51 protein-coding genes and 1 tRNA gene (1 of these 52 running past the window's edge) are annotated in these 57,671 nt (G+C 54.8%); 28 read left to right on the forward strand and 24 right to left on the reverse strand.

The window, feature by feature from the left end:
- Window positions 1–61: 61 nt before the first annotated feature.
- From OGV82_RS02760 to OGV82_RS02775, 4 genes are all read right to left on the reverse strand, one after another.
- Window positions 62–138 (reverse strand) — tRNA-Pro (locus OGV82_RS02760).
- Window positions 139–229: 91 nt separating this feature from the next.
- Window positions 230–1,921: a kdo(2)-lipid A phosphoethanolamine 7''-transferase gene (gene eptB, locus OGV82_RS02765; RefSeq protein WP_047460376.1), complete on the reverse strand. Its 1,692-nt coding sequence runs from the start codon at window positions 1,919–1,921 to the stop codon at window positions 230–232.
- A 213-nt stretch (window positions 1,922–2,134) separates the two neighbouring features.
- Window positions 2,135–3,337 carry an L-lactate MFS transporter gene (locus OGV82_RS02770; protein ID WP_024131048.1) on the reverse strand — a complete coding sequence of 401 codons (1,203 nt, stop codon included), beginning with the start codon at window positions 3,335–3,337 and terminating at the stop codon, window positions 2,135–2,137.
- A 252-nt stretch (window positions 3,338–3,589) separates the two neighbouring features.
- Window positions 3,590–4,294, reverse strand: a complete 705-nt coding sequence (locus OGV82_RS02775; protein ID WP_047460372.1) for an autotransporter outer membrane beta-barrel domain-containing protein — start codon at window positions 4,292–4,294, stop codon at window positions 3,590–3,592.
- A gap of 158 nt (window positions 4,295–4,452) precedes the next feature.
- Between OGV82_RS02775 and tag the strand changes: the two genes are divergently transcribed.
- Together tag and OGV82_RS02785 are read left to right on the forward strand one after the other, a co-directional pair.
- A complete protein-coding gene (tag, locus tag OGV82_RS02780; RefSeq protein ID WP_012135682.1) occupies window positions 4,453–5,034 on the forward strand; it encodes a DNA-3-methyladenine glycosylase I in 582 nt (193 codons plus the stop codon).
- Window positions 5,012–5,443 (forward strand): N-acetyltransferase, encoded by a 432-nt coding sequence (locus OGV82_RS02785; RefSeq protein ID WP_047460369.1) that lies wholly within the window; start codon window positions 5,012–5,014, stop codon window positions 5,441–5,443. The genes tag and OGV82_RS02785 overlap by 23 nt, the downstream gene beginning before the upstream one ends.
- Here OGV82_RS02785 and OGV82_RS02790 read toward each other — a convergent pair.
- Window positions 5,421–7,754 carry a molybdopterin guanine dinucleotide-containing S/N-oxide reductase gene (locus tag OGV82_RS02790; protein WP_101744178.1) on the reverse strand — a complete coding sequence of 778 codons (2,334 nt, stop codon included), beginning with the start codon at window positions 7,752–7,754 and terminating at the stop codon, window positions 5,421–5,423. The two genes, OGV82_RS02785 and OGV82_RS02790, sit on opposite strands and share 23 nt — an antisense overlap.
- 166 nt (window positions 7,755–7,920) lie before the next feature.
- Here OGV82_RS02790 and OGV82_RS02795 point away from each other — a divergent pair, with 166 nt between their 5' ends.
- From OGV82_RS02795 to ghrB, 6 genes are all read left to right on the forward strand, one after another.
- Window positions 7,921–8,583: an OmpA family lipoprotein gene (locus OGV82_RS02795; protein WP_047460366.1), complete on the forward strand. Its 663-nt coding sequence runs from the start codon at window positions 7,921–7,923 to the stop codon at window positions 8,581–8,583.
- A 148-nt stretch (window positions 8,584–8,731) separates the two neighbouring features.
- Window positions 8,732–9,748 carry a LacI family DNA-binding transcriptional regulator gene (locus OGV82_RS02800; protein WP_047463855.1) on the forward strand — a complete coding sequence of 339 codons (1,017 nt, stop codon included), beginning with the start codon at window positions 8,732–8,734 and terminating at the stop codon, window positions 9,746–9,748.
- Between the two features lie 100 nt (window positions 9,749–9,848).
- Window positions 9,849–10,598, forward strand: coding sequence for a sugar phosphate isomerase/epimerase family protein (locus tag OGV82_RS02805; RefSeq protein ID WP_047460363.1), 750 nt, complete (start codon window positions 9,849–9,851; stop codon window positions 10,596–10,598).
- Window positions 10,599–10,601: 3 nt separating this feature from the next.
- The gene (locus tag OGV82_RS02810; RefSeq protein WP_047460361.1) at window positions 10,602–11,540 is read left to right on the forward strand and encodes a sugar kinase; all 939 of its coding nucleotides are present in this window, start codon (window positions 10,602–10,604) and stop codon (window positions 11,538–11,540) included.
- 68 nt (window positions 11,541–11,608) lie between these two features.
- Window positions 11,609–12,889: an MFS transporter gene (locus OGV82_RS02815; RefSeq protein WP_101744177.1), complete on the forward strand. Its 1,281-nt coding sequence runs from the start codon at window positions 11,609–11,611 to the stop codon at window positions 12,887–12,889.
- 22 nt (window positions 12,890–12,911) lie between these two features.
- Entirely contained in the window at window positions 12,912–13,886 is a 975-nt protein-coding gene (gene ghrB / locus OGV82_RS02820) for a glyoxylate/hydroxypyruvate reductase GhrB (RefSeq protein WP_047460360.1), read from the forward strand.
- Between the two features lie 93 nt (window positions 13,887–13,979).
- Here ghrB and OGV82_RS02825 read toward each other — a convergent pair whose 3' ends face one another.
- Window positions 13,980–14,690 carry a DUF3053 domain-containing protein gene (locus tag OGV82_RS02825; RefSeq protein ID WP_024131051.1) on the reverse strand — a complete coding sequence of 237 codons (711 nt, stop codon included), beginning with the start codon at window positions 14,688–14,690 and terminating at the stop codon, window positions 13,980–13,982.
- A gap of 356 nt (window positions 14,691–15,046) precedes the next feature.
- Between OGV82_RS02825 and OGV82_RS02830 the strand changes: the two genes are divergently transcribed.
- Together OGV82_RS02830 and cspE are read left to right on the forward strand one after the other, a co-directional pair.
- A complete protein-coding gene (locus OGV82_RS02830; RefSeq protein ID WP_047460357.1) occupies window positions 15,047–15,337 on the forward strand; it encodes an HTH-type transcriptional regulator in 291 nt (96 codons plus the stop codon).
- A 280-nt stretch (window positions 15,338–15,617) separates the two neighbouring features.
- Window positions 15,618–15,830 carry a transcription antiterminator/RNA stability regulator CspE gene (gene cspE, locus OGV82_RS02835; protein ID WP_000014594.1) on the forward strand — a complete coding sequence of 71 codons (213 nt, stop codon included), beginning with the start codon at window positions 15,618–15,620 and terminating at the stop codon, window positions 15,828–15,830.
- A 115-nt stretch (window positions 15,831–15,945) separates the two neighbouring features.
- Here cspE and glyS read toward each other — a convergent pair whose 3' ends face one another.
- The 3 genes from glyS to OGV82_RS02850 form a co-directional block, all read right to left on the reverse strand.
- Window positions 15,946–18,015, reverse strand: a complete 2,070-nt coding sequence (gene glyS / locus OGV82_RS02840; protein ID WP_047460355.1) for a glycine--tRNA ligase subunit beta — start codon at window positions 18,013–18,015, stop codon at window positions 15,946–15,948.
- A gap of 9 nt (window positions 18,016–18,024) precedes the next feature.
- Entirely contained in the window at window positions 18,025–18,936 is a 912-nt protein-coding gene (gene glyQ / locus OGV82_RS02845; RefSeq protein WP_001168544.1) for a glycine--tRNA ligase subunit alpha, read from the reverse strand.
- 95 nt (window positions 18,937–19,031) lie between these two features.
- A complete protein-coding gene (locus tag OGV82_RS02850) occupies window positions 19,032–19,334 on the reverse strand; it encodes a YsaB family lipoprotein (RefSeq protein WP_012135698.1) in 303 nt (100 codons plus the stop codon).
- Between the two features lie 188 nt (window positions 19,335–19,522).
- On the opposite strand from OGV82_RS02850, the gene OGV82_RS02855 reads away from it, so the two are divergent.
- Window positions 19,523–20,518 carry an acyltransferase gene (locus tag OGV82_RS02855; protein WP_047460352.1) on the forward strand — a complete coding sequence of 332 codons (996 nt, stop codon included), beginning with the start codon at window positions 19,523–19,525 and terminating at the stop codon, window positions 20,516–20,518.
- A gap of 7 nt (window positions 20,519–20,525) precedes the next feature.
- Here the strand turns inward: OGV82_RS02855 and OGV82_RS02860 are convergent, their stop codons facing one another.
- The 3 genes from OGV82_RS02860 to xylA form a co-directional block, all read right to left on the reverse strand.
- Window positions 20,526–20,879, reverse strand: coding sequence for a YiaA/YiaB family inner membrane protein (locus tag OGV82_RS02860; RefSeq protein WP_012135700.1), 354 nt, complete (start codon window positions 20,877–20,879; stop codon window positions 20,526–20,528).
- Between the two features lie 174 nt (window positions 20,880–21,053).
- A complete protein-coding gene (gene xylB, locus OGV82_RS02865) occupies window positions 21,054–22,508 on the reverse strand; it encodes a xylulokinase (RefSeq protein ID WP_047460348.1) in 1,455 nt (484 codons plus the stop codon).
- A gap of 54 nt (window positions 22,509–22,562) precedes the next feature.
- On the reverse strand, window positions 22,563–23,885 hold the full coding sequence (gene xylA, locus OGV82_RS02870) for a xylose isomerase (RefSeq protein ID WP_047460345.1): 1,323 nt from the start codon (window positions 23,883–23,885) through the stop codon (window positions 22,563–22,565).
- 366 nt (window positions 23,886–24,251) lie between these two features.
- Between xylA and xylF the strand changes: the two genes are divergently transcribed.
- From xylF to xylR, 4 genes are all read left to right on the forward strand, one after another.
- A complete protein-coding gene (gene xylF, locus OGV82_RS02875; RefSeq protein ID WP_047460342.1) occupies window positions 24,252–25,244 on the forward strand; it encodes a D-xylose ABC transporter substrate-binding protein in 993 nt (330 codons plus the stop codon).
- A gap of 77 nt (window positions 25,245–25,321) precedes the next feature.
- The gene (locus OGV82_RS02880; protein ID WP_012135704.1) at window positions 25,322–26,863 is read left to right on the forward strand and encodes a xylose ABC transporter ATP-binding protein; all 1,542 of its coding nucleotides are present in this window, start codon (window positions 25,322–25,324) and stop codon (window positions 26,861–26,863) included.
- A complete protein-coding gene (xylH, locus tag OGV82_RS02885) occupies window positions 26,841–28,022 on the forward strand; it encodes a xylose ABC transporter permease XylH (RefSeq protein ID WP_012135705.1) in 1,182 nt (393 codons plus the stop codon). The genes OGV82_RS02880 and xylH overlap by 23 nt, the downstream gene beginning before the upstream one ends.
- Before the next feature lie 82 nt (window positions 28,023–28,104).
- Window positions 28,105–29,283: a D-xylose utilization transcriptional activator XylR gene (gene xylR / locus OGV82_RS02890; protein WP_047460338.1), complete on the forward strand. Its 1,179-nt coding sequence runs from the start codon at window positions 28,105–28,107 to the stop codon at window positions 29,281–29,283.
- Between the two features lie 102 nt (window positions 29,284–29,385).
- Here the strand turns inward: xylR and OGV82_RS02895 are convergent, their stop codons facing one another.
- The gene (locus tag OGV82_RS02895; RefSeq protein ID WP_024131053.1) at window positions 29,386–30,210 is read right to left on the reverse strand and encodes a protein bax; all 825 of its coding nucleotides are present in this window, start codon (window positions 30,208–30,210) and stop codon (window positions 29,386–29,388) included.
- 316 nt (window positions 30,211–30,526) lie between these two features.
- On the opposite strand from OGV82_RS02895, the gene malS reads away from it, so the two are divergent.
- Window positions 30,527–32,557 carry an alpha-amylase gene (gene malS / locus OGV82_RS02900; protein ID WP_047460334.1) on the forward strand — a complete coding sequence of 677 codons (2,031 nt, stop codon included), beginning with the start codon at window positions 30,527–30,529 and terminating at the stop codon, window positions 32,555–32,557.
- Between the two features lie 175 nt (window positions 32,558–32,732).
- Window positions 32,733–33,983 carry a valine--pyruvate transaminase gene (gene avtA / locus OGV82_RS02905; RefSeq protein WP_024131054.1) on the forward strand — a complete coding sequence of 417 codons (1,251 nt, stop codon included), beginning with the start codon at window positions 32,733–32,735 and terminating at the stop codon, window positions 33,981–33,983.
- A 34-nt stretch (window positions 33,984–34,017) separates the two neighbouring features.
- Here avtA and OGV82_RS02910 read toward each other — a convergent pair whose 3' ends face one another.
- Window positions 34,018–34,491 (reverse strand): 4Fe-4S dicluster domain-containing protein, encoded by a 474-nt coding sequence (locus OGV82_RS02910; protein ID WP_101744176.1) that lies wholly within the window; start codon window positions 34,489–34,491, stop codon window positions 34,018–34,020.
- Between the two features lie 117 nt (window positions 34,492–34,608).
- A complete protein-coding gene (gene yiaJ, locus OGV82_RS02915; RefSeq protein WP_058668270.1) occupies window positions 34,609–35,424 on the reverse strand; it encodes an IclR family transcriptional regulator YiaJ in 816 nt (271 codons plus the stop codon).
- A gap of 218 nt (window positions 35,425–35,642) precedes the next feature.
- Here yiaJ and yiaK point away from each other — a divergent pair, with 218 nt between their 5' ends.
- The 8 genes from yiaK to araD all read left to right on the forward strand — a co-directional run bounded on the left by yiaK (window position 35,643) and on the right by araD (window position 43,291).
- Window positions 35,643–36,641, forward strand: a complete 999-nt coding sequence (yiaK, locus tag OGV82_RS02920) for a 3-dehydro-L-gulonate 2-dehydrogenase (protein ID WP_071259234.1) — start codon at window positions 35,643–35,645, stop codon at window positions 36,639–36,641.
- A gap of 11 nt (window positions 36,642–36,652) precedes the next feature.
- On the forward strand, window positions 36,653–37,117 hold the full coding sequence (locus OGV82_RS02925) for a YhcH/YjgK/YiaL family protein (protein ID WP_047460330.1): 465 nt from the start codon (window positions 36,653–36,655) through the stop codon (window positions 37,115–37,117).
- A gap of 22 nt (window positions 37,118–37,139) precedes the next feature.
- Entirely contained in the window at window positions 37,140–38,069 is a 930-nt protein-coding gene (locus tag OGV82_RS02930; RefSeq protein WP_047460325.1) for a DUF4862 family protein, read from the forward strand.
- 105 nt (window positions 38,070–38,174) lie between these two features.
- Entirely contained in the window at window positions 38,175–39,494 is a 1,320-nt protein-coding gene (locus OGV82_RS02935) for an MFS transporter (RefSeq protein WP_047460323.1), read from the forward strand.
- Window positions 39,495–39,584: 90 nt separating this feature from the next.
- A complete protein-coding gene (locus OGV82_RS02940; protein WP_047460320.1) occupies window positions 39,585–41,090 on the forward strand; it encodes an FGGY-family carbohydrate kinase in 1,506 nt (501 codons plus the stop codon).
- Window positions 41,087–41,749, forward strand: coding sequence for a 3-keto-L-gulonate-6-phosphate decarboxylase UlaD (ulaD, locus tag OGV82_RS02945; RefSeq protein ID WP_047460316.1), 663 nt, complete (start codon window positions 41,087–41,089; stop codon window positions 41,747–41,749). Before OGV82_RS02940 ends, ulaD begins: the two co-directional genes overlap by 4 nt.
- On the forward strand, window positions 41,742–42,602 hold the full coding sequence (locus OGV82_RS02950; RefSeq protein WP_012135721.1) for an L-ribulose-5-phosphate 3-epimerase: 861 nt from the start codon (window positions 41,742–41,744) through the stop codon (window positions 42,600–42,602). Before ulaD ends, OGV82_RS02950 begins: the two co-directional genes overlap by 8 nt.
- Complete coding sequence (gene araD, locus OGV82_RS02955) at window positions 42,596–43,291, forward strand: L-ribulose-5-phosphate 4-epimerase (protein WP_012135722.1); 696 nt, start codon at window positions 42,596–42,598, stop codon at window positions 43,289–43,291. Before OGV82_RS02950 ends, araD begins: the two co-directional genes overlap by 7 nt.
- 85 nt (window positions 43,292–43,376) lie before the next feature.
- Here the strand turns inward: araD and OGV82_RS02960 are convergent, their stop codons facing one another.
- The 8 genes from OGV82_RS02960 to OGV82_RS02995 all read right to left on the reverse strand — a co-directional run bounded on the left by OGV82_RS02960 (window position 43,377) and on the right by OGV82_RS02995 (window position 53,022).
- A complete protein-coding gene (locus OGV82_RS02960) occupies window positions 43,377–43,790 on the reverse strand; it encodes a winged helix-turn-helix domain-containing protein (RefSeq protein WP_012135723.1) in 414 nt (137 codons plus the stop codon).
- Between the two features lie 499 nt (window positions 43,791–44,289).
- The gene (aldB, locus tag OGV82_RS02965) at window positions 44,290–45,828 is read right to left on the reverse strand and encodes an aldehyde dehydrogenase AldB (protein WP_047460312.1); all 1,539 of its coding nucleotides are present in this window, start codon (window positions 45,826–45,828) and stop codon (window positions 44,290–44,292) included.
- 215 nt (window positions 45,829–46,043) lie between these two features.
- Complete coding sequence (gene yiaY, locus OGV82_RS02970; protein ID WP_047460309.1) at window positions 46,044–47,195, reverse strand: L-threonine dehydrogenase; 1,152 nt, start codon at window positions 47,193–47,195, stop codon at window positions 46,044–46,046.
- A gap of 186 nt (window positions 47,196–47,381) precedes the next feature.
- The gene (gene selB / locus OGV82_RS02975; protein WP_047460306.1) at window positions 47,382–49,229 is read right to left on the reverse strand and encodes a selenocysteine-specific translation elongation factor; all 1,848 of its coding nucleotides are present in this window, start codon (window positions 49,227–49,229) and stop codon (window positions 47,382–47,384) included.
- Window positions 49,226–50,617, reverse strand: a complete 1,392-nt coding sequence (selA, locus tag OGV82_RS02980) for an L-seryl-tRNA(Sec) selenium transferase (RefSeq protein ID WP_047460303.1) — start codon at window positions 50,615–50,617, stop codon at window positions 49,226–49,228. Before selA ends, selB begins: the two co-directional genes overlap by 4 nt.
- 99 nt (window positions 50,618–50,716) lie before the next feature.
- Complete coding sequence (locus OGV82_RS02985) at window positions 50,717–51,325, reverse strand: glutathione S-transferase (RefSeq protein WP_047460300.1); 609 nt, start codon at window positions 51,323–51,325, stop codon at window positions 50,717–50,719.
- Between the two features lie 174 nt (window positions 51,326–51,499).
- A complete protein-coding gene (locus OGV82_RS02990; RefSeq protein ID WP_012135732.1) occupies window positions 51,500–52,636 on the reverse strand; it encodes an HlyD family secretion protein in 1,137 nt (378 codons plus the stop codon).
- 2 nt (window positions 52,637–52,638) lie between these two features.
- Window positions 52,639–53,022, reverse strand: coding sequence for a DUF3302 domain-containing protein (locus OGV82_RS02995; protein ID WP_047460295.1), 384 nt, complete (start codon window positions 53,020–53,022; stop codon window positions 52,639–52,641).
- A 531-nt stretch (window positions 53,023–53,553) separates the two neighbouring features.
- On the opposite strand from OGV82_RS02995, the gene mtlA reads away from it, so the two are divergent.
- From mtlA to mtlR, 3 genes are all read left to right on the forward strand, one after another.
- Window positions 53,554–55,467: a PTS mannitol transporter subunit IICBA gene (gene mtlA / locus OGV82_RS03000; RefSeq protein ID WP_012135735.1), complete on the forward strand. Its 1,914-nt coding sequence runs from the start codon at window positions 53,554–53,556 to the stop codon at window positions 55,465–55,467.
- A 311-nt stretch (window positions 55,468–55,778) separates the two neighbouring features.
- Window positions 55,779–56,927, forward strand: a complete 1,149-nt coding sequence (gene mtlD, locus OGV82_RS03005; RefSeq protein WP_047460291.1) for a mannitol-1-phosphate 5-dehydrogenase — start codon at window positions 55,779–55,781, stop codon at window positions 56,925–56,927.
- Complete coding sequence (mtlR, locus tag OGV82_RS03010; protein ID WP_012135737.1) at window positions 56,924–57,514, forward strand: mannitol operon repressor MtlR; 591 nt, start codon at window positions 56,924–56,926, stop codon at window positions 57,512–57,514. Before mtlD ends, mtlR begins: the two co-directional genes overlap by 4 nt.
- Before the next feature lie 12 nt (window positions 57,515–57,526).
- Here mtlR and OGV82_RS03015 read toward each other — a convergent pair whose 3' ends face one another.
- Window positions 57,527–57,671, reverse strand: partial view of a hypothetical protein gene (locus OGV82_RS03015; RefSeq protein WP_012135738.1) — the 3' portion only. Its footprint extends 65 nt past the window's final position; only the last 145 of its 210 coding nucleotides appear in the window; its start codon lies off the right edge, out of view; the stop codon is at window positions 57,527–57,529.

Here is a 57,671-nt window from a genome sequence, read left to right on the forward strand (position 1 = left end):
TTCTCATCCTCGTTAAATTCCAGACAGCAAAAAGCCAGCCCGTGGGCTGGCTTTTCTGAATTGGTCGGTGATAGAGGATTCGAACCTCCGACCCCTTCGTCCCGAACGAAGTGCGCTACCAGGCTGCGCCAATCACCGAATGCGGGGCGCATCTTACTGCTCAGGTGCGCGCCCGTCAATCCCTTAGTTTGAAAATGCCATTCAATCGGCGAGAAAGTCAGCAGACCGCTTACTGCACCACTGCATTCTGTTCAGCCGGAATATGGCACCAGTCGTTGTTTTCGTTAATTCCGCCATCTGGCGAGGTGTAGCCGAGACATCCCATCACCGTGTCATACAGCTCCACATGACGGCGCGGCGTTTTCATCGCCGCCGCCTGTTGCAGGCGCGCAAGCATCTGCGCATGCTGCGGGTTCTCCAGATACTTATCCGACATCCACACCAGCATTGGCACCCGGAACTGTTCTGGCGGCGCCATCTTGCGCGGCGTGCCGTGCAAATGCTCACGCTCATTGATCGACTCGCCGTGATCGGCGGCGTAAAACACAATGGCTTTCTTATCGCGCAGCTGATCGAACACACGGGTAATAAAGTGATCAACATAGCTCACCGAGTTATCGTAAGAGTTGATCATCTCCGCTTTTGTGCAGCCGTCGTCAACGCCGACACACTCCGGCGTCCACTGCGCAAAGCTGCGGGGATACCGCTGCGTATAGTTATAATGCGACCCTTTGGTATGCATCACGATCAGGTGTTTCCCATCAGGGGTTTGCGCTAACGAACGCTGCATTTCATCCACCAGCAACATATCATCAACCGTCTTACCCCGGTTGCGCGGCTCTGCGCCGATTTGCTCGCGGTAGGCAATGTTATCCGCCATCGTATTGCTGTAGAACCACATTTCGCTCTGCATCGCATACAGATCGGCGCTAAACCCTAACTGCTTCAGCACCGCAAAAATGTTTTGCTCTTTCAGCGTACGCTGCGGATTCTCCGACGCGCCACCCTCGCGCACAAACATACAGCGCAGCGAGAGTTTGGTCGCGGTATCACACGACTCACCCCGGAACGCCGCGAGATTTTTTTCCTGCGCCAGCTTCGGCGTCGTGTTCCGCTCGTAGCCGAAGATGCCCATATGATCCCAACGCGTGGTTTCGCCGATGATAAACACAACATACGTGTCATCAATGCTTTCTGGCGCAACATAGGTAAACTTCTTCGCCGGGTTCATCAGCGAGTTATTATCCGACGACTCATCCACCTGCGCCCAGGCGTACAGCCCTAAAGCCGACAGCCAGTTCGACGGTAAATAAGAGTTCGCCACCACGCCGCCATAGCTCGGCAAATCGATACCCGTTGTTCGTTCAACATTCTTTTGCTGAACGTCGAGCAGGCGAATCGGCGCCCACACCATCACCCCAGCCAGAACCACCGCCGCCACGCTGCGAACGCGCTGTCCCGGCGTGCGTAACTGCCGCAGCAGGGTATAACGACAGCGGTTACTCCAGATAAAGACCAGCGGCAGAATGCTCACCGCCACCAGCCACAAAATGAAGTGCCAGCCGACGACCTCTTTCGATAAATCGATATCCGTGGTCATCACGGAGGCAATAATGCCGTAGCCGATCACCACGTTCAGGAGGGTCATGTAATAGCTGGCGCTCGCGGAGAACAGCACCACCAGCGTAGCCAGAACCCGCCAGACGCGGCGACCAAACAGGGAAAGCAGACGGAGTAAGAAGAACGTGGCGAGAACCGTGGCCCCAAGTTCAACCACTGCCGAGAGGCCTTTCCAGACGGTAAATTCCTGCGCATAGCTGCCAAACCGGCGGTAAAACACTGCGCAATTCATAAACAGGCCGATATAGAGCGCAAGCAAGAAGCTCAGCTTCTGCTGCGTCATCGATTTAATGTATTTCATGCAAGCAAACCCTGGAAATCGGGATAAAAACCACCCGCAAAAGGCCATTCCAGACCGGGCAGGTGGATAAATGCGGTAACAGCAGATGTCAGACAGTCTACACGCGCGGGTATGTAGACCACAGGGAAGCGTAAAAGTGTCGGAAGAATAAGCAAGCGGCCCGGATATTTACAAAAATATCCGGGCCGGGAAGTGGTTAAATGATGAATAAAATCAGGCGTGAGCCTCTTTAAAGACGCGGCGCTGAGGCTGGCGAATCGTGGTCGAGAGCGCCAGAGAGAGGATCAGCAGAGCGAAAATAACGCAGAAGGTGACGTAGAACCCACCGAACAGCGAGGCGATAATCGACCCGCAAATACTGCCAATCCCAAAGCCCAGGTAAATCACGCCGTAGTTTTTCGCCAGGTTATTCAGGCCGAAGAACTCGCTCACCAGCGACGGGAACACCGTGATCGTACCGCCGAAGTTAAAGGCGACGCAGGCAATCGCGGCGAAGAACGTCACATCATTCAGCGGCGCGAACAGTAACGCCGCCATCCCGACCAGCGAGACAACCTGACCGAGGGTAATCACGCGGATACGGGCGATTTTGTCAGACAGAATGCCCAGCACCAGGCGGCCTGACAGGTTAGCGATGGAAATCACCGTGACCGCGTTGGCCGCCGAAGCAACATCCATATGCGCCAGCCCCTGAGCAATGTCTTTCGCCACGCCGATGACATACAGACCGCTCATGCAGGCCGTCAGGAACATCACCGCCAGCATCCAGTACTGCGGTTTACGCATGGACTGCGCCAGGGTGAAGTCGTTTTCCACCACCCCGTTTACCGCTTTAACATCCTGATTCGGCGCGTCTTTCATCAGCGTTGAACCAAAGACAATCATCACCAGCACAATCGCGCCCCAGATCATAAATGTCTTTTCCAGACCGACCGTCGCCAGCAGTTGGCTGTCGATGAATTTGAAGCCGAGGCTACCGAGGCCATAAGAACCAATCGCGAAGGCGGAAATCAGCCCTTTACGTTCCGGGAACCATTTTACGCAGTTAGACAGCGTTAACAGGTATCCCGCCCCGTCTGCCAGGCCAACCAGCACCCCGGCGCTCAGCCACAGCATCATAAGGTTGTTGGAATGCGCCGTTAAAAAGAAGCCGATGCCCAGTAAAACACCTGACGCCATCGTGACGCGTTTTACGCCGAAACGTTCCTGTAATTTACCCGCCACGGAAGAGGAGATCGCCAGTCCCAGGCTCAACAAGCCAAATGAAAAGGCCACCTGGCTGACGGGCTCATCCAGTTTTGCAGAGAGCGCGCCATTAAACAGGCTCCAGGTGTAAACAGAACCTAACGCAAATTGTGTGATGATGGTGCCGATAAGCGTCAGCCAACGGGTACGCTGATAATCAGAAGTTTTCATGGCAGTCTTCCTGCATAAACAAAGGAGAAATTCACTGCCGACAACAATAACGAAGTGCTTTTTATGCAGGGGAAAAACGGCATGAAATGCCATCAGAACGGAATGAAATGCCTGGATTGCGGAATGAATGACGAGACAAAGACTGCGCAGCGTGATTTTTTTAATGTCAGTTAGTACCCACTATCGCTGTATGTCTTGTTATTAAAGAGACTCAATTGTAAAAAACTTGTTTTTATTACGTGCATATTCTCGTTAAAATCTGGCGCTAACGCCCAGGGTGTACAGGTAGTCGCTATTGCTTGCGCTGTTATCTGCCTGAGAGAGCGCCGCATACGCCGCGATATGCGGGTTCAGTAGCATATCCGCCCCCACCGTCACATCCAGCCAGTTGCCATTCTGATCCGCCGCCGTCATTCGACTCAGCCCCGACTGCGCTTTCCAGATGTTCTCGCCGTATTGCTGGTTATAGCTGATTTGCGCCCAGGGACGGATATCGCCAAACTGCGAATTCACCCGCCAGCCCAACGTACTGACGCTGGCATGCCACAGAGGGTCGGTCAGCGCCTGCGCCGTCACGCTGTCGCCAAATTCATTAAACATCGAGGTGGTTGAGCCGTCGTAATGCAGGCTGGCGACCGGCCCGGTCGTCACGCGCCCGGCAAGCGGAAAATTCCAGCCCATGCTCATGCCGCTGGTCGCATCCAGTGGCGTTTGATCGGCCAGGCTCAGCACAGGGCCAGGCGCATTCTGGCTGGACCGAATCCGCTCCGCCAGAATATCGTTGTAACTTGGTTGGTGATCGCTGTCCCATGTATAGCGTTCTGTCGTATGACCCGATACAGCATCAGCGATATATTCTTGTTGCCAGGCATATGCTGTGTTAGTGAAAATTGCACAGACGATAACGCTCGCCAGGCAGCACCACACCTGGCGACCACTGCATTTTTTTATAATCATCAACGCGACTCCAGAGAAGAGCCGAATTCGGCGATATTATTGTCATTGTTTGGCGGTTCCAGGGCTTATTAGCCCTGTATTAAATATTGTCTTTTTAGCTGGCGCATCAAGGCGGGCCGAATGAAATTTTTGCGGTAGTCAAAACAGCGAGGAAGAGTATGCAGCGTTGCGGATGGGTCAGTCAGGACCCACTATACATCGCCTATCACGACAAGGAGTGGGGCATTCCCGAAACCGACGGCAAAAAGCTGTTCGAGATGATCTGCCTTGAAGGCCAGCAGGCGGGGCTTTCCTGGATCACCGTGCTGAAGAAACGGGAAAACTATCGCGCAAACTTCCACCACTTTGATCCCGTTCGCGTCGCGGCGATGCAGGAAGACGACGTTGAGCGTCTGTTGCAGGATGCGGGCATTATTCGCCATCGGGGGAAAATTCAGGCCATCATCGGCAATGCCAGGGCATATCTCGCAATGGAGCAAAATGGCGAACCGTTTGCTGAATTCGTCTGGTCTTTTGTCGAAAACCAGCCGCAGGTAACGCGCGCCGCCAGCCTGAGCGAGATCCCCACCTCAACCCCCGCGTCAGATGCGCTGGCAAAAGCGCTGAAAAAACGCGGCTTCAAGTTCGTCGGCACCACCATTTGCTACTCCTTTATGCAGGCGTGCGGGCTGGTCAACGACCATATCACGGGCTGTTTCTGCCATCCTGGAGGTCAGCATGATTCGCGAATCCCGGACTGACGATATGGCGTCAATTTTGACGCTCTGGATGGAAAGCACGATCTATGCCCACCCGTTTATCGAAGCGCGCTACTGGCGCGAAAGCGAAGCGATAGTGCGTGACGTGTACCTGCCCGCCGCGCAGACCTGGGTGTGGGAAGAAGCAGGTTCACTGAAAGGCTTTGCCAGCGTGATGGAAGCGCGCTTTTTGGGCGCGCTGTTTGTCACGCCAGACGCGATCCGCAGCGGGATTGGCAAGGCGCTGGTGCAGCATGTTCAGCTGCGCTTTACCGCGCTCAGCCTGGAGGTTTACCAGAAAAATCAGTCGGCGGTGAATTTCTACCATGCGCTGGGTTTTCGTATCGAAGACAGCGCATGGCAGGAAGATACACAGCATCCGACATGGATTATGGGCTGGCAGGCGGATTAAACGCCGTAAGCGTCAGCGAGGGGCCGGTATACTTTTCAATCCACGCCAGCGCGGTGTTGCCCGCACAGCCGTTCCCCAGTCGCGAACTGGGGAGATCTTTGGTCAACACGTTTACCGCGCCATTTTTACAGATGCCGCCAGCCGACACCTCTAAATCCGGCCATGCCCCTTCATGAATGCAGATAACGCCGTGTCTAATGCCCTCCGTCACCACCGCGCCCGCCAGAATTTGTCCTCGGTGATTCCAGACCCGCACCGTGTCGCCGTCGGCAATGCCCCGCGTCTGCGCATCCTGCGGATGCAGAGTAACCGGTTCGCGCCCCGCCACCGCATACTGTTCACGAAGCTGGCTGTAGTTAAGCTGGCTGTGCAGACGATGCGCCGGATGGGCGGACAGCACCTGTAGCTGACCGGGTTCGGCATTGCCGTGCCATTCGTCCGGCTCCAGCCACATTGGGTGTCCTGGGCAGTCCGCATAGCCGTAGTCCGCAATTCGCCGGGAGTAGATCTCTATCTTGCCGCTGTCCGTTTTCAGTGGATGCGCGTCGGGGTCGCGGCGGAAATCCGCAAAGCGGATAAACTGCGCGTTGGCCGCATTCTCCGGCATTTCAATCAGATCGTTGGCTTCCCAGAACTGTGCAAACGGCGGCAGCGTCACCTGCTGGCTGGCGCCGCGTTGCCCGGCGATGTTGTAGAAGGTTTCCAGCCACTCAAGCTCGCTTTTCCCTTCGGTAAAGCGCGCATGACCGCCCGTTTCCCAGCGCTCGCTCAGTTCGGCAAACACGTCAAAGTCATTACGGGCCTCATCACGCGGCGGCACAACCTGCTTCATCGGCACCAGATGCTGGTTGCTGTAGTCGCCGGTCATGGTTAAGTCGTTACGTTCATAAGAGGTCGTGGCAGGTAACACAATATCGGCATGTTTCGCCGCAGCGGTCCAGAAACATTCGGAGATCACCACCAGTTCCGGCTTTTGCCAGGCGCGAATCAGACGGTTGGTATCCTGATGATGCGTAAAGTTCGCGCCGCCAGCCCACCAGACGAAGCGGATATCCGGGAAATGGCGGTTCATACCGTTGTGCTGATAGGGCGCGCCGGGATTCTCCAGCGCCTCGACAATGCGCGCCACCGGAATTTTGTCTACCGCATCGGTGCCGCCTGGCAGACTGCCCTGCATTGAAGCCAGTACGGCGGCGCGGCGCGTCGGGTTTCCCCCGTTGGCGAAATGGTACGAGAGGCCAAAACCGCCGCCGGGCGTGCCAATTTGCCCTAACATGGCGGCAAGCGTTACCAGCATCCAGTGTTTTTGCTCGCCGAACTGCTGACGCTGCATCCCCCAGCCAGACATCAACATAGTGGTGTTTTTATGGAAGAGTTCCGCCAGTTCGTGAATTTTAGCGGCGGATACGCCGCAAATATCTGCGGCCCATTCCGCCGTTTTCGCCACGCCGTCGCTCACGCCCAGCAGATAGTCGGCGAATGTCTCGTAACCGGTCGTGCAGCGCGCCAGAAACGCGTCATCATGCCAGCCGTTTTTCACCAGCGTATGCGCAATCCCCAGCATCAGCGCCACGTCAGTCCCCATATGCGGGGCGATCCACTCCATCTTATCGCCAAAGAACGCCGCGCTTTCCGATCGCATTGGATCGATGCAGATCAGTCGTTTCCCGCTGTTGCGCAGCGCGGCAAAGTAAGCAATGCCCTGCTCATCCGACGCATTCCAGGCAATTTTTAGCGTATTCAAAGGGTTGGCGCTCCATAGCACCACCACGTCACTGTGTTCCAGCACAACCGGCCAGCTGGTCTGCTGCTGGTAGACTTCGTTTCCGCCCACCACATACGGCATGATGGCCTGCGCCGCCCCCGTGGAGTAATCCCCCAGATGCCCGGTATACCCGCCCGCCAGCGCCATATAACGCTGCAACAGGGTGGAAGCTTTATGCAGCACGCCATTCGAGCGCCAGCCATAAGAACCGGCAAAAATCGAGGACGGCCCATATGTTTCACGAATACGTTTGTGCTGGGTATGGATCAGATCCAGCGCCTCATCCCAACTCACCCGCACAAATTCATCCTGACCGCGCACGCCCTGTGGCTTCTCTGGCGAGGCGAGAAACCCTTTACGCACCATCGGGAAACGCACCCGGGTAGGGCTGTGAACCTGGTCGCGCACGACGGTTTGCAGGGAATTGAGATGCGAAGTGGGCAGCGCCCCGCGAGACGCGAGAATCGTCTCGCCGTCAGTGTCGACCCGGACAGGTCCCCAGTGGGCGGCGGTTAATACCGAATAGTGCGATGGTGCGTTGATCAAAATGCGCTCCTGAATGCGATGCAGGTGTGACGGCTTATTTATTATGCCGCTCAATGTTACTTACAAATTTAAGAGTCTTCCCTGGAATTTTCTTCATGTTCGCACGTCATAATCAACCGCCACCGTCGCTGTGGCGAAAAAATAAAAAAGTCATTAAGGAACTAAGATGAAAAAACGTGTTTTGGTCATTGCTGCTATCGTGAGCGGCGCCCTGGCAGTATCTGGCTGCACAACAAACCCTTACACCGGCGAGCGCGAAGCGGGTAAATCCGGCATTGGCGCGGGCATTGGTTCTCTGGTCGGCGCAGGCGTCGGCGCACTCTCCTCCTCCAAGAAAGATCGCGGCAAAGGCGCGCTGATTGGCGCAGCGGCAGGCGCGGCGCTGGGCGGCGGCGTTGGCTATTACATGGACGTACAGGAAGCGAAACTGCGTGACAAAATGCAGGGAACGGGCGTGAGCGTGACGCGAAGTGGCGATAACATCATCCTGAATATGCCGAATGACGTCACCTTCGACAGCAGCAGCGCAACCCTGAAACCGGCAGGCGCCAACACGCTGACCGGCGTGGCGATGGTGCTGAAAGAGTACAACAAAACCGCCGTTAACGTAGTGGGCTACACCGACAGTACCGGCGGGCAGGATCTGAACATGCGTCTGTCGCAGCAGCGCGCGGACTCCGTGGCCAGCGCGCTGATCACCCAGGGCGTTGCCGCCAACCGCATCCGCACCAGCGGCATGGGCCCGGCGAACCCAATCGCCAGCAACAGCACCGCCGAAGGTAAAGCGCAAAACCGCCGCGTGGAAATCACCTTAAGTCCGTTGCAGTAATCGTTGTGCCGGGTGGCGACAGTACCACCCGGCACATCACCGGATGGTGGCTTCGCCTTATCCGGCCTACATTCTTATCCGGCATGAAGCGCTTGCCATCGTTGATTTTCGCGTTAAGGTGTTGTCACCAAATTCAGGGAAATCAGCGATGAGCAAATCAACACGGGCAACCATCAGCGATGTGGCGAAAGCCGCTAAAACCGGAAAAACCAGCATTTCACGCTACCTCAACGGTGAGAAGCATTTGCTGTCCGAGGCCCTGCTGGCGCGCATTGAAAAAGCCATTGCCGAACTCGACTATCGCCCAAGCCTGATGGCCAGAGGCCTGAAACGCGGTCGTACCCGCCTGATTGGCCTGATCATCGCCGATATTACCAACCCCTATTCCGTTAACGTGTTGAGCGGCATTGAAGCCGCCTGCCGCGAGAAAGGGTTCACTCCCCTGGTCTGTAACACCAATAATGAGGTGGATCAGGAACTGCACTATCTGGATCTGCTGCGCAGCTACCAGGTGGAAGGCATCGTGGTGAACGCCGTCGGGATGCGCGAGGAGGGGCTGAACCGCCTGCAACAGTCGGCGCTGCCGATGGTTCTGATTGACCGTAAAATCCCTGATTTCGCCTGCGATGTCGTGGGTCTGGATAACACCCAGGCGGCAACAACCGCCACCGAACATCTCATTGAGCAAGGGTTCGAGGCGATCCTGTTTCTCAGCGAACCGCTCGGTATGGTCAATACCCGCCGCGAGCGCCTGAACGCATTTCGTGCGACGCTGGCGCGTTACCCTGGCGTGGTGGCGGAAAACGCCGAGGTGCCGCTGGCGGAAAATACGCAACTGGATAACACCCTGCGCCAGTTTCACCAGCAGCACCGGGGGATGCGCAAAGCCGTGATCTCCGCTAACGGCGCGCTCACATTGCAGGTCGCCCGTTCGCTCAAACGCATTGGTCTTAACTGGGGCAGCGACATCGGCCTGCTCGGTTTTGACGAACTGGAATGGGCAGAGCTGGCAGGCGTCGGCATCACCACGCTGAAACAGCCGACCTGGCAAATTGGTTTTGCCGCTGTCGAGCAGGTTGTACGCCGCATTGAAGGGGGCAGCGACGCGATTCACGAGCAGGTTTTCTCCGGCGAGCTGATCGTTCGCGGCTCCACCGCCCGCTAATTTTCCTTCGTGATGGTGATCATAATTTCGACACACTGCACTTTTCTTTGGAACCGGTTCCATCTAGCGTAATAGCAAGAGCGATAGATTTGGAGTTCCCATGCAAAGAAAAATTATGGTGGTCACCGCCGCCTATGGCTACGACCAGGTGCGTGCCGCAGGCGGGCAAACCGCGATGCTGCCCATCATTGCCGGAGCGGGGGCGGATGGCGTCGAGATTCGCCGTGAAATGTTCACTGACGCCGAGCTTAACGCGCTCCCGCTGCTGGCGGCCGCCATTGACATTTTCGGCCTGCTGGCCTGCTATTCCGCGCCGGAACCGCTGTTTCTGGAGGATGGCAGCCTCAACCCCCACCTTCCCGACCTGTTACAGGAAGCCCGCACGCTGCAAGCGCTGTGGCTGAAAGTGTCGCTGGGTCATTTTGAACGCCAGGATCAGCTCGACACCCTGCGTGACTGGCTGGAGAGCAGCGGCATGGCGCTGGTGGTGGAAAATGATCAAACCGCCTGCGGGAAATTGCGCCCGATGCAACGCTTCAATGCCGCCTGTCAGGTACAGAACCTGCCCATCAGACTGACGTTTGATATGGGGAACTGGCTGTGGGTAGGCGACTCGCCGGAAGACGCCGCACGCTACCTGGCGCCCGCCGTCGGCTATATCCACGTTAAAGCCGCCACGCCCCATCACGACAGTTTCCGCGCCGTTGCGCCGGATGACGCCGACCCCCGCTGGCTGGCGCTGCTGAACGCGCTGCCTGTTGATGTACCGCGCGGTATTGAGTTCCCACTGGAAGGGCAAGACTTGACGGCGGTGACTCGTCGCTACGTCGATTTGTTACGTGAGGAGTAACGCATGAAAAATTCTCTGGATGTCATCACGATTGGTGAAGCAATGGCGATGTTCGTCGCCACGCAAACGGGCGATCTCGCGGACGTAGACGCGTTTATCAAACGCGTCGCCGGGGCCGAACTTAACGTAGCGACCGGCCTGGCGCGCCTGGGGTTAAACGTCGGCTGGGTAAGCCGCGTCGGTGATGACAGTTTTGGCCGTTTTGTCCTTAAGTCGCTTGAAAAAGAAGGGATTGATGCGCAGGGCGTCACGCTGGACGGACGTTACGCCACCGGCTTTCAGCTTAAATCTAAAGTCGAAAATGGAACCGATCCCATTGTGGAATATTTCCGTAAAGGTTCTGCTGCAAGCCACCTTTCCGTGGACGATTACCACGATGCGTACTTCTCCGGCGCGCGTCATCTGCACTTAAGCGGCGTTGCGGCGGCGCTTTCCGCCAGCTCTTATGAACTGCTGGCGCATACCGCCCGAACCATGAAAGCACAGGGCAAAACGATTTCATTCGATCCGAATCTGCGCCCGGTGCTGTGGAAAAGCGAAGACGAAATGGTGGAAAAACTTAACCGCCTCGCCTTCCAGGCTGACTGGGTGCTGCCCGGTCTGAAAGAGGGAATGATATTAACCGGACAGCAAACGCCTGAGGGCATTGCCGATTTTTATCTGCGCCACGGCGTGAAAGCGGTGGTGCTGAAAACCGGCGCGGATGGCGCCTGGTACAAAACCGCTGAGGGCGAGCAAGGCTGCGTCACACCGGTAAAAGTGGACAACGTGGTCGATACGGTTGGTGCGGGCGATGGCTTTGCCGTGGGCGTGATCAGCGCCCTGCTGGAAGGCCGCACGCTGCATCAGGCAGTGACGCGAGGCAATAAAATTGGCGCGCTGGCGATTCAGGTTCAGGGCGACAGCGAAGGATTACCCACTCGTGAAGCGTTAGGCGAATAAACTTCACGCAATGATAACAGCCCCCTGTACCCTACATACAGCGGCGGCATAGTGACAGAGGCAGGCCTATGACAAGCTCAACAAATGCAGCAAAACGCTGGTGGTACATCATGCCTATCGTGTTCATCACGTACAGCCTGGCGTACCTGGATCGCGCAAACTTCAGCTTCGCTTCCGCAGCGGGAATTAACGAAGACCTCGGCATCACGAAAGGGATCTCCTCCCTGCTGGGCGCCCTGTTCTTCCTCGGCTATTTCTTCTTCCAGATCCCAGGCGCGGTGTACGCCGAGCGTCGCAGCGTACGTAAACTAATTTTTATCTGCCTGATTTTATGGGGGGCATGCGCATCGCTGACCGGGATGGTGAGTAATATCCCAATGCTTGCCGCCATCCGCTTTATTCTCGGCGTCGTGGAAGCGGCCGTTATGCCCGCCATGCTGATTTACATCAGCAACTGGTTCACGAAGTCAGAGCGTTCGCGCGCCAATACGTTCCTGATTCTCGGCAACCCGGTGACGGTGCTATGGATGTCTGTGGTTTCAGGCTACCTGATTCAGGCGCTCGGCTGGCGTGAAATGTTCATTATTGAAGGCTTCCCCGCCATCATCTGGGCGTTCTTCTGGTGGGTGCTGGTGAAAGATAAACCGTCACAGGCCGGATGGCTGACGGAGTCAGAAAAAGCCGCTCTTCAGGCGCAGCTGGAAAAAGAGCAGCAGGGCATCAAAGCGGTACGCAATTACAGTGAGGCATTCCGCTCACGCAACGTCATCCTGCTGTGCATGCAGTATTTCACCTGGAGTATCGGAGTGTACGGGTTTGTTCTGTGGCTGCCGTCCATCATCCGCAGCGGCAGCACGAATATGGGCATGGTGGAAGTCGGCTGGCTCTCTTCAGTGCCGTACCTGGCGGCGACGATCGCGATGATCGTTGTCTCCTGGGCATCCGATAAACTGCAAAACCGTAAACTGTTCGTCTGGCCGCTGCTGTTGATTGCCGCCTTTGCCTTTATCGGCTCATGGGCCGTTGGCGCGAACAACTTCTGGCTCTCTTATACCCTGCTGGTTATCGCCGGTGCGGCGATGTATGCCCCTTATGGCCCGTTCTTCGCCATTATTCCTGAAATGCTGCCGCGTAACGTCGCGGGCGGCGCAATGGCGCTGATCAACAGTATGGGCGCGCTGGGCTCTTTCTTTGGTTCATGGTTCGTCGGCTATCTCAACGGCGCAACCGGCAGCCCGGCCGCCTCGTACATTTTTATGGGGGTGGCGCTTTTCGCCTCAGTATGGCTAACTTTAATTGTTAAGCCTGCTAACAATCAGCAATTACCGATTGGCGCACGCCACGCTTAAACCTTAACTCACGGAGATCCGCATGAAGCCGTCCATTATTCTCTACAAAGCGTTACCTGACGATTTACTGCATCGCCTGGAAGAGCATTTCACCGTCACGCAGGTGCCAAATCTTCGCCCGGAAACGGTAGAACAACACGCCCAGGCTTTCGCCAGCGCGGAAGGTTTGTTGGGCTCCAGCGAAACCGTCAATAGCGCACTGCTGGAGAAGATGCCGAAACTACGCGCGGCATCGACCGTCTCCGTGGGTTATGACAATTTTGATGTGGCTGCCCTCAACGCGCGCAGCGTATTGCTGATGCACACGCCGACCGTGCTGACGGAAACCGTTGCGGATACGGTAATGGCGCTGGTGCTGAGCACCGCCCGCCGCGTGGTGGAAGTGGCCGAACGCGTCAAAGTGGGGGAATGGACAAAAAGCATCGGGCCAGACTGGTTTGGCACTGATGTACACCACAAAACGCTGGGGATTGTCGGGATGGGGCGCATTGGTCTTGCGCTGGCGCAACGCGCTCACTTCGGCTTTAACATGCCGATTCTCTACAACGCCCGCCGCCATCATCCTGAGGCGGAAGAACGCTTCAACGCCCGGTACTGCGATCTGGACACCCTGTTGCAGACGGCGGATTTTGTCTGCCTGATCCTGCCGTTGACGGAAGAGACACATCACCTGTTTGGCGCGGCGCAGTTTGCCAAAATGAAGTCCTCCGCCATTTTCATTAACGCAGGGCGCGGCCCGGTCGTGGATGAAAACGCGCTGATTGCCGCCCTGCAAAGCGGTGAAATTCATGCGGCGGGTCTGGATGTATTTGAACAAGAACCGCTGCCGGTCGATTCGCCGCTGCTGTCGCTGCCGAACGTTGTGGCGCTGCCGCACATCGGCTCCGCCACCCATGAGACGCGCTACAACATGGCTGCCTGCGCGGTGGATAACTTAATTGATGCGTTACAAGGCAAGGTGGAGAAGAACTGCGTGAACCCGCAGGTCGCAGGATAATAAATGGCCGGGCGGCGGCGTTGCCCTGCCCGGCCTACAACGTTGCTTAACCGTATGCCCGATCGACGCCAGCGCCATCGGGCATAAACAGCGTTACTGGATCGCGTTTACCGCAGTGGTCCAGGCCTGATTAAATGCCTGGTGCTGAGACGCCAGCGGCCCAATCAGCGTGTTGTACTGGCTGGCCTGCTGTGACGTCGGGAACTGAATGCCGTTCGCGACAAAGCTCACCTGCGTATCCTGCTGCGCCACAAAGTCGCCGACCTGCACCAGTTGCTGCGTGAAAATTTGCGCAGCCGGAATCAGCGGCTGTAACGCCTCCGAAGGCGCCGTCACCACTTTACTGTAAACCTGATCAAAGACCGGTTTCAGGTCGTCGGACTGTTTCAGCGCGCTGTGCGCGGCATCTGCCTGCAATTTCGCATTCTGCAACTGCTGGCCCAGCACGCCCAGAGAACCATTTGCCTGACGCAGCGGCTCGCGCTGAGTGACATAGTCCTGAGGAACGCGGATCGCATTGACGCTATCCACAACCGGACGCAGACCGGAATCCATCGCCTGATTCACCTGCTGCGAATAACCATACAGAATCGCATAATCAGACACGAACGGACCAAATTGTTTTTTCTGATCGGCGGTCAACGTCGGCAGACGCTCCCCGCTACGCATCGCAGTATTCTGCAGGAAATCAATAAACGCTTTACGCTGATCACCTTCTTTATCAAAACACCCGCTCAGGCTAACTACCATTAATAACGCCATAACAGGCGCAAACCAGCGAGAGCAGGACTTACCTGTCGCCATTTTAATACTCCTTTCACCCAAAAATGCGCACAACGATGCCGCGTGCCTGACGCTGACAAGGATAGTCCAGGACAGCCTTGCAAGATACCCTTTCTGCGTAATCTTGCCGTGGAATATTATACGAAGAAACGGCCAGCTTTTTTACGTGATAAAATTTTTGTTATCTTTACAATTGCGCGCCGTCGATCCGATATGTCGGCCTTTTTCAGATCCTTAGCCAACGCGCGATCCTGACCGGAATGCGCTGAAACGAATCCACTTCTTTGCCGCTTCCAACCGGCTTCACGTTTCCCGACTATTCTTAATGAGCTTCGATGAAATTCACGATCCCGCTGTGTGATTTATAGGAGTTCTCAATGGAATACAAAGATCCTATGTTTGAACTGCTGAGCAGTCTGGAACAAATTGTTTTTAAAGATGTATCGCAGACGATTACCCTGACAAACAAGCCCAACCCTTTTACAGAGTTTGAACAGTTACGAAGAGGAACCGGGCTAAAAACAGATGATTTTGCCCGGGCGATGGGCGTAACCGTTGCCATGGTGCAGGAATGGGAATCCAGACGGGTAAAACCGTCGAGTACCGAGTTAAATCTGATGCGCCTGATCCAGGCCAACCCAGGTTTAAGTAAGCAGTTGATGAAATAGATTATTACCTGATTTTTTCGTTTAACGGTCCTGTTAAGGGGCCGTTTCCCGACGGACTTACCCGAAAGAAGTAAAATAAAAGTTGCATCCACAAGCGTTACATGAGTTAATGCGTCCAACGGTTTGACGTACAGACCATTAAAGCAGTTTAGTAAGGCAGTCCCCTTCAAGAGTTATCCGTTGATACCCCTCGTAGTGCGCATTTCCTTAACGCTTAAAAAATCTGTAAAGCACGCCATATCGCCGAAAGGCACACTTATTTTTTAAAAGGTAATACACTATGTCCGGTAAAATGACTGGTATCGTAAAATGGTTCAACGCTGATAAAGGCTTCGGCTTCATCACTCCTGACGATGGCTCCAAAGACGTGTTCGTACACTTCTCTGCTATCCAGAACGACGGTTACAAATCCCTGGATGAAGGTCAGAAAGTTTCCTTCACCATCGAAAGCGGCGCTAAAGGCCCGGCAGCTGGTAACGTAACCAGCCTGTAATCTTAGCTTTATAAGCTCAGAATTGAAGATCCCTGCCTATCGGCGGGGATTTTTTTTACCTTTTTCCCCATAAAAAAACCTGCCAGATGGCAGGTTTTATTTTATTGCGACAAACTTACTGCAACAGGGAAATATCCGCTACCTGCAGGAACAGCTCACGCAGTTTCGCCAGCATAGAGAGGCGGTTGATGCGCAGATCTTTGTCATCAACCATCACCATCACTTTTTCAAAGAACGTATCGACCGGTTCACGCAGCTCAGCCAGTTCGACTAGCGCTTCCTGGTAACGACCTTCAGCAAACACGGGTTCAAGTTTGTCACGCAGAACCACAACTTGCAGAGCCAAAGCAATTTCCTCTGGTTCCTTCAACGTTGCCGCATTGACACGATCGTTCAGCACTTCGTCGGACTTCGCCAGAATGTTGGACACACGTTTGTTCGCCGCCGCCAGCGCGGAGGCTTCTTCCAGCGTGCGGAAGTGCGACACGGCCTTCATACGGGCATCGAAATCCGCCGGACGGGTCGGACGACGCGCCAGAACCGCCTGAATGGTGTCCACGGTGTAACCTTCGTCCTGATACCAGGCGCGGAAACGACCGAGCATAAAGTCGATAACGTCATCAACCACATTCGCGTTGGTCAGCTTGTCGCCGTACAGACGCGCCGCTTCTTCGGTCAGCGTTTGCAGATCCAGATTCAGGTTCTTCTCAACGATGATACGCAGCACGCCCAGCGCGGCACGACGCAGCGCGAACGGGTCTTTATCGCCTTTCGGATGCTGACCGATACCGAAGATCCCCGCCAGCGTGTCCATCTTGTCGGCAATCGCCAGCGCGCAGGCAACCGGGTTAGACGGCAGGTCGTCACCGGCAAAGCGCGGCTGATACTGCTCGTTCAGCGCGACAGCCACATCTTCCGCTTCGCCGTCATGGCGCGCGTAGTGCATCCCCATGACGCCCTGCGTGTCGGTGAACTCAAAGACCATGTTGGTCATCAGGTCACATTTCGACAGCAGGCCCGCACGGGTAGCGTGGTTAACATCCGCGCCAATTTGTTCAGCAATCCAGCCCGCCAGTGCCTGAATACGGTCGGTCTTGTCGCGCAACGTACCCAGCTGTTGCTGGAACAGCACGGTTTGCAGACGCGGCAGGTTATCTTCCAGACGTTTTTTACGGTCGGTATTGAAGAAGAACTCGGCATCTGCCAGACGCGGACGCACCACCTTCTCGTTACCGGAGATGATTTGCTGCGGATCTTTAGATTCGATGTTCGCCACGAAGATAAAGTTCGGCAGCAGTTTGCCGTCTGCGGCGTAAACCGGGAAGTATTTCTGGTCGCCCTTCATGGTGTAAACCAGCGCTTCAGACGGCACCGCGAGGAATTTCTCTTCGAATTTCGCCGTCAGCACCACCGGCCATTCCACCAGCGAAGTGACCTCTTCCAGCAGGCTCTCGCTCAGGTCAGCGTTACCGCCAATCTGACGCGCCGCTTCTTCTGCATCGGCTTTGATTTTCGCTTTACGCGCTTCGTAATCAGCAACAACTTTACCGCGCTCCAGCAGGATTTGCGGATACTGGTCAGCAGTGTCGATGGTGATTTCCGGCTCGCCCATAAAACGATGGCCGCGAATGACGCGATCGGACTGGATACCCAGAATCGTTGCCGGAATGAGCTTGTCGCCCAGCAGCAGCGTTACGGTGTGTACCGGACGCACGAAGTGAACGTCAGACGCGCCCCAGCGCATCAGTTTCGGAATCGGCAGTTTCGCCAGAGAGGTGGCAATCATGTTCGGCAGCAGCACTTCTGCGCTTTCGCCTTTCACATGCGCGCGATACAGCAGCCATTCGCCTTTGTCAGTGGTCAGACGTTCAGCCTGGTCCACGGTGATGCCGCAACCACGCGCCCAGCCTTCCGCCGCTTTGCTCGGTTTGCCTTCCGCGTCAAACGCCTGAGCAATCGCCGGGCCGCGTTTTTCAACTTCGCGATCGGGTTGAGAAGCAGCAAGATTCGCCACTTTCAGCGCCAGACGGCGCGGTGCGGCGAACCACTCTACGTTGCCGTGTGCGAGGCCAGCGTTATCCAGCTCCGCAGTAACGTTCGCAGCAAAGGACTCCGCCAGGCTGCGCAGGGCTTTTGGTGGCAGCTCTTCAGTGCCGATTTCCACCAGAAAAGTTTTCTCAGACATGGCCGCCTCTTATTTGTCTTTGTTGCACATCGGGAAGCCAAGGGCTTCACGGGAAGCGTAGTAAGCTTCTGCCACTGCTTTGGTCAGGGTGCGAATGCGCAGGATGTAGCGCTGACGCTCGGTAACGGAGATGGCTTTACGCGCATCCAGCAGGTTAAAGCTATGGGCGGCTTTCAGAATACGCTCGTAAGCAGGCAGCGGCAGCGGGTTTTCCAGCGCCAGCAGTTGCTGTGCTTCTTTCTCATACTGTTCGAAACAGGTGAACAGGAAATCCACATCGGCGTATTCGAAGTTGTAGGTGGATTGCTCCACTTCGTTCTGATGGAACACGTCGCCATAGGTGGTTTTACCCAGCGGGCCGTCGCTCCAGACCAGGTCGTAAACGCTGTCTACGCCCTGAATGTACATAGCCAGACGTTCCAGGCCGTAGGTGATCTCACCGGTAACCGGCTTACACTCCAGACCGCCAACCTGCTGGAAGTAGGTGAACTGAGTCACTTCCATGCCGTTCAGCCACACTTCCCAACCCAGCCCCCAGGCGCCCAGCGTCGGGTTTTCCCAGTTATCTTCCACGAAACGGATATCGTGGATAGTCGGGTCCATCCCCAGCTCTTTCAGAGAACCGAGATACAGCTCCTGGATGTTATCCGGCGATGGCTTAATCACCACCTGGAACTGATAGTAGTGCTGTAAACGGTTCGGGTTTTCGCCATAGCGACCATCGGTCGGACGACGAGAAGGCTGCACATAGGCAGCCGCCATCGGCTCTGGCCCCAGCGCGCGCAGACAGGTCATTGGGTGAGAAGTCCCCGCGCCGACTTCCATGTCCAATGGTTGAACAATGGTGCAGCCCTGGCGAGCCCAGTAATCCTGTAAGGTCAGGATCAAGCCCTGGAAGGTCCTGGTATCAAACTTTTGCATATTATTTCGTGCTGGATACGTGTGGATTTAAAGGAAGGGATCAGTATACCCGCTGACCGCAAGATATACAGTACGAAACGGGAAAAAGGGGGAACTTAGCGCATGGAAAGATGTAAAAACTGCCCTTCTGCGTCAAAAGAGCAAACAAAACTCTCTTTGCGGAAAGTATTGCCGCGCATCTCATAGCTACCCTGGTATTGCTCAAAACCGGTCACATCAATTTTCTGCGTGCCGGTGTTATAACGCCGCGCCGCCTGTGCTTTGCACAATGCTTCCATATCCAGTGAGCGTTCCGGGTTCACGTTGACCTTCTGCGCCTTCTGAACCGGCTGCGCTGTCGTCGCGCATCCCACCAGCAGGAGGGTTAACAGCGCCGGAAAAACAGACTTCATCATCATTTTTATTACCGCCTTATTTGCCGGTCGCTCTTATTATTATTAAGGTTAGGGTTTACCCAAAAGACAGGCGCATTTTGCGAATCTCGCTGAGCCATCACAAGCTTTAGCGTAAAAACTCAGAATATTCCAGTGAGATACCGCGCCAATAAACAAGTCAGACCCTATTTAAAACGGAAGCAGAGGAACTGATGCAACCCAAAATATACTGGATTGATAATTTGCGAGGGATCGCCTGTTTAATGGTCGTGATGATCCACGCCACCACCTGGTACGTCACCAATGCGCAAAGCATCAATCCGTTTAGCTGGGATTTTGCCAATGTCCTGAACTCCGCCTCACGCGTCAGCGTACCGCTGTTTTTTATGATCTCGGGCTATCTCTTTTTTGGCGAACGTAGCGCCCAGCCGCGACATTTCCTGCGCATTGCGCTCTGCCTGCTGTTCTATAGCGCCGTCGCGCTGGTATATATCACCCTTTTTACGTCGATTAACGCAGAGCTATCGCTGAAAAACCTGCTGCAAAAACCGGTGTTCTACCACCTGTGGTTTTTCTTCGCGATCGCGGTGATCTACCTGGTATCGCCGTTAATACAGGTTAAAAACATCAGCGGCAAAATGCTGTTGGTGCTGATGATCGTCATTGGCGTTGTCGCCAACCCCAATACCGTGTCGCAAAAAATCGGCGGATTTGAGTGGCTCCCCGTTAACCTGTATATCACCGGCGACACGTTTTACTACATCCTCTATGGCATGCTGGGTCGGGCGATTGGCATGATGGAGACACAAAAACGTTCGCTGACCTGGATAAGCGCCGCGCTTTTCATTACGGCGGTATTGATTATTTCTCGCGGAACGCTACATGAACTCAACTGGCGCGGAAATTTTGCCGATACCTGGTACGTCTATTGCGGCCCAATGGTGTTTATTTGCGCCGCGTCGCTGCTCACGCTGGTCAAAAATACCCTGAATACGCGCACGGTTCCCGGGCTGGCGCTGATTTCCCGCCACTCACTCGGTATTTACGGGTTTCACGCGCTGATAATCCATGCGCTACGGACGAATGGCGTGGAGTTTAAACGCTGGCCGCCGCTGGATATCGTATGGATTTTTACCCTCACCCTGGCCGGAAGTTTGCTGCTGTCGATATTGCTACAGAAGATTGATACGCGCAGGCTGGTCAGTTGACCGGCCCTTATTCGTCATCAGAATACGTGGCGTACATATCCGTACCCAACAGACTCACGCCCAGCCCCAGAAGGCACATCACTTTGACGGCGACCGGTAAATCAATATTCCATAGACCGACAAAAAGCATACCTGCGGCGAGAAGTAACAGATATTTGCACCGGGTGAGCAGACGCTCATTTCCCGTCGGCTCCTGGCGTATTAACAGGGGAAAGCCACTCATCACCATTATCGCAAAAAAATAGCCCTTGTCGCTCAACGAGTGGCAAGCAGGCCACAGCCCTGTCAGATAGACCAGCGCACCGCCCGCCAGCATGATTAAACCGACCAGACGCTTCCTGCGCGCAACCTTATCGTCCATATCACTCTCCTTATGCTTTGCCGATTCACATTAAGACAAGAAATAAGAATGGAAAAGACGATAACCGGACAATAACGTGAAAATCAGAAAACACACATATTGATTTCGATATATATCGAGGCAATCAATAGGAAATAAGAATTCCTTCCGGCCACTGCCGGAAGGAATAGCGGATTAAGACATGAGCGGTAATAACTGCTGGTAAATGCGGCGGAACGTTTCGCGACGTTCAAGGTAACGCGCATGGCGTTCAGCATCAGGGAAATGCGCCTGCTCCAGCGGAAGCTGCGGTAATAAATCAGATAATGATTGCTCTTTATTCATCGCAATTTGCGCCAGACGCGCGGCGCCCAATGCCGGGCCTACATCGCCGCCGGTACGGTAGTCAAGCTGTAGCCCGCTGATGTCCGCCAGCATTTGTCGCCAGTATTCACTGCGCGCCCCGCCGCCGATCAGCGTCACGCTGCCGGGTTTCACGCCACAGGCATGCACAACATCCATGCCATCCGCCAGCGCATAACCGACGCCTTCCAGCACCGCCCGCGCCAGCTCTGCGGGGCCATGCTGATGCGTAAGGCCAAAGAATACGCCCTTCGCCTGCGGATTATTATGCGGCGTGCGTTCGCCGGAAAGATAAGGCAGGAACCAGACGGCATCCGCGTTATCATCCGCCTGGCGTGCCGCGTCAATCAGCGCGGGAACAGACGCCTGACCGGTCAATTTTGCCGCCCAGTCCAGGCAGGATGCCGCGCTCAGCATGACGGACATCAAATGCCAGCGTTCGGGCAGCGCGTGGCAAAAACTGTGTACCGCACTTTCTGGTTTACTGAGAAAACCGTCGCTCACCGCAAAATAGACGCCTGATGTTCCCAGCGACAGCATGGCCTGACCCGCATTGATCATTCCCACGCCCACCGCGCCCGCCGCGTTATCTCCGCCCCCTGCAACAACAGGCACCGCAGACATCCCCCAGGAGTGCGCCACCTCAGACAACACCGTACCGGTGATGTCGCTGCCTTCGTACAGAGCGGGCATGTGCTCACGGGTTAGCTGACAAGCGTTGAGCATGATGTCGCTCCAGTCGCGCGCTGCGACATCCAGCCACATCGTTCCCGCCGCGTCCGACATATCGCTGGCAAAATCCCCCGTCATACGCAGACGCAGGTAATCTTTAGGTAGCAGCACCTTTGCAACCTGGCGGAAGATATCCGGCTCATGGCGCTGAACCCACAGCAGTTTTGGCGCGGTAAAGCCGGGCATCATCAGATTGCCGGTAATGGCGCGAGACTGCGGAACCTGCTGCTCAAGCAGCGCGCACTCTTCACCACAGCGTCCGTCATTCCATAAAATCGCCGGGCGTAGCACCTTCTGGTGTTTATCAAGCAACGTGGCGCCGTGCATCTGCCCGGCAATCCCCAGCGCCTTTACATCACGCAATGAATGCTCTCGCCCCAGCGCTTTTACGGCGCGATCCGTCGCCAGCCACCACTGTTCGGGATCCTGCTCCGACCATAATGGATGCGGGCGAGAGACGGACAGTTTCTCCGTCTGCGAGGCCAGCACGTCTCCCTGCTCATTCAGCAGGATGGCTTTCACACCGGACGTGCCCAGATCTATCCCGATATACATCGTGACTACTCCTTTATCGATGCGCCGCGTTGGCTAAACGCGGCGCAATGGCGATTACTTGTCGAACAGATAATGATTCACCAGATTTTCCAGCAGTTCCTGATGGCCGCTTTGATGCACCGGCGCCAGATTACGCTGTTCAGCATAGTGCGCGACGTCGCTCAGGGATAACTGGCCTTTCAAAATTTGCTGGCCCAGTTCGCTATTCCAGCCGGAATAACGTTTCGCCACACGTTTATCCAGTTCGCCATCTTCAATCATGCGCGCTGCCACTTTTAATGACAGCGCCATCGTGTCCATCGCGCCAATATGACCATAGAACAGATCGTATTTGTCGGTACTCTGGCGACGAACCTTCGCGTCAAAGTTCAGCCCGCCGGTCGTGAAACCGCCCGCTTTCAGGATTTCATACATCACCAGCGCGTTCTCTTCGACGCTTACCGGGAACTGGTCGGTATCCCAGCCCAGCTGAGCATCGCCACGGTTGGCATCCACAGAACCAAAAATGCCCAGCGCAATGGCGGACGCAATCTCATGATGGAAAGAGTGGCCTGCCAGCGTAGCGTGGTTGGCTTCAATGTTCACCTTGATCTCTTTTTCCAGGCCGAACTGCTTGAGGAAGCCGTAAACCGTTGCCACATCGTAGTCATACTGGTGTTTTGTCGGCTCCTGCGGTTTTGGCTCGATCAGCAGCGTGCCCTGGAAACCTGTTTTATGTTTATGTTCCACCACCATCTGCATAAAGCGGCCAATCTGCTCGCGTTCCTGGCGCAGATCGGTATTCAGCAGGGTTTCATACCCTTCACGGCCCCCCCACAGAACGTAGTTTTCGCCGCCCAGTTTGTGCGTGGCGTTCATCGCGTTCACCACCTGCGTCGCCGCCCAACTGAAGACTTCCGGGTCCGGGTTCGTCGCCGCCCCGGCGCCGTAACGCGGGTTGGTAAAGCAGTTCGCGGTACCCCATAACAGCTTCACGCCGCTCTGTTCTTGCTTCGACTCCAGCACATCGACCATCTGCGCAAAGTTGTTTTTATACTCTTTCAGCGAGGCGCCTTCCGGCGAAACATCCACATCGTGGAAGCAGTAGTAAGGCACGTTCAGCTTATGGAAAAATTCAAACGCCACATCCGCCTTGCGCTTCGCCAGCTCCAGCGCATCGCCGGGCTGTTGCCACGGACGGTTGAACGCGCCTACGCCAAACATATCCGCGCCGTTCCAGCAGAAGGTATGCCAGTAGCAGGCCGCAAAACGCAGATGCTCTTCCATGCGTTTACCCAGTACGATTTCATCTGGATTATAATGGCGGAAAGCTAACGGATTAGTGCTTTTAGGGCCTTCATAACGAACACGATCGAGTTGGTCAAAATAAGCCTGCATAATGAACTCCATAATCAGGTAATACGGCGAGGGATGGGTAATGGCGTAATATTGGTTACTCGATTCACATTGCTCAATTATGTTATTTCACTCTGCTATTTAGATAATTCGTAAGTGTGCGCTGCCTCGCAAAATAAAAGTAACCGCCTGCAAAAAATGGTTATTCATCAACAACGAAATGTAACGGGCGTAATGCGTCATTAAAAGTACGATCTCGGTCATAATTCCCGAAATAAACCAAAAATCGTAACTGCAAGATAAAAATCTATAATTGCCTTCCGCGTATTAACTGCTAAAAATCTGCTACGTCTCACGCTGTGATTGTTACTTTTACCGCTGTTCCCTCTAACAAAAGGCATCACGATTATGAAGATAAAAAACATCTTACTCACCGTCTGCACTTCACTCCTGCTCGCCAGCATAACGGGACATGCCAAAGAAGTTAAAATTGGTATGGCTATCGATGACTTACGTCTGGAACGCTGGCAAAAAGATCGCGATATTTTCGTGAGCAAGGCCGAATCCCTCGGCGCAAAAGTATTTGTACAATCTGCCAATGGTAATGAAGAAACCCAAATGTCGCAGATTGAAAACATGATCAACCGTGGCGTTGATGTTCTGGTCATTATTCCTTATAACGGGCAAGTATTAAGCAATGTCGTAAAAGAAGCGAAACAAGAAGGAATAAAAGTATTAGCGTACGACCGCATGATAAATGATGCCGACATCGATTTTTATATTTCTTTTGATAACGAAAAAGTCGGCGAATTACAGGCTCAGGCGTTGGTCGATAAAGTGCCTGAAGGGAATTATTTCCTGATGGGCGGCTCGCCGGTAGATAATAATGCAAAATTGTTCCGCGCCGGACAAATGAAAGTATTAAAACCTTATATCGACTCAGGAAAAATTAATGTCGTCGGCGATCAATGGGTGGACGGATGGTTGCCTGAAAATGCGCTGAAAATTATGGAAAATGCGCTGACCGCAAACAATAACAAAATTGACGCGGTTGTCGCTTCCAATGACGCGACCGCAGGCGGTGCGATTCAGGCGCTCAGCGCTCAGGGACTATCAGGAAAAGTCGCTATTTCCGGTCAGGATGCCGACCTTGCGGGCATTAAACGTATTGTCGCAGGCACGCAGACCATGACGGTTTATAAACCCATCACGCTACTGGCGAATACCGCCGCCGAGATCGCCGTCGAGCTGGGTAACGGGCAACAACCTAAGGCCGACGCCACGCTGAATAACGGTCTGAAAGATGTCCCTTCCCGCCTGCTTACTCCAATTGATGTTAATAAAACCAATATTGACGAAACCGTGATTAAAGACGGGTTCCACAAAAAGAGTGATCTGTAAACGTTGCGCCCTCTACAACAGCGGAGGGCGTCAAACCCTCCATGCCGGGTTCTCGCATTGGCTTATGTGGAGTAGTTATGCCCTATCTACTTGAAATGAAAAACATTACCAAGACCTTCGGCGCAGTGAAGGCAGTTGATAACGTCAGCCTCAGGCTTAATGCCGGGGAAATCGTTTCATTGTGCGGTGAAAATGGTTCGGGTAAATCAACGTTAATGAAAGTGCTGTGCGGTATTTACCCTCATGGCTCTTATGAAGGTGAAATTCTGTTTGCGGGAGAAACACTGCAAGCCAGTCATATTCGTGATACCGAACGTAAGGGCATTGCTATTATTCACCAAGAGTTAGCGCTGGTTAAACACTTAACCGTGCTGGAAAATATCTTCCTGGGCAGCGAAATCACCCGTAACGGCATTCTTGATTACGACATGATGACGCTACGCTGCCAGAAGCTGTTAGACCAGGTCAGCTTGTCTATCTCACCGGATACCCGCGTGGGCGACCTGGGCCTGGGGCAACAACAGCTAGTAGAAATTGCCAAAGCGCTTAATAAACAAGTTCGGCTGCTGATTCTCGATGAGCCGACGGCCTCCCTCACGGAACAAGAAACCACCGTGCTGCTGGAAATTATTCGCGATCTGCAACAGCATGATATTGCGTGTATTTATATCTCACACAAGCTCAATGAAGTTAAAGCTATCTCGGACACAATCTGCGTGATCCGCGACGGCCAACATATTGGCACCCGCGCAGCCGCCGGAATGGAAGAAGACGATATCATCACCATGATGGTCGGTCGCGAGCTGACGGCGCTCTATCCTAATGAACCACATGCCACCGGGGAGGAGATTTTGCGCGTTGAGCGCCTTACCGCCTGGCATCCCGTCAACCGTCACATCAAACGCGTCAATGATGTCTCCTTTTCGCTGAAACGGGGCGAGATTCTCGGCATTGCAGGGCTGGTCGGCGCGGGCCGCACGGAGTTAGTGCAATGCCTGTTCGGCGTCTGGCCTGGGCGCTGGGAAGGAAAGGTTATGATCGATAACCAGGCCGTGGATATTCGTCATTGCCAGCAAGCGATCGCTCATGGCATTGCAATGGTGCCTGAAGACAGGAAACGCGACGGCATTGTGCCGGTTATGGCCGTTGGGAAAAATATCACGCTGGCGGCGCTCGATCGGTTCACCGGGAAGATAAGCCATCTTGACGATGCCGCAGAGCAAAAATGCATTCTGGAATCGCTGCAACGCCTGAAAGTGAAAACATCCTCGCCTGATTTAGCGATTGGGCGCCTTAGCGGCGGGAACCAACAAAAGGCCATACTGGCGCGCTGTCTCCTGCTGAACCCGCGTATTCTCATCCTCGATGAACCCACCCGAGGAATCGATATCGGCGCGAAATATGAAATCTACAAACTCATTAACCAGCTTGTTCAGCAAGGTATCGCTGTCATCGTCATCTCGTCGGAACTCCCCGAGGTTCTTGGATTAAGCGATCGCATCCTGGTGATGCACGAAGGAAAACTGAAAGCCAACCTGGTGAATCATAACCTGACTCAAGAACAGGTGATGGAAGCCGCATTGAGGAGCGAATATCATGTCGAAAAACAATCCGTCTGAAGTGAAACTCTCAGCCCCTCTGACGGGCGGTTTTCCTGGGTTAAAATCACTGAACCTACAGGTGTTCGTCATGATCGCGGCGATTATTGTGATCATGCTGTTCTTTACCTGGACCACGGAAGGCGCATACCTGAGCGCGCGCAACGTCTCCAACCTGCTTCGTCAGACGGCGATCACCGGTATTCTGGCCGTGGGGATGGTTTTCGTGATTATCTCTGCGGAAATCGACCTCTCCGTTGGCTCAATGATGGGGCTATTAGGCGGCGTCGCGGCAATCTGCGACGTCTGGCTGGGCTGGCCATTGCCGCTTACGATTGTTGTCACGCTGGCGCTGGGTTTACTGCTCGGCGCCTGGAACGGGTGGTGGGTCGCCTACCGGAAAGTCCCTTCGTTTATTGTCACCCTGGCCGGGATGCTGGCTTTCCGTGGCATTCTCATTGGCATCACGAATGGTACAACCGTCTCGCCCACCAGCTCGGCGATGTCGCAGATTGGTCAGAGCTACTTATCCAACGGTCTGGGCTTCACAATAGGCGCCATCAGCTTAATGGCGTTTATCGGCTGGCAATGGCGCGGGCGTATGCGTCGGCAGGCTCTGGCGCTTAGCACCCCTGCTTCTACTGCGGTAGTCGGTCGCCAGGCGCTGACCGCCGTCATTGTCCTGGGCGCAATCTGGCTGCTGAACGATTATCGCGGCGTTCCAACGCCCGTACTGCTGCTGGTATTCCTGCTGCTTGGCGGTATGTTTATGGCGACGCGAACGGCGTTTGGCCGGAGAATTTATGCGATTGGCGGCAATCTGGAAGCCGCTCGTCTCTCCGGCATTAACGTTGAGCGAACCAAACTGGCGGTCTTCGCCATCAACGGCCTGATGGTGGCGATTGCAGGGCTGATACTCAGTTCGCGCCTCGGCGCCGGATCGCCTTCCGCCGGGAACATTGCCGAACTGGACGCGATTGCCGCCTGCGTGATCGGCGGAACCAGCCTGGCGGGTGGCGTGGGTAGCGTCGCGGGCGCCGTCATGGGGGCGTTTATTATGGCCTCTCTTGATAACGGAATGAGTATGATGGACGTGCCCACATTCTGGCAGTACATCGTGAAAGGTGCGATCTTGTTACTGGCAGTATGGATGGACTCAGCAACTAAACGCCGTTCCTGAATTCCAGAAAAGGGGTCATGCTCAATGCCGGTCAACACGTACCGGCATTGTCCTTTATGACTGATTCAGCAGGGAAAGAACTATGTTTGAGAAACGCCACCGTATCACACTGTTATTTAATGCAAATAAAGCCTACGACCGTCAGGTAGTGGAAGGCGTGGGTGAATATTTACAGGCATCGCAATCGGAATGGGATATCTTCATTGAAGAAGACTTCCGCGCGCGAATTGATAACATCAAAGAGTGGTTGGGCGATGGCGTCATTGCCGACTACGATGACGATGACATTGCTCAGGCGCTTGCCGATGTGGATGTGCCCATTATCGGCGTCGGCGGTTCTTACCACCTTGCTGCACACTATCCATCCGTCCATTATATCGCCACCAATAACTACGCACTGGTGGAAAGCGCCTTTCTGCACCTGAAAGAAAAAGGGATCAATCGCTTCGCCTTTTATGGCCTGCCCGCCTCCAGCGGCAAGCGCTGGGCGGCTGAGCGTGAATACGCGTTTTGCCAACTGGTTGCACAAGAAAAATACCGTGGCGTGGTCTATCAGGGGCTGGAAACCGCACCGGAAAACTGGCAGCACGCGCAAAACCGGCTGGCGGACTGGCTGCAAACCCTGCCGCCGCAAACCGGGATTATCGCCGTTACCGACGCCCGGGCGAGACATGTGCTGCAAGTTTGCGAGCATCTGCATATCCCGGTTCCCGAAAAGCTGTGCGTCATCGGTATTGATAACGAAGAACTGACCCGTTATCTGTCGCGGGTCGCGCTGTCATCGGTCGCTCAGGGAGCCAGGCAGATGGGCTATCAGGCGGCAAAACTGCTACACCGCCTGCTGGATAAGGAAGTGCTGCCGCTACAACGTATTCTGGTTCCGCCTGTGCGCGTCGTTGAGCGTCGCTCGACGGACTACCGCTCATTGACCGACCCGGCCGTCATACAGGCGATGCATTTCATCCGTAACCATGCCTGCAAAGGTATTAAAGTCGATCAGGTGCTGGACGCAGTCGGTATCTCCCGCTCAAACCTGGAGAAACGGTTTAAAGAAGACGTCGGGGAGACCATTCACGCCGTTATTCATGCTGAAAAACTGGAAAAAGCGCGCAGCCTGTTAATTTCAACCACGCTGCCGATTAACGAAATATCACAGATGTGCGGCTACCCATCCCTGCAATATTTCTATTCTGTTTTCAAAAAGGAGTATGACACGACGCCAAAAGAGTACCGCGATCGGTACAGTGAGGTGTTGTTGTAGCGGTGGCAGGTGGTCGTTTGTAGGCCCGGTAAGCGAAGCGCCACCGGGCGTTTGTGCCGGATGGCGGCGCAAGCGCCTTATCCGGCCTACAAAATCGGGTCATTACATATGCGCGGCGATTAAACGCTGGTTATCCTGATACATCGCGAACAGATAGTTGTTGTAGCTCTGCCCTTTCGTCGAATAACCCTTCAGCTTATGGATCATTGCGCTTGCGGTAACTTCCTGATCCGCCTTACGCAACTGGGCGCGAGACTTACGGAAAGACGAGTAAGCAGGATGCGTGTTCAGGTTAATCACGTACGCGTTAACCGACTCTTTAACCGAACCGAACTGCGAGTAACCTTTCACTTTACCCGGCGCATTGGTACAACGCCCTTTTCCGCATTTCATGCCGAACAGGTTATTGTTGTTGCGCGCCAGTTTAGAGGTTCCCCAGCCGCTTTCCGCCGCCGCCATCGTCGCCACCATACTGGTCGGGATGATGTCTACGCGTTCCAGCAAGGTATTCCACGGAATGTTACGCGTGTTGCCAGACCACTTTACCTTGTAGCGCGCCGCGATATCTTTCATACGCGTACGCTCAGAAGGCGACCAGCGGTTCTGGTACTGTTTTGAAATCAGCCAGTTACGATCCGCAGTAATCGCAGCATTTTGACTGGTGATAAAAGGCATAACCGTCCGGAGAAACGCTTTTTTCCTTGGTGTTCCGGAAGGGTATTTTCGCAAATCAGGAAGTGAACTACTCTTTGCACTATTGCGAGAATACTCTTGTTTACTGCTTACCTGTTTATGACCTGTCTTGGTTACGTGGGACTTTTGACTCGTTGTTGTCGTGTGCGCCTTCGCCAGCACCTCACCCGAAAATACTACGGTGAGTAACATAAGAATCATTGCCCCATATCGTCGTATGGGCGTCAATATCATTAGGTCTCCTGGTCGGATTTATACATTCCAACGCCTTATATTTTTCAAAAAAATGAGAGATGAATCTCAAATCATATCAAAAATAACCGTCAAGAGCACCCCAAGGAATAGTCCAATTCCGAAACCCTGTCACGCAATAATGGCGAAGAACGCTATTAATACGAAGAAAATGTGGTGGTTATCGCAAAACATGGCTATTTTCTGCGCACGATCGCTCACCCTCGCGCCTCAGCCTGGCGGAATACGCCAGAGGGATGAGTTATCCGCTATCTTTCAACGGCATACTGGCTAAAATCGCAGCAATAAGGAAAGCGTAATGAAACTTACCGCTTTTGCGCTGGCGCTCATGCCCGGCATCGTATTCGCCTCATCATGGACATCTCAGGGATTCCCGCCCTTTACGGCGGAAGGGACGGGTAAGTTTGTCAGCCATGCCGCGTTGACGAAAGGTACGCGCCCTTTGACGCTGCATATTGACCAACAGTGCTGGCAACCTGCTGATGCCATAAAACTCAATCAGATGCTGTCGCTCAAACCGTGTGAAGGCACCCCGCCGCAGTGGCGACTGTTTAAAGACGGTGACTATTCGCTGGAGATTGATACCCGCTCCGGTACGCCAACGCTGACGCTGTCGATAAAAAGCACCGCCGATCCCGTCGCCAGCACGGTGCGCCAGTGCCCGACGTGGAACGGCTCGCCGCTGACCCTGAAGGTGAGTCACACCTTCCCGGAAGGCGCTGTCGTGCGCGATTACTACAGCCAGCAAACCGCTACCGTTAAGAACGGTCAGATTACGCTACAACCCGGCGCGACCAGCAACGGGCTTTTGTTGCTTGAACGCGCGGAAACCAACGCGCCCGCCGCATTCAACTGGCATAACGCGACGGTCTACTTTGTGCTGACAGACCGTTTCCAGAACGGCGATCCGACGAATGACCAAAGCTATGGCCGCCACAAAGACGGCATGGAGGAGATTGGCACCTTTCATGGAGGCGATTTACGCGGGCTGGCAGACAAGCTGGACTATCTGCAACACCTGGGGGTGAATGCCCTGTGGATCAGCGCGCCGTTCGAGCAAATCCACGGCTGGGTCGGCGGCGGTACGAAAGGGGATTTCCCGCATTATGCCTACCACGGCTATTACACCCAGGACTGGACCACGCTGGACGCCAATATGGGCAGCGAGGACGACCTTCGCGCGTTAGTCGATGGCGCACACCAGCGCGGCATCCGTATTCTGTTTGATGTGGTGATGAACCACACGGGCTACGCCACGCTGGCGGACATGCAGACATTCCGGTTTGGCGCGCTGTATCTGCAAGGCGATGAGCTGAAAAAGACGCTGGGCGAACGCTGGACCGACTGGAAGCCCGCCGCCGGGCAAAGCTGGCACAGCTTTAATGACTACATCAACTTCAGCGACAAAGCGGCATGGGAAGCATGGTGGGGGAAAGAATGGATTCGCACGGATATTGGCGATTATGACAATCCAGGCTTTGACGATTTGACCATGTCGCTGGCCTTCCTGCCCGATATTAAAACGGAATCCACAACCCCTTCCGGCCTGCCGGTGTTCTATAAAAACAAACCGGATACCCGTGCAAAAGCCATTGAGGGCTACACGCCGCGGGATTATCTGACCCACTGGCTCAGTCAGTGGGTGCGTGATTACGGCATCGACGGGTTCCGCGTAGATACCGCCAAACACGTCGAACTTCCGGCCTGGCAGCAGTTGAAAACCCAGGCCAGCGCGGCGTTGACCGAGTGGAAACAGGCCAACCCGGAAAAGACGCTGGACGACGCGCCTTTCTGGATGACCGGTGAAGCCTGGGGCCACGGTGTCATGCAGAGTGATTATTACCGCCACGGCTTTGATGCGATGATCAACTTTGACTACCAGGAGCAGGCGGCAAAAGCGGTCGATTGTCTGGCGGATATGGACGCCACCTGGCAGCAAATGGCAGAGAAATTACAGGATTTCAACGTGCTGAGTTATCTCTCCTCGCACGACACGCGCCTCTTTCGGGAAGGCGGCGATAAGGCCGCAGAGCTTCTGCTGCTGGCGCCCGGCGCCGTACAGATCTTTTATGGCGACGAATCCGCACGTCCCTTTGGCCCGACGGGTTCCGATCCGCTGCAAGGCACCCGTTCTGACATGAACTGGCAGGATATCAACGGTAAATCCGCCGCCACCGTTGCCCACTGGCAGCGAATCAGCCAGTTCCGCGCCAGACACCCCGCCATCGGCGCCGGTAAGCAAACCACGCTCTCGCTGAAGCAGGGGTACGGTTTTGTGCGCGAGCACGACGACGATAAGGTCATGATCATCTGGGCGGGTCGCCCTTAATCCTGCCTGACGTCCGGCGTACCTATCCGCCGGACGTCTCATCAAAACAAAACACCAGCCAGATAAAAATCTTCAGCATAAAGCATCACCCACGGCGTTAACGCCTGATTTGCACCCTGCCATAGGTAGCGCTATGGTTAGCCACTTTGATAATGAGTTCGACAGACCACCTGCTATGACATTCTCACTTTTTGGCGACAAATTTACCCGCCATTCAGGCATTACCCGCCTGATGGAAGACCTCAATGACGGCTTACGCACGCCCGGCGCAATCATGCTCGGCGGGGGTAATCCAGCGCAAATCCCGGAAATGCAGAATTACTTCCATTCGCTACTGGGCGAAATGCTGGAAAACGGCAAAGCCACTGATGCGCTTTGTAATTATGACGGTCCGCAGGGAAAAACGGAGCTACTGACAGCGCTCGCGTCGCTGCTGCGTGAGAATCTGGGTTGGGATATCGAACCACAGAATATTGCACTAACAAACGGCAGCCAGAGCGCGTTTTTCTACTTGTTTAATCTCTTCGCCGGACGCCGCGCCGACGGGACGACTAAAAAAGTGCTGTTCCCGCTGGCGCCGGAATACATTGGTTATGCCGATTCCGGGCTGGAAGAGGATCTTTTCGTTTCCGCTCGCCCGAATATCGAGCTATTGCCGGAAGGTCAGTTCAAATACCACGTTGATTTTGAACATCTGCGCATCGGGGAAGAGACTGGCATGATCTGCGTGTCGCGCCCGACTAACCCAACAGGCAATGTGATCACCGACGAAGAGCTGATGAAGCTGGATACCCTTGCCAATCAGCACGGCATCCCGCTGGTGATCGATAACGCCTACGGCGTTCCCTTCCCGGGCATTATTTTCAGCGAAGCACGCCCGCTGTGGAATCCGAATATCATCCTGTGCATGAGCCTCTCCAAACTGGGGCTGCCCGGCAGCCGCTGCGGCATCATTATCGCCAATGAAAAAATCATCACCGCCATCACCAATATGAACGGCATTATCAGCCTGTCGCCTGGCGGTATTGGCCCGGCAATGATGTGCGAAATGATTAAGCGTAACGACCTGCTGCGCCTGTCGGAAACGGTAATAAAACCGTTCTACTACCAGCGCGTACTGGAAACAATCGCGACCATTCGCCGGTATTTACCGGAAAATCGCTGCCTGATCCATAAACCGGAAGGCGCTATTTTCCTCTGGCTGTGGTTCAAAGATTTGCCGATTTCGACTGAATTGCTGTACCAGCGTCTGAAAGCGCGCGGCGTATTGATGGTTCCCGGCGACTACTTCTTCCCGGGGCTGGACAAACCCTGGCCGCATACGCACCAGTGCATGCGGATGAACTACGTTCCCGATCCGCAAAAAATTGAGGCAGGGGTGAAAATTCTTGCTGAAGAGGTTGAGCGCGCCTGGCGCGAAGGCTGACAGCCCCCCGGTCATCGCCTGACCGGGGTGACACTCAGACGGGTTGCGCGTGCAGTCGTTGTCGCTGCACGTTTTCCACATCAAGGCACTGCAACGCGTCAGTCGGGCAGGCCTCCACGCATGCCGGGCCCGTTTCACGGTGCCAGCAAAGATCGCATTTAATCGCCTGTACGCGTGAGGTTCGCGACACAACGTTCATCGCGCCGAACGGGCACGCCAGCATACAGCTTTTACACCCGATACAGCGCGCTTTTTCCACGAAGATGTGCCCATGATCGCGACGAATTGCCTGCGTTGGGCACACGTTCGCGCAGGGGGCATCTTCACACTGGCGACATGCCGCCGCCGTGGTAAACGCATCGTCTTTAATGACCCGGATGCGGGAGACAAATTCCCCGGACGACACCGCCGCACAGTCCTGGTTCTCCTGATGCGCCACTACGCAGGCAACCTCACAGGTACGACAGCCGATACATTTCGCCGCATCCGCCATGATAAATCGGTTCATTGCCCTCTCCACCTGCGTAAAACCCCAGAGTGCCAGAGAGGGCGCGATCGCTGCTTTGATCCGACGAGGGAAACGATTAAATTTTGTCAGATGCCCATCATCTTCCGGGCGCCTGCCTTAATCGCGCACGGTAAAACCCAACTCATTCGAGATCGCCTGCGCAGTGTCACGCAGGGGCTTGAGCAGATTTTTCTCGCCGATTTGCTTGAGCCGGGACGTCGAAAGCGAAATAGAGATGGCGTATGGCACCCGATGGTGAATATCAAACACCGGCACGGCAATGCAGGAAACGCCCAGCTCATTCTCTTCGCGATCCATCGCCATACCGCTTTCACGAATTTGCGCCAGCTCGTCATACATCGCCGGCAACCCGGTAATGGTGTTACGGGTCAACGGCTGGATCTGATCCTTGTGGCTTTCCCAATAGGTTTCCACATAGTCAGGATGGCCGAACGCCATGTAAATCTTCCCCATCGCAGAGCAATACAGCGGCATATGCTGACCGATATAGGCGCGGGTGCGCAGCATGCCGGTGGTCGGCTCCAGCTTATAGATCAGAATGGCATGATCGTCTTCACGGCTGGAGAAGTTAACGGTCTCGCCAGTGGCGATATTCAGCGTCTCAAGATGCGGTGCAGCCACATGAATGATATTCAGCGATGACAGGGCTTTCTGCCCGACAGCGATAAATTTAGTGGTCAGACGATAGCTCCCGGCGGCAGGCGCGGGGGTGACATACCCGCAGGACTGCAACCCCTGTAGCAGTCGATGCACGGTACTTTTGTTCAGCCCTGCCAGTTCAGACAAGTGCGCCAGCGGGCATCCGTTCGGGTAGTTACTAAGGATCTCAATCAGCATCAAACCACGGAACAGGCTCTGACTACCGGCTGGCCTCTCTTTTTCTTGCGTCATTTCGCTCTCTTTTATGCCCATCGCTTCCGCTCCCCTTTTCGTCGCGCTCTGATGGTAGCGCAAAGTGTGTTTCAGTTCACGATCTGAACCGAAAAAACACAACTATTTGATTTTGATGATTTTAAAAAATAGACCACCCCGTTGATCTGTCAAAATTTGATCGCTATATTTGAAATCAGATTTCGCATAGTGAAATTTAAAGATAAAAAAGCGGTCAAAAATAAACGGGAGAAGCAGGAATGAAAGTGACTTTTGAGCAGTTAAAAGAGGCGTTCAATCGGGTGCTGCTGGCGCGCGGCGTTGCGGCGGAAACGGCTGACGCCTGTGCAGAGATGTTTGCCCGTACTACAGAATCCGGCGTCTATTCGCATGGCGTGAATCGCTTTCCCCGTTTCATTCAGCAACTGGATAATGGCGACATCATTCCTGATGCCAGACCGCAGCGCATCACCAGCCTTGGCGCCATCGAGCAGTGGGATGCTCAGCGATCCATCGGCAATCTGACGGCGAAAAAAATGATGGATCGCGCCATTGAACTGGCTTCCGACCACGGCATCGGCCTGGTGGCGTTACGCAATGCCAACCACTGGATGCGCGGCGGCAGCTACGGCTGGCAGGCGGCGGAAAAAGGCTACATCGGCATCTGCTGGACCAACTCTATCGCCGTGATGCCGCCGTGGGGGTCAAAAGAGTGCCGCATTGGCACGAACCCGCTGATTGTCGCCATCCCTTCATCGCCAATCACCATGATCGATATGTCGATGTCGATGTTCTCCTACGGCATGTTAGAGGTGAACCGGCTGGCGGGACGTGAGCTGCCGGTAGACGGCGGGTTCGACGATGAAGGCAATTTGACCAAAGAACCTGGCGTGATCGAAAAAAATCGCCGCATTTTGCCGATGGGCTACTGGAAAGGGTCAGGTCTGTCGATTGTGCTGGATATGATCGCCACCCTGCTTTCCGACGGCGCTTCCGTTGCCGAAGTTACCCAGGAAAACAGCGACGAATACGGCGTTTCGCAGATCTTCATCGCTATTGAGGTCGATAAGCTGATTGATGGCGCCACGCGCGATGCCAAACTCCAGCGCATTATGGATTTCGTCACCACCGCTGAGCGCGCCGATGAGAACGTGGCAATCCGTCTGCCAGGCCACGAATTTACCCGGCTGCGGGATGAGAATCGCCGCAACGGCATCACCGTCGATGACAGCGTATGGGCCAAAATCCAGGCGCTGTAAGGAGGCATAGCATGATATTTGGACATATCGCACAGCCCAATCCGTGTCGTCTGCCAGACGCGATTGAAAAGGCGCTCGATTTCTTACGCACTACCGACTTTCGCACGCTGGACCCCGGGGTGGTGGAAATCGACGGCAAAAATATTTTTGCCCAGATAATTGATTTAACCACCTGCACTGCGGCTGAAAACCGTCCAGAAGTTCATCGCCGTTATCTGGATATTCAGTTTCTCGCCTGGGGTGAAGAAAAAATAGGGGTTGCCATCGACACCGGTAATAACCAAATCAGCGAATCGTTATTAGAACAGCGCGATATTATTTTCTATCACGACAGTGAACATGAATCTTTCTTTGAAATGGTTCCGGGAAGCTACGCTATTTTTTTCCCGCAGGATGTTCATCGCCCTGGCTGCAATAAAACGGTCGCGACACCCATACGGAAAATCGTCGTTAAAGTGGCAATATCCGCTTTATAAAACGTTATCTTTGGAGCACAACATGAAAACGAACAATACCGGTTATATTATCGGTGCGTATCCCTGTGCACCCTCATTTCACCAAAAGAGTGAAGAGGAAGAGAAGGAATTCTGGCGGCAACTCTCCGATACTCCTGATATTCGTGGGCTGGAGCAACCCTGCCTTGAACATCTTCACCCACTCGGCGACGCGTGGTTATTGCGCCATACGCCAGGCAACTGGCAAATCGTCGTGACGGCGATTATGGAGACCATGCGCCGTCGCGGTGAAAACCGCGGCTTTGGGCTGGCCTCCAGCAATGAAGATCAGCGTCAGGCCTGTGTGGCGTACTATCGCCACCTTTACCAGAAGATCACGACAATCAACGCGGCAAGCGCCGGGAAAGTGATCGCGCTTGAGCTGCACGCCGCACCGCTGGCCGATAACCCAAACGTCGCGCAGGCAACGGACGCATTTGCCCGTTCAGTGAAAGAGATCGCTGGCTGGGACTGGCCCTGCGACCTGGTGCTGGAACACTGCGACGCGATGACCAGCACCGCGCCGCGCAAAGGATTCCTGCCTCTGGACAACGTGCTGGAGGTAATTGCCGACTACGACATCAGCGTTTGCATTAACTGGGCGCGTTCCGCCATTGAAGGACGCAACACCACCCTGCCACTAACCCATACGCAGCAGGTAAAACAGGCCGGCAAACTCGGCGCGCTGATGTTCTCCGGTACAACGCAAAGCGGTGAATACGGTGAATGGCAGGATTTACATGCGCCTTTCGCGCCTTTCTGCCCTGACAGCATGATGACGCAGGAACATGCCCGTGAATTACTGACCTGCGCAGGAACAGACGTTCTGCAATTCATGGGTATTAAGTTACTGGAAATTAACGCTAATGCCGACGTCAGTCACCGCGTAGCGATATTACACGACGGCATTACGGCATTAAATAACGCCAAATAATAAGACGTTGCCGGATGGCGGCGTAGGTCTGATAAGCAAAACGTCATCAGGCATTAAATAATTTACTTTTCATCGCCAGAATACTTACTTTACGAGAATACGAAGATGAATATGACCTCTCGCCCTACAGAAAAAGATATACCTCGTCAGCGTTGGCTGCGAATTATTCCGCCCATTCTGATTACCTGTATTATTTCTTATATGGACCGCGTGAATATTGCTTTCGCGATGCCTGGCGGAATGGATGCCGAATTAGGTATTTCCGCCACTATGGCCGGTCTGGCTGGCGGGATTTTCTTCATCGGCTATCTGTTCTTACAGGTTCCCGGCGGCAAAATCGCCGTTCACGGCAGCGGCAAGAAATTTATCGGCTGGTCGCTGGTTGCCTGGGCGGTCATTTCCGTCCTTACAGGCTTAATCACCAACCAGTATCAATTGCTTGCCCTGCGTTTCTTACTGGGTGTGGCGGAAGGCGGCATGCTGCCCGTCGTACTGACGATGATCAGCAACTGGTTCCCGGACGCTGAACGCGGTCGTGCGAACGCCATTGTGATTATGTTTGTGCCGATTGCCGGGATTATCACCGCCCCGCTCTCCGGCTGGATAATCACCGTACTCGACTGGCGCTGGCTGTTCATTATTGAAGGTCTGCTCTCTCTCGTCGTGCTGGTGCTGTGGGCGTACACCATTTATGACCGGCCGCAGGAAGCCCGCTGGATCTCCGGGGCGGAAAAAAACTATCTGGTGGAAACCCTCGCCGCAGAACAGAAAGCCATTGCCGGAAGCGAAGTCAAAAACGCCTCTCTCAGCGCGGTCCTTTCCGACAAAACCATGTGGCAACTTATCGCCCTGAACTTCTTCTATCAGACCGGGATTTACGGTTACACCCTCTGGCTGCCAACCATTCTCAAAGAGCTGACCCACAGCAGCATGGGGCAAGTCGGTATGCTCGCCATTTTACCGTACGTCGGCGCGATCGCCGGGATGTTCCTGTTCTCTTTCCTTTCCGACCGCACGGGTAAACGCAAACTGTTTGTCTGCCTGCCGCTGATTGGCTTCGCCCTGTGCATGTTCCTGTCGGTGGCGCTGAAAAACCAAATCTGGCTGGCCTATGCCGCGCTGGTCGGCTGCGGTTTCTTCCTGCAATCGGCGGCGGGCGTTTTCTGGACGATCCCGGCACGTCTGTTCAGCGCCGAGATGGCGGGCGGCGCACGCGGCGTTATCAACGCGCTTGGCAACCTCGGCGGCTTCTGCGGCCCCTACGCGGTTGGCGTACTGATCACGCTGTACAGCAAAGATGCGGGCGTCTATTGCCTGGCGATCTCCCTGGCGCTGGCCGCGCTGCTGGCGTTGTTGCTGCCCGCGAAATGCGATGCGGGTTCGACACCGGCAAAGACAATGAGTCCGCGTAAACACGCCGCGTAACACCATGCCCGGGGCGCAGCGCTTACCGGGCCTACAAAACCCGTAGGCCGGATAAGCGTGGCGCCATCCGGCAAAAATGAGACATGAAAGATGAGAGAGAAAGAGGCCTTCTGGCTGGGCATCGATTGTGGCGGTACTTATCTGAAAGCCGGTTTGTATGACGCCAAAGGTCATGAGCATGGGATCAACCGGCAGTCGTTACAGACGGCAACGCCACTGCCGGGTTACGCCGAACGCGACATGCACCAGCTCTGGCAACAGTGCGCAGCCACCATTGCCGGGCTTTTGCAGCGTACAGGCATCTCCGGCGAGCAAATTAAAGGCGTCGGTATCTCCGCTCAGGGTAAAGGACTGTTTCTGCTCGACAGGCAGGATCAGCCGCTGGGCAGCGCCATTCTCTCTTCCGACCGCCGGGCGCTGAAGATTGTCCAGCGCTGGCAGCAGGACGGCATTCCTGAACAGCTTTACCCCGTTACCCGTCAGACGCTGTGGACCGGGCATCCCGCCTCTCTGCTGCGCTGGATTAAAGAGAACGACCCTCAACGTTACGCACAAATTGGCTGCGTGATGATGGGGCATGACTATCTGCGCTGGCGTTTAACCGGCATAAAAGGGTGCGAAGAGAGCAACATTTCTGAGTCCAACCTCTACAACATGAGCAGCGGGCAGTATGACCCGCGCCTGACCCAATGGTTGGGCATCAGTGAAATCGACGATGCGCTGCCCCCCATTATGGGGTCAGCCGAAATATGCGGGGAGATCACCACTCAGGCAGCTGCCATCACCGGTCTGAAGGCGGGCACGCCCGTCGTCGGCGGTCTGTTTGACGTGGTTTCCACCGCGCTCTGCGCCGGTATTGAAGATGAATTCACCCTCAACGCGGTGATGGGCACCTGGGCGGTGACCAGCGGGATCACCGAGGGGTTGCGCGACCACGAAGCGCACCCTTATGTCTATGGCCGCTACGTCAACGACGGGCAGTACATCGTTCACGAAGCCAGCCCTACCTCATCCGGCAATCTTGAATGGTTTACCGCCCAATGGGGCGAACTCTCTTTTGACGAGATCAACCAGGCCGTCGCCAGTCTGCCGAAAGCGAGCGGCGAACTCTTTTTCCTGCCGTTTCTGTACGGCAGCAATGCCGGGCTGGAGATGACCTGCGGCTTTTACGGCATGCAGGCGCTGCACACCCGCGCGCATCTGCTACAGGCCATTTACGAAGGGGTGGTGTTCAGCCACATGACCCATCTCAACCGTATGCGCGAACGCTTTACTGAGGCGCACACCCTGCGCGTGACCGGCGGCCCGGCGCACTCCAACGTCTGGATGCAGATGCTGGCGGATGTCAGCGGCCTGCGCATCGAACTGCCGCAGGTTGAAGAGACCGGCTGCTTTGGCGCCGCGCTCGCCGCCCGCGTCGGCACCGGCGTATACCGCAGTTTCAGCGAGGCTCAGCACGCCTTACGGCACCCGGTACGCACGCTGATGCCCGACATGGCCGCGCACCGCCTTTATCAGCGCAAATACCGCCAATACCAGGATTTGATTCAGGCATTACAGGGCTACCACGCCCGCATTAAGGAGCACGCATTATGAGCCGACCATTACTGCAACTGGCGCTCGACCACACCAACCTTCAGGCGGCGCTTCGCGATGTCGCCCTGTTACAGGACCACGTCGATATCGTTGAGGCTGGCACCATCCTCTGTTTAACCGAGGGGCTGGGCGCGGTGAAAGCGCTGCGCGCCCAGTGCCCGGATAAAATCATCGTTGCCGACTGGAAGGTGGCCGATGCGGGCGAAACGCTCGCGCAGCAGGCTTTTGCCGCAGGCGCCAACTGGATGACGATTATCTGTGCGGCGCCGCTCGCCACGGTGGAGAAAGGCCATGCCGTCGCGCAATCCTGCGGCGGTGAAATTCAGATGGAGCTGTTCGGCAACTGGACGCTGGACGATGCCCGCGCCTGGTATCGCACCGGTGTGCGCCAGGCGATTTACCACCGTGGGCGCGACGCGCAGGCCAGCGGACAGCAGTGGGGAGACGCGGATCTGGCGCGGATGAAGGCGCTTTCTGACATTGGCCTGGAGCTGTCGATTACCGGCGGCATTACGCCTGCCGATCTGCCGTTGTTTAAAGATATTCGCGTCAAAGCATTTATCGCCGGGCGCGCGCTGGCAGGGGCAGCGCATCCGGCGCAGGTTGCAGCCGGGTTCCACGCGCAAATTAACGCCATCTGGGGAGAGCAGCATGCGTAATCATCCGTTAGGTATCTATGAAAAAGCGCTGGCAAAAGACCTCAGTTGGCCGGAGCGCCTGGTGCTGGCGAAAAGCTGCGGCTTTGACTTTGTCGAAATGTCGGTGGATGAGACCGACGAACGCCTGTCGCGCCTGGACTGGAGCCCCACGCAGCGGGCGTCTCTGGTGACCGCCATGCTGGAAACCGGCGTGGCCATCCCGTCAATGTGCCTGTCCGCGCATCGTCGCTTTCCCTTCGGCAGTCGCGATGAGGCCGTACGCCAGCGGGCGCGCGACATCATGACCAAAGCGATTCACCTGGCGCGCGATCTGGGTATCCGCACCATTCAACTGGCGGGTTATGACGTCTATTACGAAGAACATGACGAAGGTACGCAACAACGCTTTGCCGAAGGGCTGGCGTGGGCGGTGGAGCAAGCCGCAGCGGCGCAGGTGATGCTGGCGGTGGAGATCATGGACACCGCCTTTATGAACTCCATCAGCAAATGGAAAAAATGGGACGCGCTGCTCGCCTCGCCGTGGTTTAGCGTTTACCCGGATGTCGGCAATCTCAGCGCCTGGGGCAACGACGTCGCCGCTGAGCTGAAGCTCGGTATTGACCGCATCGCCGCCATCCACCTGAAAGACACGCAGCCGGTGACAGAGAACAGCCCCGGTCAGTTCCGCGACGTGCCGTTCGGCGAAGGGTGCGTGGATTTTGTAGGCATCTTCAAAACGCTGCATGAGCTGAACTACCGTGGCGCGTTTTTGATTGAGATGTGGACGGAAAAGGCCAAAGAGCCGGTGCTGGAAATTATCCAGGCGCGGCGCTGGATAGAAGCGCGTATGCAGGAAGGAGGATTCACATGTTAGAGCAGTTAAAAGCCGAGGTGCTGGCAGCCAATCTGGCGCTTCCGGCACACCATCTGGTGACATTCACCTGGGGTAACGTCAGCGCCGTAGATGAAACGCGAAAACTGATGGTCATTAAACCTTCCGGCGTTGAATATGACGTCATGACCGCCGACGATATGGTGGTGGTGGAGATCGCCAGCGGCAAGGTCGTTGAAGGCAGCAAAAAGCCCTCGTCCGATACGCCGACGCATCTGGCGCTCTATCGTCGTTATCCGCAGATCGGCGGAATTGTGCATACCCATTCCCGCCATGCAACGATCTGGTCACAGGCGGGTCTTGACCTGCCCGCCTGGGGCACCACGCATGCCGACTATTTCTATGGCGCAATCCCCTGTACCCGGCTGATGACCGTGGAGGAAATTAAAGGGGAATACGAATACCAGACGGGCGAGGTAATCATCAAAACCTTTGAAGAACGCGGTCTGAACCCAATGCAGATCCCGGCGGTATTAGTCCACTCACACGGGCCATTCGCCTGGGGGAAAGACGCCGCTGACGCCGTGCATAACGCCGTGGTGCTTGAGGAGTGCGCCTATATGGGGCTGTTTTCGCGCCAGCTCACGCCGCAGCTACCGGATATGCAGCCAGAATTGCTCGACAAACATTATCTGCGTAAACACGGCGCGAACGCCTATTACGGGCAGTAAGACAATAAAAAAATCCCTGGGCGTAAAACGTCCAGGGTAAGAATCCGAAGGCGACATCACGCTACGGAATAAACGGTTACTGACCTCAGCGATATCGGTATTGATAATCTACATTGTCCACCACACTATAAAGCGGTTGAATATCATCCAGTGCCAGTATGTATCCACTTCCTTTCACGCAGACAATTGAATTCTTCGGCAGCCCCAGCAGACTTAATTTATTATTTAGATTTTTGACGACTTTAGATAAACGCTGCGTGGAAGCACATAATTCATTTTTTTCCCAAACGTTGATGAGTAATTCATCCTTTGAGACATATTGAGAACGTGCATTGACCAAAAGGTAAACAAACAGATGGAGCATTGTCCGATTAAAAAACACTCCACAGAAAGAGATGACGCTATCCATTTTATTAACCGGCAGCCGGAAAATTCGAGCTTCGTTAATATCAAGGAATATTTCCCTGCCAATCATAAATCCATGTAACTGATATTCCATACTTTAGATACTCACGTTGAGCTAAACCAGAGATACCTGCTCATGTTCACCTCCTCCTTGATTATTGTGTAAGCCTCAAGTGTAAAAAAAAGCAATTTATTTTCAATAGTTAACCGACACAACTCTTTTCCCACACCTTTCTGATGGGGTATAGGTTTAATAGCTGAAAAAAATATTTGTATAAATTAATGTAATTACTAAAGACAAACGATTAGCAGTATAAGCTAAATAGACAGGGCCGGTGCATGTGACAATTAAATATTATATATTTATCTCAAATTACAGTTAATAATCCTGCGACGGGTTCCCAACGACCGAACAGCGGCTTCACTCTCTCCGGCAAATCTGCCCGATGGCGCTACGCTTATCGGGCCTACATATGCGGTTCTCCGTCGGCTGGATAAGGCCCGATGGCGCTATGCTTATCGGGCCTACATGTGCAGTTCTCCGTAGGCCGGATAAGGCGAAGCCGCCATCCGGCAACGTGGTTATACGGCGCTTAAAACAGCCCCAGCGGTTTATCGGAATAACTCACCAGCAAACATTTGGTTTGCTGATAATGCTCCAGCATCATTTTGTGGGTTTCGCGGCCAATCCCCGACTGCTTATAGCCGCCGAACGCAGCATGCGCCGGGTAAGCATGATAGCAGTTGGTCCATACGCGTCCCGCCTGAATACCGCGCCCCATTTTGTACGCCAGGTTGCCGTTACGACTCCAGACTCCGGCGCCAAGCCCGTACTGGGTGTCGTTAGCCAGTTCCAGCGCTTCCTCCATCGTCCTGAAGGTCGTCACCGCCAGCACCGGGCCAAAAATCTCCTCCTGGAAGACGCGCATATTGTTCTTACCAAACAGGATGGTCGGTTCGAGGTAATAGCCCTCTTTCAGCTCTCCTTCCAGCTGCTTGCGCCGCCCGCCGGTTAACACATCCGCGCCTTCTTTCTTACCGATATCAATGTAGTTGAGGATGGTTTCCAGTTGCCCCTGAGAGACCTGCGCGCCCATCTGCGTAACGCTGTCGAGCGGGTTACCGCTGCGAATACTTTCGACGCGACGAATGGCCCGCTCCATAAAGCGCTCATAAATGGACTCCTGTACCAGCGCACGGCTCGGGCAGGTACAAACTTCACCCTGGTTAAAGGCAAACAGCGCAAAGCCCTCCAGCGCCTTGTCGAAAAACGCATCCTCTTCATCCATCACATCGGCAAAGAAGATATTGGGGGACTTACCGCCCAGCTCCAGCGTTACCGGGATAATGTTTTGTGTCGCGTACTGCATGATCTGTTGCCCGACTTCCGTCGAACCGGTAAACGCCACCTTCGCGATCCGCTTCGACGTCGCCAGATATTCGCCGATCTCTCCGCCCGCGCCGTTCACGACGTTGACCACGCCCGGCGGGAGCAGATCGCCAACGATTTCCATCAGCAACAGAACCGAAAGCGGCGTCAGACGCGCAGGTTTGAGCACTACGCAGTTCCCCGCCGCCAGCGCCGGGGCCATTTTCCAGCTCGCCATCAGCAGCGGGAAGTTCCACGGGATGATCTGCCCCACCACGCCCAGCGGTTCATGGAAGTGATAGGCCACCGTTTCGCTGTCAACTTCGCTGATACCGCCCTCTTGTGCGCGGATACAGGACGCAAAATAGCGGAAATGGTCGATCGCCAGCGGCACGTCGGCGGCGCTGGTTTCACGGATGGGTTTGCCGTTATCCCAGGTTTCCGCCGTTGCCAGCAGTTCCAGGTTTTGCTCCATGCGATCGGCAATCTTAAACAGAATCGCGGCGCGATCCTGCACGGACGTATGCGCCCACTGTTCTTTCACGTTATGCGCGGCATCCAGCGCCAGATCGATATCTTTTTTGCCGGAAGAGGCGACTTCACACAGCAGTTGCCCGGTCACCGGCGTCAGATTCTGGTAATACTCGCCGTCTACCGGTGCGACCCAGTCTCCGCCGATAAAGTTGTCGTAGCGGGCTTTTAATTTCAGAGGAAAACCATACTCGCCGGGCTGAATACGCGTTGAAGGGGGATTATTGGTCATGACCGTCTCCTTACTGTAGGGGTACTACAAAGGTTAGACGGGACTGGCGAAATCTTCGCCAGCCTTTTACTGCTTTACGACTGCGGTCACGATATAGACAAGCGGATGTTTAAGCCGTTTCACCTTACCGCACAGTGTAGGCCCGATAAACACAGCGCCATCGGGCATGACGCCGGAATGACACGATGCGTATCGTATATCCGGCAATCACTCAATTACATCGCCGCGTGGTAAATCGCCATGATCTCGTCGTGGGTCGCCTGAATAGGGTTGGTCAGGCCACAGGCGTCTTTCAGCGCATTGGTCGCCAGCACGGAAATATCTTCTTCTTTCACATTCAGGTCGCGCAGACCCGCCGGAATGTTGACCTGCTGCGCCAGCTGACGGATAGCGTCAATGCACGCTTTCGCGCCGTCGGCTTCACTCATCCCGGTTACATTAACGCCCATCGCAGCCGCACAGTCACGCAGACGGCCTGCCGCGACCTGGCTGTTAAATACCTGAACGTGCGGCAACAGCACCGCATTACATACGCCGTGCGGCAGATTGTAGAAGCCGCCGAGCTGATGCGCCATCGCGTGGACATAGCCCAGAGAAGCATTGTTAAACGCCATACCAGCCAGGAATTGCGCATAGGCCATCGCTTCGCGCGCCTGCGCGTTGCTGCCCTCTTCCACGGCAATCGCCAGGTTTTCCGCAATCATAGAGATGGCTTTCAGCGCGCACGCATCAGTAATCGGCGTTGCGGCAATAGAAACATAGGCTTCAATGGCATGGGTTAACGCATCCATGCCGGTCGCGGCGGTCAGCGATTTTGGCATCCCCATCATCAACGAAGAGTCATTCACGGAGAGCAGCGGCGTAACGTGTTTATCCACAATCGCCATCTTAATATGGCGCGCTTCGTCGGTAATGATGCAGAAGCGGGTCATTTCTGATGCCGTTCCCGCCGTCGTGTTGATAGCAACCATCGGTAGCTGAGGTTTCGCGGAGCGATCCACACCTTCATAGTCGCGGATGTCGCCGCCGTTCGCCGCCACCAGCGCGATACCTTTCGCACAGTCATGCGGAGAGCCGCCGCCCAGCGAAATTACGCTATCGCACCCGTGTTCTTTCAGGAGTTTCAGCCCGACAGCCACGTTTTCGGTGGTCGGGTTCGGCTGCGTGCCATCATAAATAACGCTGAAAATATCGCGTTCCTGCAACGCTTTCTGAATATCTCCAGCCATGCCTAATGTTGTCAACATGCTATCCGTGACAATTAATGTACGGCGAAAACCATATTCCGCCATAGTATTCATTGCTTCTTTTAATGCACCAGCGCCGATTACATTCACGGAAGGAATAAAAAATGTTGAAGCAGCCATTGTACCATCCTTAATTACTGAAATAAGGCTGGCAGCATACGGATGAACCTGTCGTGAAAATATGATCGCTGTTGTTATTTTCCCATTATAAAATATAAAAAAGCACATTAGGTTCATTGCCTGCTGTGCTTTATATAATTCAAGAAAATAATTGTATTAATTCATTTTCTATTTTAATAATTCGTATCATTCTTTTGCCGGAAATAATAACGCATCGCGTAATAAATGATCGTTTCCGCGACGGCGCGTGAATCCTGTCCGGTCAAAATACTCCAGAATCTGAATGGCGAGTTTTCGTCCAACATTCAGCCGATCGCGAAAATCAGCGGCGCAGGTCGAGCCTCTCTCCTGATCCAGTTCGCGGATCAGGTTCGCAAAAGCGACAATCCGATCGTTACGGTAATAACGATCTTTCACGATCGCGGTAATCATGCCCTGCTGTGCCGCCTGTCGCAGCACCTGCCGCATAACCTGCTCGTCCACGCCCTTTTCTTTCGCCAGATCGCGCACCCACCAGGGGTCGTCGCCAAACAGCGGCTCAATGTTTTGCCAGACGGCCTGCTGCTCGTCGCTGAAACCGGCTTTGTGATCCGGTAAATGCAACCAGCCGTGGTGGCTGTGAATCACGCCGCTTTCACGCATACGGTCGATGAGCAGCAGCACCAGCGCTTCGTCTTCCATCGGGAGCGCCATGCGCCGCAAACGCTCGCGCCCCGGGCCGGGCTCATCGCGATGGTGTTCGTGGTACATCGCGAGCGTATCCAGAATCTTACGCTGCCAGCGCGCGGCGACAGGGGCGTTCAACAGGCTGTAACCCGCCTGAATAAAACCATGCTGTTCAATAAGCTGGCGCATACCGTCGCCGTTGAGCTGCCGCGCCCACACGAAATCAGGAATATTCACCGCGCCGCGTTCGAGATGCGTCGCCAGCGCGGCGCTGTCATCCCTGGCGTTTTCCAGCGCCGACAGCCATTGCAGATATTCCGGTTTACGTTTACCGCGACGCGGCGAGTTGAGCGTCACCACACGTGCGCCAGCAAGCGTGGTTCGGGCAGAAATATCGCGTAATACCAGCCGGTCGTTATCGGCAAGCCATAGCGGCGTATCGAACACCAGCTCCGCCAGCGTCCCCTCCAGCAGGGAAATGCGTCCGGTGACATGGCTGGCGGCGTGGTGAATATGCAGCGGTTGCCATTGCACGAGCGGCGCAGCATGTTCTAACGAAACGATGACGCGTGAAAAGGCATCCGGCGGTACGTCAGAGAGAAGCCAGTCGCCACGGTTAAGCTGCTCTTTTTCCGCATCGCCCGCGATATTCAGCGCAATACGCTGTCCGGCATGAGCGTGTTCAGTCGCCTGATTCTGCGCATGCAGGCTGCGCACGCGCATGGGCTTATTCACACCGGTAAGCCACAGCGTATCACCGACGTTCACTTCGCCGCTGAGCGCCGTACCGGTCACCACCAGCCCTGCGCCTTTCACCGTAAACGCGCGATCGATCGCCAGGCGAAAGCTCTGATGGCCGGGATGCGCGCGGCCCGTCAACTGCCGTAAATGCTCGCGCAATACCTCAATACCGCGCCCTTCATTCGCGGCGGTGACAAACAGCGTCGCGTCGGCAAACCCGTAATGGCCCAGCGTCGCCAGAATCTCTTCCCGCACCTCTTCGATTCGCGCGTCGTCCACCCGGTCGGCTTTGGTCAGCGCAACCGTAAGCTGCGGATTGCCCGTCAGTTGTAAAATTTGCAGATGCTCGCGGGTCTGCGCCATCACGCCGTCATCGCAGGCGACAACCAGCAGCGCATGATCGATACCGCCCACGCCCGCCAGCATGTTGGAGAGAAACTTTTCATGACCGGGAACGTCGATAAATCCCAGTACGCGGCCATCCGGCTGCGGCCAGTAGGCATACCCCAGATCGATAGTCATACCGCGTTTTTTTTCTTCCGGCAGGCGATCGGCATTCACGCCGGTAATCGCCTGTAATAGCGTTGTTTTTCCGTGGTCAACGTGTCCGGCGGTTGCAATAATCATTTCAACATCATCTCCATAAACCGGGTCTCGTCTTCAAGGCAGCGGATATCCAGCCACAGGCGACCATCGTAAATTCGGCCAATGATCGGGACGGGCAGCGCGCGCCAGCGAGCCGCCAGCGCCTCAAGACGGCTTCCACGCCCGTCATGCGGCGTAAAGGTCAGCGCCACGCTGGGCAGCCGATCAACCGGCAGCGAACCGCTGCCGATCTGCGACAGGCAAGGCATCACGTTTACCGCGAACTCCGCGCTAAAGCGTGCGGCAAGCGCCGCCTGTAGCCGCTGCGCCTGCGCCTGAATCGCCGCTTCACTGCGGGTTAACAGCCGTAGCGTCGGCAGTTTCTCCGCCAGCGCTTCCGGGTGCAGGTAAAGTTGCAGGGTTGCCTCCAGCGCCGCCAGCGTCATTTTGTCGGCACGCAGGGCCCGCTTCAGCGGGTGGCTTTGCAGTTGCGCAATCATCTCTTTCTTGCCGACAATGATCCCGGCCTGTGGCCCGCCCAGCAGCTTGTCGCCAGAGAAGCTGACCAGGCTGACGCCTGCGGCAATCAGTTGCTGCGGCATCGGTTCTTTCGGCAAGCCGTACTGACTGAGATCCACCAGCGAACCGCTGCCCAGATCCGCCACCACCGGGATATCCAGCTCCAGCCCAATAGCGGCCAGCTCTGCCTCATCCACCGCTTTGGTGAAGCCTTCAATACTGTAATTACTGGTATGCACTTTCATCAACAGGCCGGTGTTTTCATTCACCGCCTGACGATAATCTTTCGCGTGAGTCCGGTTGGTGGTGCCTACTTCATGCAGCGTACAGCCCGCCTGACGCATCACATCAGGAATACGAAACGCGCCGCCAATCTCCACCAGTTCGCCACGCGATACCACCACCTCTTTACCGTTCGCCGTCGCCGCCAGCATCAGCAACACGGCCGCCGCGTTGTTGTTCACAATACAGGCGTCTTCCGCCCCGGTAATGCGACATAACAGATCCGCCAGCGCCCGATCGCGGTGCCCGCGCCCGGCGCCATCCAGATCATATTCCAGTGTGACCGGAGCGCGCATTGCCTGCGTCACCGCGTCAATCGCCTCTTCCGCCTGCTGCGCACGCCCCAGATTGGTGTGCAGCACCGTTCCCGTCAGGTTAATCACCGGACGCAGCGCGCTTTGCGCCTCTTTCGCCAGCCGGATATTCACCTCTTGCGCCCAGTTCTCGCACCACGCGGGCAACGCCTGCGTATCACGAATCGCTTCCCTTGCTTCATCCAACATCTGGCGAAGCAGATCCACCACCCTGGTGTGCCCGTGGGTGTCACGTAAAGAGAGAAAAGTGCTGTCACGCAGTAAGCGATCGATAGCAGGAAGCTGGCTGTAGAGTGAACGCGTTTCGGTTGTCATGAAAAAGGCCTGGCTGTTGGTGGCCCCCTCCGGTGCGGAGAGGGATATCGACATGAGGGGGATTGTACCGTGAGTTTGCTCAGGCGGACATAATACGCATCAAGCCTTTGGCGGTTCCGTGCGGGCAAAGCTTTCGCGTTGAAAGAGCGTTTCCACCAGTTTGACTAAGTGCGGTCTGTCCACACACCAGCCCGGCGCCACGCGGCGGAAATTGAGATAGCCCACGGCGCAGGCAATGGCGATGGTTGCCAGATTCACGGTATCGGTCTTAATCGTCCCGTCCACCAGATAGCCTTCCAGCGCGTCCAGGCTACGGTTGATTTTCTCGCGCTGGCGCAACAGTTCCGTTTCAGACTGCTGCGCCGCCGGGCGCGCCTGTTCACGCACGGAAACCAGACCGGCATCCATAATGCCGTCCGCCAGCGCTTCAATCTGCCGTACTTTCAGTGAGGCCAGCGGTTCACGCGGAATCATCACCGGAGCAATATCCAGTAACTCAATATATTCGGCGATTATCGGGGAATCGAACCAGCACTCTCCCTTATCCGTCACCAGCGCGGGGACTTTGCCAAGCGGGTTGTACTGCGCCACGCCGTTTTCCGCGTTGTAGGGAAGTTCATTCACAAATTCGAAAGTGATGCCCTTTTCCAGCAATAAAACCGAAATCTTTCGCACAAAAGGGCTGGTATAGCTGCCGATGAGTTTCATGCCGTGTCCTTTTTGCCAACAAAAAATAAAGTGGTATCAATAAATCTTGCCTTAGTTTTGCCGGATGGCGGCGCAAGCGCCTTATCCGGTCTACACATTGCAGACATTGTTCCTGTCGGTCTGATAAGCATAGCGCCATCAGGCATTTTTACTAAAAAGCAGGTGACGACCCGCTTAATGATCCAAATAAAGATAGTGCATCCAGCTGGTCATGCGCAGTAACACCTTACGCATCACGGAGACATGGGCGAAGTGATCGGAGTAAACCGCAACCTGGGCGTAAATGCCGTCAGGCAGGGCATCCACATCACTATTCGGCTCCAGCTCAATCAACGCAAGCACGCCGTCCATCCCCGGCGTTACGCTTAAGGACTGTAATGTTCCCTGCGCCTGGTAAGAACCGCCGGGCACAACCGGTAAAATACTCAACAATTTGCCCTGGAATACCTGGCCGGGCAGCGCATTGAACACCACTTCTGCCTCATCTCCCGCCTCAAGACGTAATAATGAGTTCTGCCGGAACTGGGCGACAATTTGCCGTTTTTGTTCGGGAATAAAAACCATTACCGGGCGCAGCGGCAGCGCGGCGGCATAGCTACCGGGCCGGATAAGCACCTGGGTCACATAGCCATTGCTCGGCGCGCGAATAACCGTCTGTTCAAGATTGTATTTCGCCTCGGCCAGCTGCGCCCGCAGGCTGACGATTTGCGACTGCTCGCCATCGACCATGCTGTCCAGTTGGCTCTGGATCTGCGTTTGCTCAGCAACAGAACCTTTTACCATCGCATCCTGCGCTAAATAGTTTTGCCGCGCGTTATCGATATCGCTTTCAGAGAACGGATTCACCCTCGCCTGACTGCCTTTCAGATAGCGCTGATAATCTTTATAGAGGCGGTCGCGTTCTGCGGACACCCGCGTGGTATTGGCCTGAGCCTCCGCTAATTGCGCCTTCAGGGTATGTATATTATGCGTGGCCGTGACCAGGTCGGCCTGTAACCTGTCGACCCGCGCCTGATACCGCACGGGATCGATTTTGAATAAAACATCGCCCTTTTTAATCAGCTGATTATTTTTATCCGTTACCTCACTCACAATACCTGTTACCTGCGGCGTAATAGGAATAGAAATAACCGCTTTCTGCGCCGTAAAAGTATAGGGGTGGTTATAGTTCATTAATAATATAAGTCCGCTAACTAAAAATACCCCGCCTAATGCCGCCGTGGAAAGTGTCCATTGATTCACCGGAATCCTGAATATTTTAAATACCGCCCAGGCTAATGCTACGTAGGTCAAAACAATCAACAGATCCATGATTAGCTCTCCGACGGGGGAATATCAGGGGACTGTACCTCAGCCAGCTTTCGCTCCAGCGCTTCCACACGTTTCGACAAGGCGATAAGTTCCGGGTCAGGCTCCGGTTCTGGCCCCGGCTCAGGCTCCTTTTCCTGCGGTAAAACATGCGCTTGCATGCCCCAGCCCCGTTCGGGCTGATAAAGCGTGGCCCAAATCCACAGAAACGGCCAAATAACATGAAGCGTAAACAGACTGACCCAACCAGCAGTATGAATAGCATCAGCATGGGGGTGGTTTCGTTTTTTAGCGATCAGATAAGGGATGTCATGAATCATGATGATTCCATAAAAAATCACCAGAAAAACAAAGATCAATACTCCTAACGCGAAATAATTTAGAAACATACCTGCTCCGGCTTCACGCTAATAAGAGTGTTAAATGACAGGCGGCGTATTACGATTCCACCGATATTTTGAACATAATTCGAGTCCGCCATTTTCGCCATCAAACCCAAAGATAATTTTGCACGGCGAGAGGTTGCTCAATTACACATCAGAATGAAGCATGAGGCGGAATCTGCTTAAGATCACACCACACAGGTTTCGGATGAAAATATCTTGTGATTTAGATCACAAAAATTCAACAAACCCTCAAATCAAAAATGTGAAACAGTTCACATTTAAACGCTATTTCCACCGGTGATTCCGGGTTTGTTGTTTTTTTACACAGCGGTTTTGTGATCAATATCACATCAATAACCACCATCTACCCTATATTCATGTGATCTAAATCACACAACAAGCCAGCAACTGGACAGTTGAACGATTCAGTGCCAGATTTCGCACTATCTACAGGGTCCGGCTACCTCTGCCGCTACATTAACAAACCTCGGGCTTCGAGCCTGCGCGACAGCAAACATAAGAAGGGGTGTTTTTATGTCATCCGATATTAAGATCAAAGTGCAAAGCTTTGGTCGTTTCCTCAGCAATATGGTGATGCCAAATATCGGCGCGTTTATCGCGTGGGGTATTATCACCGCATTATTTATTCCAACAGGGTGGTTGCCTAACGAAACGCTGGCAAAGCTCGTTGGTCCGATGATCACCTACCTCCTGCCGCTGCTGATCGGTTATACCGGTGGTAAGCTGGTCGGCGGCGAGCGCGGCGGCGTGGTCGGTGCTATCACCACGATGGGCGTTATCGTCGGTGCGGACATGCCGATGTTCCTCGGCTCAATGATCGCAGGCCCGCTGGGCGGCTACTGCATCAAGAAATTCGATAGCTGGGTAGACGGTAAGATCAAATCCGGTTTCGAAATGCTGGTGAATAACTTCTCTGCTGGCATCATCGGGATGATCCTCGCGATTCTGGCGTTCCTCGGCATTGGCCCGGCGGTTGAAGTCCTGTCTAAACTGCTGGCAGCCGGCGTTAACTTCATGGTTGTCCATGACATGCTGCCGCTGGCGTCTATCTTCGTTGAACCGGCGAAAATCCTGTTCCTTAACAACGCGATCAACCACGGTATCTTCTCGCCGCTGGGTATTCAGCAGTCCCATGAGCTGGGTAAATCCATCTTCTTCCTGATCGAAGCTAACCCAGGCCCGGGTATGGGCATCCTGATGGCGTACATGTTCTTCGGTCGCGGCAGCGCAAAACAGTCTGCTGGCGGTGCGGCAATCATCCACTTCCTGGGCGGTATCCACGAAATTTACTTCCCGTACGTGCTGATGAACCCGCGTCTGATCCTGGCCGTTATCCTCGGCGGTATGACTGGCGTGTTTACGCTGACCATCCTGAACGGCGGTCTGGTTTCTCCGGCGTCTCCGGGTTCTATCCTGGCGGTACTGGCGATGACGCCAAAAGGCGCCTACTTCGCTAACATCACGGCGATTATCGCTGCTATGGCGGTCTCCTTCATCATTGCCTCCATTCTGCTGAAAACCAGCAAAGTGAAAGAAGATGATGATATCGACGCGGCAACCCGTCGCGTGCAGGACATGAAAGCAGAATCTAAAGGCGCATCCGCGCTGTCCGCTGGCGATGTGACCAACGACCTGAGCCATGTACGTAAAATCATCGTTGCCTGTGATGCCGGTATGGGTTCCAGCGCAATGGGTGCGGGCGTACTGCGTAAAAAAGTTCAGGATGCGGGTCTGAGCCAGATTTCCGTCACCAACAGCGCGATCAACAACCTGCCGCCGGATGTCGACCTGGTCATCACTCACCGTGACCTGACCGAGCGCGCCATGCGCCAGGTTCCGCAAGCGCAGCACATTTCGCTGACCAACTTCCTGGATAGCGGACTGTACACCAGCCTGACCGAACGTCTGGTTGCCGCGCAGCGCCACAACACCAACGAAGAGAAAGTACGCGACCATCTGAAAGACAGCTTTGATGAAGGGGATAACAACCTGTTCAAGCTGGGCGCAGAAAACATCTTCCTGGGTCGTAAAGCCGCCACTAAAGAAGAAGCCATTCGCTTTGCGGGCGAGCAACTGGTGAAAGGCGGTTATGTTGAGCCAGAATACATCGACGCCATGCTGGAACGTGAAAAACTGACCCCGACTTATCTGGGTGAGTCTATCGCCGTACCGCACGGCACCGTGGAAGCCAAAGACCGCGTGCTGAAAACCGGTGTGGTGTTCTGCCAGTACCCGGAAGGCGTACGCTTCGGTGAAGAAGAAGACGATATTGCCCGTCTGGTCATTGGTATCGCGGCGCGTAACAACGAGCACATCCAGGTCATCACCAGCCTGACTAACGCGCTGGATGATGAGTCCGTGATCGAGCGTCTGGCGCATACCACCAGCGTGGATGAAGTGCTGGAACTGCTGGCCGGTCGTAAGTAAGTCCGTTGCCCGGTGGCGCTCGCGCTTACCGGGCCTACGATGTGCAGTTCCCGTAGGCCGGATAAGGCGTTTACGCCGCCATCCGGCATCATGTCCGGTGGCGCTGTGCTTACCGGGCATGCGATGTGCAGTTCCCGTAGGCCGGATAAGGCGTTTACGCCGCCATCCGGCATCATGTCCGGTGGCGCTGCTACCAGGCCTGCGGTGTACGGTTTCCTCTCCCGCAAGGGAGAGGGTTTGGGTGAGGGGGGAAGCCATGCGGTCCCTCACCCCAGCCCTCTCGGGTAAAAACATTAATGAAGGTTAACACTATGAAAGCATTACATTTTGGCGCAGGTAATATCGGTCGTGGATTTATCGGCAAACTGCTGGCTGACGCGGGGATACAACTGACGTTCGCGGATGTAAACCAGGTCGTGCTCGACGCCCTGAATGCCCGTCATAGCTATCAGGTTCATGTGGTGGGTGAAAATGAGCAGGTTGATACGGTTTCCGGCGTTAATGCCGTGAGCAGCATCAGCGATGACGTGGTTGAGCTGATTGCGCAGGTCGATTTTGTCACCACCGCCGTTGGGCCGGTGGTACTGGAACGCATTGCTCCGGCCATCGCCAAAGGCCTGGTTAAACGTAAAACGCAAGGAATTGAAGCGCCGCTTAACATCATTGCCTGCGAAAACATGGTGCGCGGCACCACGCAATTGAAAGGTCATGTGATGAACGCCCTGGCGGATGAAGACAAAGCCTGGGTTGAACAGCATGTCGGTTTTGTCGATTCCGCCGTCGACCGTATCGTGCCGCCTTCCGCCTCCGCCACGAACGACCCGCTGGAAGTCACCGTGGAAACCTTCAGCGAGTGGATTGTCGATAAAACGCAGTTCAAAGGCGCGCTGCCAGATATTCCAGGTATGGAATTAACCGATAACCTGATGGCATTTGTCGAACGTAAACTCTTCACGCTGAACACCGGGCATGCTATAACCGCGTACCTCGGAAAATTAACCGGTCATCAGACCATCCGTGACGCGATTCTCGATGAGAAAATCCGCGCTGTGGTAAAAGGGGCGATGGAAGAGAGCGGCGCGGTGCTGATCAAACGCTACGGTTTTGATGCCGACAAACACGCGGCATACATTCAGAAAATCCTCGGTCGTTTTGAAAACCCGTATCTGAAAGATGACGTTGAGCGCGTTGGCCGCCAGCCGTTGCGTAAACTGAGTGCGGGCGACCGTCTGATCAAACCGCTGCTGGGCACGCTGGAATACGGCCTGCCGCACGTTAACCTGGTCAACGGTATCGCTGCCGCGATGCACTTTACCAGCGAAGACGATCCGCAGGCCCAGGAACTGGCTGCGCTGATCGCAGAGAAAGGGCCGCAGGAAGCGCTGGCGCAAATTTCCGGGCTGGATGTAAACAGCGAAGTGGTAGCGGAGGCGGTTAACGCATACAACGCGACCAAATGAGGCAAAATACGGCGCAGGTCATCCTGCGCCCGAATGACAGATTGTCAGATATGCAGGCAATAATGGAACAAACCCAGGCCTTTGAAAACCGCGTGCTTGAGCGTCTGAATGCTGGCAAAACCGTACGAAGTTTCCTCATCACCGCCGTAGAGTTACTCACCGAGGCGGTGAATATTCTGGTACTTCAGGTGTTTCGCAAAGACGATTATGCGGTGAAATACGCAGTGGAACCGTTGCTCGACGGCGATGGACCGCTGGGCGATCTCTCGGTACGTCTGAAACTGATCTACGGTCTGGGAGTACTCAGTCGCCCTGAATACGAAGATGCGGAACTGCTGATGGCGCTGCGTGAAGAACTGAATCACGACGGTAATGAATATGCGTTCACCGACGACGAAATTCTCGGGCCGTTTGGCGAACTGCACTGCGTGACGGCGTTACCGCCGCCGCCGCATTTTGAGACCTCTGACCCGGGTTTATACGCCATGCAAATTCAGCGCTACCAGCAAGCGGTGCGCTCAACGATGGTGCTTTCCCTGACCGAGCTGATTTCTAAAATCAGCTTAAAAAAAGCCTTTCAAAAATAGACCGTCAACCACTTACTGTTTTTCTTCCGGCTGCGGCTGATAGAGCTGGCGATAATATTCCAGACGTTGCAGGTACATCTGCGCATTTGCCTTCGGCACCTCATCAGGAACCATATCGCGCGGCGGCGTTTTATTCAGATACTCCCGAAATGCCTGA

It is taken from the genome of Citrobacter sp. CK191 (assembly GCF_030333435.1).
In the GTDB taxonomy this organism is placed as follows: Bacteria; Pseudomonadota; Gammaproteobacteria; order Enterobacterales; family Enterobacteriaceae; genus Citrobacter_B; species Citrobacter_B koseri.

Excerpts from the sequence above, each read along its gene's own strand:
- eptB (WP_047460376.1), bottom strand. The coding sequence starts at position 1,921 with ATGAAATACATTAAATCGATGACGCAGCAGAAGCTGAGCTTCTTGCTT.
- OGV82_RS02770 (WP_024131048.1), bottom strand. The coding sequence starts at position 3,337 with ATGAAAACTTCTGATTATCAGCGTACCCGTTGGCTGACGCTTATCGGC.
- OGV82_RS02775 (WP_047460372.1), bottom strand. The coding sequence starts at position 4,294 with ATGATTATAAAAAAATGCAGTGGTCGCCAGGTGTGGTGCTGCCTGGCG.
- tag (WP_012135682.1), top strand. The coding sequence starts at position 4,453 with ATGCAGCGTTGCGGATGGGTCAGTCAGGACCCACTATACATCGCCTAT.
- OGV82_RS02785 (WP_047460369.1), top strand. The coding sequence starts at position 5,012 with ATGATTCGCGAATCCCGGACTGACGATATGGCGTCAATTTTGACGCTC.
- OGV82_RS02795 (WP_047460366.1), top strand. The coding sequence starts at position 7,921 with ATGAAAAAACGTGTTTTGGTCATTGCTGCTATCGTGAGCGGCGCCCTG.
- OGV82_RS02800 (WP_047463855.1), top strand. The coding sequence starts at position 8,732 with ATGAGCAAATCAACACGGGCAACCATCAGCGATGTGGCGAAAGCCGCT.
- OGV82_RS02805 (WP_047460363.1), top strand. The coding sequence starts at position 9,849 with ATGCAAAGAAAAATTATGGTGGTCACCGCCGCCTATGGCTACGACCAG.
- OGV82_RS02810 (WP_047460361.1), top strand. The coding sequence starts at position 10,602 with ATGAAAAATTCTCTGGATGTCATCACGATTGGTGAAGCAATGGCGATG.
- OGV82_RS02815 (WP_101744177.1), top strand. The coding sequence starts at position 11,609 with ATGACAAGCTCAACAAATGCAGCAAAACGCTGGTGGTACATCATGCCT.
- ghrB (WP_047460360.1), top strand. The coding sequence starts at position 12,912 with ATGAAGCCGTCCATTATTCTCTACAAAGCGTTACCTGACGATTTACTG.
- OGV82_RS02825 (WP_024131051.1), bottom strand. The coding sequence starts at position 14,690 with ATGGCGACAGGTAAGTCCTGCTCTCGCTGGTTTGCGCCTGTTATGGCG.
- OGV82_RS02830 (WP_047460357.1), top strand. The coding sequence starts at position 15,047 with ATGGAATACAAAGATCCTATGTTTGAACTGCTGAGCAGTCTGGAACAA.
- cspE (WP_000014594.1), top strand. The coding sequence starts at position 15,618 with ATGTCCGGTAAAATGACTGGTATCGTAAAATGGTTCAACGCTGATAAA.
- glyS (WP_047460355.1), bottom strand. The coding sequence starts at position 18,015 with ATGTCTGAGAAAACTTTTCTGGTGGAAATCGGCACTGAAGAGCTGCCA.
- glyQ (WP_001168544.1), bottom strand. The coding sequence starts at position 18,936 with ATGCAAAAGTTTGATACCAGGACCTTCCAGGGCTTGATCCTGACCTTA.
- OGV82_RS02850 (WP_012135698.1), bottom strand. The coding sequence starts at position 19,334 with ATGATGATGAAGTCTGTTTTTCCGGCGCTGTTAACCCTCCTGCTGGTG.
- OGV82_RS02855 (WP_047460352.1), top strand. The coding sequence starts at position 19,523 with ATGCAACCCAAAATATACTGGATTGATAATTTGCGAGGGATCGCCTGT.
- OGV82_RS02860 (WP_012135700.1), bottom strand. The coding sequence starts at position 20,879 with ATGGACGATAAGGTTGCGCGCAGGAAGCGTCTGGTCGGTTTAATCATG.
- xylB (WP_047460348.1), bottom strand. The coding sequence starts at position 22,508 with ATGTATATCGGGATAGATCTGGGCACGTCCGGTGTGAAAGCCATCCTG.
- xylA (WP_047460345.1), bottom strand. The coding sequence starts at position 23,885 with ATGCAGGCTTATTTTGACCAACTCGATCGTGTTCGTTATGAAGGCCCT.
- xylF (WP_047460342.1), top strand. The coding sequence starts at position 24,252 with ATGAAGATAAAAAACATCTTACTCACCGTCTGCACTTCACTCCTGCTC.
- OGV82_RS02880 (WP_012135704.1), top strand. The coding sequence starts at position 25,322 with ATGCCCTATCTACTTGAAATGAAAAACATTACCAAGACCTTCGGCGCA.
- xylH (WP_012135705.1), top strand. The coding sequence starts at position 26,841 with ATGTCGAAAAACAATCCGTCTGAAGTGAAACTCTCAGCCCCTCTGACG.
- xylR (WP_047460338.1), top strand. The coding sequence starts at position 28,105 with ATGTTTGAGAAACGCCACCGTATCACACTGTTATTTAATGCAAATAAA.
- OGV82_RS02895 (WP_024131053.1), bottom strand. The coding sequence starts at position 30,210 with ATGATATTGACGCCCATACGACGATATGGGGCAATGATTCTTATGTTA.
- malS (WP_047460334.1), top strand. The coding sequence starts at position 30,527 with ATGAAACTTACCGCTTTTGCGCTGGCGCTCATGCCCGGCATCGTATTC.
- avtA (WP_024131054.1), top strand. The coding sequence starts at position 32,733 with ATGACATTCTCACTTTTTGGCGACAAATTTACCCGCCATTCAGGCATT.
- OGV82_RS02910 (WP_101744176.1), bottom strand. The coding sequence starts at position 34,491 with ATGAACCGATTTATCATGGCGGATGCGGCGAAATGTATCGGCTGTCGT.
- yiaJ (WP_058668270.1), bottom strand. The coding sequence starts at position 35,424 with ATGGGCATAAAAGAGAGCGAAATGACGCAAGAAAAAGAGAGGCCAGCC.
- yiaK (WP_071259234.1), top strand. The coding sequence starts at position 35,643 with ATGAAAGTGACTTTTGAGCAGTTAAAAGAGGCGTTCAATCGGGTGCTG.
- OGV82_RS02925 (WP_047460330.1), top strand. The coding sequence starts at position 36,653 with ATGATATTTGGACATATCGCACAGCCCAATCCGTGTCGTCTGCCAGAC.
- OGV82_RS02930 (WP_047460325.1), top strand. The coding sequence starts at position 37,140 with ATGAAAACGAACAATACCGGTTATATTATCGGTGCGTATCCCTGTGCA.
- OGV82_RS02935 (WP_047460323.1), top strand. The coding sequence starts at position 38,175 with ATGAATATGACCTCTCGCCCTACAGAAAAAGATATACCTCGTCAGCGT.
- OGV82_RS02940 (WP_047460320.1), top strand. The coding sequence starts at position 39,585 with ATGAGAGAGAAAGAGGCCTTCTGGCTGGGCATCGATTGTGGCGGTACT.
- ulaD (WP_047460316.1), top strand. The coding sequence starts at position 41,087 with ATGAGCCGACCATTACTGCAACTGGCGCTCGACCACACCAACCTTCAG.
- OGV82_RS02950 (WP_012135721.1), top strand. The coding sequence starts at position 41,742 with ATGCGTAATCATCCGTTAGGTATCTATGAAAAAGCGCTGGCAAAAGAC.
- araD (WP_012135722.1), top strand. The coding sequence starts at position 42,596 with ATGTTAGAGCAGTTAAAAGCCGAGGTGCTGGCAGCCAATCTGGCGCTT.
- OGV82_RS02960 (WP_012135723.1), bottom strand. The coding sequence starts at position 43,790 with ATGGAATATCAGTTACATGGATTTATGATTGGCAGGGAAATATTCCTT.
- aldB (WP_047460312.1), bottom strand. The coding sequence starts at position 45,828 with ATGACCAATAATCCCCCTTCAACGCGTATTCAGCCCGGCGAGTATGGT.
- yiaY (WP_047460309.1), bottom strand. The coding sequence starts at position 47,195 with ATGGCTGCTTCAACATTTTTTATTCCTTCCGTGAATGTAATCGGCGCT.
- selB (WP_047460306.1), bottom strand. The coding sequence starts at position 49,229 with ATGATTATTGCAACCGCCGGACACGTTGACCACGGAAAAACAACGCTA.
- selA (WP_047460303.1), bottom strand. The coding sequence starts at position 50,617 with ATGACAACCGAAACGCGTTCACTCTACAGCCAGCTTCCTGCTATCGAT.
- OGV82_RS02985 (WP_047460300.1), bottom strand. The coding sequence starts at position 51,325 with ATGAAACTCATCGGCAGCTATACCAGCCCTTTTGTGCGAAAGATTTCG.
- OGV82_RS02990 (WP_012135732.1), bottom strand. The coding sequence starts at position 52,636 with ATGGATCTGTTGATTGTTTTGACCTACGTAGCATTAGCCTGGGCGGTA.
- OGV82_RS02995 (WP_047460295.1), bottom strand. The coding sequence starts at position 53,022 with ATGTTTCTAAATTATTTCGCGTTAGGAGTATTGATCTTTGTTTTTCTG.
- mtlA (WP_012135735.1), top strand. The coding sequence starts at position 53,554 with ATGTCATCCGATATTAAGATCAAAGTGCAAAGCTTTGGTCGTTTCCTC.
- mtlD (WP_047460291.1), top strand. The coding sequence starts at position 55,779 with ATGAAAGCATTACATTTTGGCGCAGGTAATATCGGTCGTGGATTTATC.
- mtlR (WP_012135737.1), top strand. The coding sequence starts at position 56,924 with ATGAGGCAAAATACGGCGCAGGTCATCCTGCGCCCGAATGACAGATTG.